We start from the raw sequence: 44,725 nt of genomic DNA on the forward strand, positions 1-44,725 counted from the left end.
CCTCAATCCGCTCCCACTGAGCGTCGGTCAGCACTCGATCGCGAGACATATCCGCAGCAAATCAGCCCCACCACGCTCAACTTAGGAGACACGCCCTAGGCGTCGACCGTGTCGGCGGCCCGCCGGATCCCGGCGAGGTCGATGCGGCGCATCTGCAGCATCGCCTGGGTCGCCCGCTGGGCGCGCGCCGGATCGGGGTCGCGGAGCAGGGCCATCAGCTCGACCGGGACCACCTGCCAGGAGACGCCGAAGCGGTCCTTCAGCCAGCCGCACATGCTCTCCTCGCCGCCGTCGGTGAGCCGGTCCCAGTAGTGGTCGGCCTCCTCCTGGTCGGCGCACATGATCTGGAAGGAGACCGCCTCGGTGAACGGGAACTGCGGGCCGCCGTTGAGCGCGGTGTACCGCTGGCCGTCGAGGGTGAAGTCGACCGTCAGCACGTCGCCCTCCTCCATGGGCGGTGGCATGCCGGGGCCGTAGCGGGTGACCTCGTCGATGCGGGAGTTCGGGAAGACCGAGGTGTACAGCATCGCCGCCTCCTCGGCCTGGCCGTCGAACCACAGGCACGGGATCTGCTGGGGCATGGTCGGGTCCTCCCTGCGCGCACCGGCCGGGCGCCGGTGTCGAGGTGTGGACGCCTGCCGGCGGCCGGACTCATCGGTCCGCGGCGCCGGGCGCCCCCGCCGTTTGACCGGTCGCCGGTGGCGGGCACTGGGAGCAGGACCGCGTTCCCGACCACGAGGAGAACTCATGGCCCGCTCGACCCGCCCCCGCCTGGTCCGCCGGACCGTGGCCGCGTTCGCCATCGCCGCCGCGTCGCTGACGACCGCCGCATGCGGGGAGGACGTGGTGGACGACGGGGTGGAGCAGAACGTCGAGGAGGGCGTGGAGGACGCCGAGCAGGAGGTCGAGGACACCGAGCAGGAGGTCGAGGACTGATCCACGCGCCCTCTCCGGGCCGACCACCGGCGCGCCCGGGCCGGGGAGGCACCTCCCGGGCCCGGGCGCGGCGGCGTCGCCCTGCTAGTGGCCCGAGCTGCCGGGGCTGGAGTGCCAGAGCTTCCGCGGCGGCCCCGCGGCGGCGCGGCGGGCCGCGACCTTGGTCTCGTCGCCGGCGGGCTTGATGTCGGCGTAGGGCGACATCCGGAAGCCGGTCGGGTGGACCAGGACCGGCCGCACGACCACCGGCCGGGAACCGTGCGAGGCGGCGGCCCCGGCGATCGCCTGCTCGGTGTACCCCCCCGGCGCCGCCATCAGGTCGCGGACGCCGCCCAGCCCGTCGGCCTCCCACGCCTCGTGCAGCGCCGGCAGCTCCCACGCCCCGGTGGCCCGCAGCGACACCCCGCGCGGTCCGGTCCGCCGCAGCACCCCGCGGATGACCAGCAGCCACGAGTGGAAGACCGTCGCCGCGTAGGGGCCCTGCGCGTCCTCGAAGAAGGTCGAGTCGGTGCAGCCGGTGCCGTCGTCGAGGGTCACGAACACCACCCGGCGCCCGGACCGGATCGGCGGCGTCTGGGTGGCCACCTTGACCCCGGCGACCAGCACCTCGCTGCCGCTGCGGCAGCCGAGGAGCTCCCCGGCCGGCACCGCGCCGAGGGCGGACAGGAACGGCCGGTAGAAGTCGACGACGTGCCGGCTGGCGTCCAGCCCGAGCACCTCCAGCTCCGCCCGCACCAGCTCGGCGTCGGTGAACTCGGGCAGCCCGCTGCCCTCGGCCCACTCCGGGCCGGCCGCCTCCCCACCGGGCTCACCGGTGGACTCGTCGGGCAGCTCCAGCCCCATGAGGTCCAGGCTCAGCTGCCCGTCGGAGGTCGCCCGGGCGCCGCTGCGGCTCCACCGGTCGAGCTCGCTGATCTGCAGCAGCAGGTCGCGCCGGGTCACCTGGTGGCGCCGGCGGGTGGGCCGGCCGGCCTCCCGGTCGCGCATCCCGAACCCGTAGAGCGAGTCGAACCCGCCGGCCAGCACCAGCCGCTCGACCACCGGGCGGGACACCGACGCCCGCCCCCAGAAGTCCGTCAGCGACCGGTAGGGCTGCCCGGCGACCACCCGCGCCACCTCGTCGTCGGAGATCCCCTTCACGTCGGCCAGCGACAGCCGGATGCCGTACCGCGTGGGGTCGGGCATCGCGGCGGGCATCCACTCCGGGCGGCGCCAGGCCGAACCCTCGACCTCCATCTCAGCTTCAGGGTCGCCGCCGGACCCGCCGCCGAGCCGCTCGACCCGGTAGCTGCCGGTCGAGGCGTTGACGTCGAGCCCGAGCACCCGGATGCCGAAGTTGCGGGCGTCGTCGAGGATCAGCCGCTTCGGGTACATGCCGGGGTCGTGGGTGAGCACCCCGGCCAGGAAGGCCGCCGGGTGGTGGGTCTTCAGCCACGCCGACTGGTAGGTGGGCAGCGCGAACGCCGCCGCGTGCGCCTTGCAGAAGCCGAACGAGCCGAAGGCCGCGAGCACCTCCCACACCCGCTCGGCGACCTCCACCGGGTAGCCGGCGTCCAGCGCCCGCGGCACGAACCACGCCCGCACCTCCGGGTGGGCGTCCTTCTCCCCCAGCGCCCGGCGGACCTCGTCGGCCTCGGCCAGCGTGCAGCCGGCCATCCGCGCCACCACCTGCAGCACCTGCTCGTGGAAGACCACCACCCCGGCGGTCTCGGCGAGGGCGAACTCCAGGTCGGTGTGCGGGTACTCGGGGTCGCGCCAGCCGTTCCTGGCCATGAGGAACGGGGTGACCATGTCGCTCTTCACCGGCCCGGGCCGGAACAGCGAGATGTCGATGATGATGTCCTCGAACGTCCGCGGCCCGAACTTGCCGACCAGCTCCCGCTGACCCGGCGACTCGATCTGGAACATGCCGAGCGTCCGGGTGCTGCGGATCAGCTCGAACGTCGTCGGGTCGTCCCGCGGGATCGCGTCGATGTCCACCGCCTCGTCGTCGACCCGCTCGATCTCGTCGAGCGCGTGCGCGATCGCCGACTGCATCCGGATGCCCAGGAGGTCCAGCTTGAGCAGCCCCAGCTCCTCGACGTCGTCCTTGTCGAACTGGCTCATCGGGTAGCCGAGGTAGCTGCTCTCCACCGGCGTGCGGTCCAGCAGGGTGGCGTCGGAGAGCAGCACCCCGCACGGGTGCAGGGCGATGTGCCGGGGCAGGCCGTCCAGCCGGGAGACCAGGTCGAACAGCAGGTCGAGGTCGCCGGTGCCACCGGCGCGGCGCGAGCCGTACCGGCTGGCCCGCAGCTCGGGGAGGTCGCGCAGCGCGGCGTGCACCTGGTTGGCCCGGATGTGCGGGAACGCCTTGGCGACGGCGTCGATCTCCGCCGGCGGCAGGCCGAGCGCCGCCCCGACGTCGCGGATGGCGTGGCGCACCCGGTAGGTGTCCATCATCGAGATGCAGCTGACCCGGTCGGCGCCGAAGCGGTCGATGACCGCGTCGTAGACCTCCATCCGGCGGGCGGACTCCACGTCGATGTCGATGTCGGGCAGCTGGTGGCGCAGCGGCGAGAGGAACCGCTCCATCAGCAGGCCGTAGCGCAGCGGGTCGACGTCGGAGATGCCCAGCAGGTAGGTGACCAGGCTGCCGGCGCCCGATCCGCGCGCCGCCGCCCGGACCCTCGAGCTCTTGATGAGGTCGACCACGTCCGCGACCGTGAGGAAGTAGGAGGGGTAGCCGAGCGAGTCGATGACCGCCAGCTCCTCCTCCAGCCGCCGGCGGACCCGGGCGGTGGGCGCCATGCCGCGCCGCCCCAGCCCGGCCTCGCACCGGGCGCGCAGCACCTGCGCCGGGCCCATCCCCCGCTCGGCCGGGCTGGTGACGACGTCCAGCTCGGGGTACCGGACGCTGCCGATGCCCAGGTCGCCGGTGGGGTCGACGGCGCACTGCTCGGCCAGCCGGGCGGTGCGCTCGAGCAGCCGCAGGGCGGCGTCCCGGTCGGGGCCGGCCAGGTCCTCGGCGACCTCGGCCATCTCCTTGCCCGACTTCAGGTAGCCCTCGGCCGTGGTGCGGTCGACGTGCCGGGCACCCAGCGGGACCAGCCGCCGGGCGGCGTCGAGCACGTCGGCGGTCGGGGCGTCGAGGGCGTCGACGTACCGGACCGCGTTGCTCAGGACCACCGGCACCTGCTGCTCGGCGGCGAACCGGAGCAGCGCCTGCGCACGCTGCCGGTCGCCCCGGCCCCGGTGGTGCACCACCTCGAGCGCCAGCCCCGGGCCGAAGACCGCGCGCCAGGCGTCCAGCTGCTGGACGGCCAGGTCGGCCCGGCCGGCGAGGAGGGCCCGGCCCACCGGTGAGCCGGGGCCGAGCAGGGGCACCAGCCCGGTGGCGTGCTCGGCGGCGATCGCCAGCGAGCTCACCGGTTCGCCGCGGGTGCCGCGCAGGTGGGTGGCGCTGGTGAGCCGGCACAGCGAGCGCCAGCCGGCGCCGTCGCGCGCGAGGAAGGTGACCCGGGGCAGCCGCGGGTCGACGCTCACCCCACCGCGGGCCGGCGACCGGCGCGGCGGCGTGGCGGCCCGCGACCGCGGGGTCCGGGCCGTGGCCGGGTCATCCCCCAGCACGTGCGCGAGCGCCGGCGGCACGCTGGTGCCCAGCGCCGGCGCCACCGCGAGGTCGACACCGAAGATCGGCCGCACCCCGGCCGACCGGCAGGCCAGCGCGAACTTCACCGCGCCGTACAGCCCGTCCCGGTCGGTCAGGGCCAGGGCCGGCATGCCGTGCTCGGCCGCCCGCGCCACCAGGTCGGCGGGGTGGTTGGCCCCGTACCGCATGGAGTAACCGGACGCGACGTGCAGGTGGACGAAGGGATCGCTCACCTCCGGGGACCGGTGGACCGGGAGGCGGCACCGCCGACCACGTGCGGCCGCGGGTAGCGGGGCGGCTCGGGCAGCGGGTCCGCGCCCAGCCCCGCCTCGACCACGGTGAGGAAGCTCCGCACGTCGCGGACCAGGTCGTCGGCCTCCCGCTCGGTGACCGCGCGGGACAGCCCCGCCTCCGCCGCGGCGCGCTTGGCCGCGCCGGCGGCGAAGAAGGTGGCCCACTCCCCCAGCTCCGGGGCGACATCCCCGAGCAGCACCCAGGCGCTGCGCGGGCGCCGGCGGCCACCCTCGGGCCGGGTGCGCGCGGCGAGCACCGCCGCGGCGGCACGGAGAGCGGCCAGGTGCGCGGTGGCGTACCGCTCCCGCGGGTCGGTGGCCGAGACCGCCTCCGCCAGGCCGCGGTGGGCCTGGCGGAGCAGCCCGGCGGCCGCGGCGGGCAGCGCGGGGGGCAGCGGCAGCTGGCCGGCCGGCACGGCGCGTGCGGCGCCCATCAGTCGTGCACCCGGACGAGCCACCAGCGGTTGCCGGAGGCGTCCCACGTCAGGTCGTAGACGCCGGCGAAGCTCATGCGCGACCGCCCGGCCCGCACCGCCTCCACCCGCCAGACCTCGCGGGGCGCGACCAGGTCGTCCGATGCGCCGCCCGCCTCGGCGTCCCGGAGCCACCAGGGCGCCGTCTCCACCCAGGAGTCGAGCAGCTCACCCACGACGTACCGGGACTGCCCGCGCCAGAACTGCAGCGGGCCCAGCGGGCCGCGTTCGACCTGCACCTCCTCGCCGGCCCGACCGACGACGACCTCACCGAGCACCCGACCCATGACAGCCTCCCCACGCCTCGCCCGCCGCACGCCCACCACCCCGCCGGCGGGGAAGAAGCCGGGAGAGGCGGGCCGATCCGCTTCGTTCGAACATGCGTTCGAACTGGTGTCCAGTAGACCGGAACGCTCCCCCCTCGTCAAGCCGGGCCGCGGCGTGTCCGCCCACCCGGACCCAGGCCGCGCGACGGGCCCGTGCGCGCGGATCCCGAGGCCGTCGGACGCACGCCGGCCCGGCCCTCACCTGCGGCCCGCCCCGCCGAACCACCCGGAGCGCCCCGGCCGCCCTCAGCTCCAGAGCGGGTCGGGGGGTGCCTGCTCGTCGAGCCACGGCGGTTCCGGCTCGGGGTCGTGGTACCAACCGGGCGGGCGGGTGGTGCGGGAGACGCCCGACGGGGTGCGGACCACGAGCCGGCCGTCGGGGTGCAGGGTGAACGACCAGCCGCGGGCGAAGGTCTTGATCCGGTGGTGCCGCCGGCACAGGCAGCAGAGGTTCCAGCAGTCGGTCGGGCCGCCGTCGGCGAAGGCCTGCCCGTGGTCGATGTCGCAGCGGCCGGCGCGGCGGCGGCAGCCCGGCATGCGGCAGTGCCGGTCGCGCACGCCGACCAGCCGTTCCTGGGCCGCGGTGGGCCGGTACCCGGGCGTCGGGGGTGGCGGCCGGAGGCCGGGCCCGTCGGGTTGCCCGGGCGGGTGGTTGCCGGGTGGGTGGTTGCGGGGCGAGCTCTTCCCGCGACGCACCCGGCGCCCCCGGCCGGCGGCGCGGCGGAGCTCGGCCGGGGTGGCCACCGCGACGGTCTCACCGATGGTCGGGTCGTCGATCGCGACGTGGACCGACCCGCCCGGTACCGGGGACAGGTCGAGCACGTCGAAGGAGTCCAGCAGTTCCCGGCACTGGGCGGCGGAGATCAGCTGCCCGTCCAGCTCCGCCGGAGCCGCCCCGGGCGGGGCGTCGGGCCGCAGCGAGGGCAGCGCGGCGTGGACGTGCAGCTGCGCGGTCACCGGCGGACGGCTGGTGTCCCACGGCCGCAGGATCAGGTCCAGCGTCGCCGCCGAGCGCAGCACGCCCATCGGCCGGTCGTCGCCGTCGGCCCGCATCCACCGCGCGTACTGGTCGACCGCGTCACGGGCCGCGTGCACCGCCGGCAGCGGGCCCTCGACGACCAGCCGGCCCAGGTCGTCGGCGGTGCGCTGCACGTGCACGTCGGCCTTCCGCTCGGCCTCCCTGCGGCGGCGCTCCTTCGCCTCGCCGTCGACCCGGTAGAGGTGGTAGCGGACGCGGTCGCCCAGCCGGGACGGCGGGCAGTCCGCGGCGCCCGGCAGCACCCGCGCCTGCACCGCGGCGGCGACGGCGTCGGAGGCGTCGCCCAGCAGGTCGAGCAGGATCCGCACCTTGCGGATGCTCAGCCGCCCGGCGAACATCTCCGCCCACGTGGCGGCGAGCTTCGTGGTGAGCAGGATCGACTCGGCGGCCAGGCGGCCGGCCTCGGCCTCCGAGCAGTGGCGGATCACCGCCAGCTCGGAGACGAAGTCGTCGGAGACGTCGGCGAGCGCGGCCGGGCGCGCCGCCCGGGAATCCGGCCCCGGCCTGCCGCGGGGGCGGTAGTCGGCGTCCCGCTCCACCGACCGGCGGCGCGCCAGCTCCGCGATGGCGGCCGCCTGCCGGGCGTACTCCCGGGCCATGTGCGCGTCGGCCGACCAGATGTCGCACACCAGCTCGAACTCGCCCCCGTCCGGTGGCACGACCTCGCCGGGGAGCAGCGGCATCGGCACGCCGTCGCCGGGCAGGCACGAGCCGTCGTCCTCCATGGCTGCACGCTAGGCCGGGGCTACGACATTTCTGAGCGGTCAGAGGCCGGGAGGCGCGGTCGAGAAGGCATGGTTCACGCCAGCACCTCACCGTTCAGGAGCGGCATCTCCTCCGCGGCTCCCGGCTCGCCGCCTCGTCAGTGCACCGGCCGGGTCGGCGGACGGCCTCCGGCAGGCCGCAGCGATCTGCCGGACTGCACCGCCCGGGACACGCCGGGCGCGCGCGCCTGCGGGCGGTGGCAGGATCGACCCATGAGCCCGCCCACGCACCCCCGGGTGGCCGCCGTAGCCCGGGCCCTCGCCGCGGCCGGCGCCGAGGGTGAGGTGCGCACCCTCCCCGCCGAGGTCCGCACCGCGGCCGCTGCCGCGAAGGCGCTGGGCGTCCCGGTCGGCGCGATCGTCAACAGCCTGGTCTTCCTCGCCGACGGCGCACCGCTGCTCGTCCTCACCAGCGGCGCGCACCGCGTCGACGTCCTCCAGGTCGCGGCGCTGCTGGGCGTCGGTTCCCTGGTCCCCGCGCCGCCGGAGGTCGTCCGCGAGCAGACCGGCCAGCCCATCGGCGGGGTGGCCCCGGTCGGCCACCCCGCCCCGCTGGGCACCCTGGTCGACGTGGAGCTCGCCCGCTACGACCGGCTGTGGGCCGCGGCCGGGCACCCGGCGGCGGTCTTCCCCACCAGCTACGACGAGCTGCTCCGCATCACCGCCGGCACCGCGGCCGAGGTGGGCGGCGGCCTCCTGGACGGCACCGGCACCACGGTCGGCGGGGACCCGCTGCCCGGCGCGCCGCCGCCGGATCCCGCCGGGGCGGTCGCCCCGTGACGGGCACCCGCCCCGCCACCCGGATCCTCGAGCTGCCCGCCCCCTGGATGCGCGAGCACATGCACGAGGTGCTGGCCATCTACGGGCTGGCGATGGGCTACGACTCCGGCATCGTCGCCGGCCGGTACGGCTACGCCATCCAGCACACCGAGCGCCCCGGGTTCCGCGCGGTCGGCGCCTTCGCCCGCACCGCCGAGGGCGAGCGGCTGGTCGGGTTCGGCTACGGCTACCTCATCGCCCCCGGCCAGTGGTGGCACGACCAGGTGCGGGCCGCGCTGGACCGGCGGACGGCGAAGAAGTGGCTGCCCGGCGCCTTCGAGGTCTGCGAGCTGCACGTGCACCCCGACGCCCAGAGCCAGGGGCTGGGCCGGCAGCTGCTGCACGCCCTGGTCGAGGGCCTGCCGCACCCGGTCGCGCTGCTGTCCACGCCGGACGCCGACACCAAGGCCTTCCGGCTGTACCGCGCCGACGGCTTCGTCGACCTGGCCCGCGGCTACCACTTCCCGGGCGACTCGCGGCCCTTCGCGATCCTCGGCGCGCGGCTCCCGCTGCATCCACCCGGCCCCTCCGCGACGAACTCCCGGGCGTGACCGCCTCCCCCGGTGCCGTGGACGTCGTCGTCGTCGGCTCCGGCCACAACGGCCTCGTGGCCGCCTGCTACCTGGCGCGCGAAGGCCTCTCCGTGGAGGTCCTCGAGTCCGACGAGGTCCTCGGCGGGGCGGTCTCCACCGTGGAGCGCTGGCCCGGCGTGCGGGTGGACCGCGGGTCGAGCGCGCACGTGATCGTCCGGCACAGCGGCATCGTCGAGGAGCTCGCGCTGGCCGGGCACGGCCTCCGCTACATCGACTGCGACCCGTGGGGCTTCGCGCCCGCGCCCTCCCCCGGTGCCCCGGGCCCGGACGGCCGGCCGCTGGTCCTCTCCGTCGACCTGGACGCCACCTGCGCCTCGATCGAGGCCGCCTGCGGTCCGGAGGACGCCGCCGCCTACCGCCGGTTCGTCGAGGTGTGGGCGCCCCGCAGCCGCGCCGTCGTCGCGTCGTTCGGCCGGGCGCCGACGGCCGGCGGGCTGCTGCGCTCCTTCTGGCCGCTGGGCGCGCCGGCCGACGGGCGACCGCGCACCCCCGGCGGCGAGCTGGCCGCGGACTTCCTGGGCTCCGGCGACGCGCTGCTGGACAAGTGGTTCACCAGCGAGCGGCTCAAGGCCGCCCTGGCCTGGTTCGGCGCGCAGTCCGGCCCGCCGATGTCCGAGCCCGGCACCGCCGCGATGGTCGGCTGGGTGGCGCTGCTGCACGACGTCCCCCCGGGCCACCCGGTCGGCGGCTCCGGCGGTCTGACGGAGGCGCTGCGCCGGCGGCTGGAGGCCGACGGCGGGCGGGTGGTGCTCGGCGACGGCGCCGCGCGGCTGCTGGTGGAGGACGGCCGGGTGACCGGTGTCGAGACCCGGTCCGGCCGGGTCGTGCGGGCGAACTCGGTGGTGGCCGCCTGCCACATCGGCGTCACCCGCGAGCTGGCCGGGGAGGCCGCGCCGCCCGTCCTCGCCGACGCCGCGCCACCCGTCGGCAACGGCTTCGGGCTGGTCGTGCGGGCGCTGACCGACGCCCCGCCGTCCTACCCCGGCGCCGGGCCGGAGGCGCTGCAGGGTCTGCAGCTGCTGTGCACCGACCGCGCGCAGCTGGCCGCCGCGCACGGCGACTGGGGTGCCGGCCGGGTGCCGCGCGAGCCGGTCCCGCTGGCGATGTCGTTCTCCGCGAGCGACGCCACGCTGGCCCCGCCGGGACAGCACGTGGTCACCATCTGGGGCCAGTGGTACCCCTACGCGCTGGCCGACGGCGCCGACTGGGACGCCCTGGCCGACGCCGAGGCCCGCCGCCTGGTGGCCGCCGTCGACCGCTACGCCCCCGGGTTCGCCGCCTCCGTGCGGAAGACCTACGTGCAGACCCCGCTGGCGCTCGAGCGGGAGCTGTCCCTGCCCCGTGGCAACGTCATGCACGTGGAGATGGGGTTGGCCAGCATGTTCGCCCTCCGCCCCGCGCCGGGGCTGTCGGGTCACCGCGTGCCCGGGCTGACCGGCCTCTATCTGGCCGGCGCCTCCACCCACCCCGGCGGTGGCGTCTCGGGCAACTCCGGGCGGACGGCGGCGCGCACCCTGCTGGCCGACCGCGGCGCGCTGCCCCGCGCCCGGGCGGTGGCCGGTCGCGCGCTGCGCCGGGTGCGCGGCGGGGCGGGCCGGGCGTGACGGCCACTGCACCGGCCCCCGCGCCCACCGCCGTCCGCGTGGTCCCCTGGGCCCTCACCGCCGCGCTGATCGCCACGGCGATCGCCTACCCGCTGGCCTCGGGCGCGTCCCGGGACGCCGTCTCCTGGGGCATCGTGCTGCTGGGGTCGGCGCTGTCGGTCGCGCACGCGGGCCTCGGCCGCGGTGCCCGCACCGGCGTGGGCGTGCTCGTGCTCGTCGCGCTGGTCTCGATCGCCTTCGAGTCGGTGGGCGTGGCCACCGGGTTCCCCTACGGCACCTACTCCTACAGCGACGTCCTCGGCCCCACGCTGCTCGGCGTGCCGTTCCTGGTGCCGCTGGCGTGGCTGATGATGGCCTGGCCCAGCTGGCTGCTCGGCGAGGTGCTGGCCCGGCCGGTGCGCGCGGACCGCCGCAGGCCGGCGCGGATCGCCTGGGCCGCGGCGGTCTTCGCGGCGTGGGACGTCGTCCTCGACCCCCAGCTGGTGCAGGCCGGCTACTGGACGTGGGCCCACCCCTCCCCCGGCCTGCCGGGGATCGACACCGTGCCGCTGACCAACCTGGCCGGCTGGCTGCTGGCCGGGCTGGTGCTCATGACCCTGCTGGACGTGCTGGTGGAGCGCACCGCCCGGCCACCGCGCACGGGCCCGGGCGCGCCGCTGCTCGCGCTGGCCTGGATGACGCTCGGCGGCGCGCTGGCGCACGCCGGCTGGCTGGGCCTGCCCGGGTCGGCGGCCTGGGGCGCGGGGCTGGGGACGGCGGTGCTGGCCGTCCTGGCGGTGCAGCACCGGCGCGCGGGACGACGGTGAGCGGCCACCTGCTCCGCGCGCTGGCGGGCGTCGCCGTCGCCGGTGCCGCCCACGCCGGGGTGAACGCCGCGCTGCTGCGCCGCCCACCGGCCGACCCGCCGCCGGTGACCCGCGCGGTCACCGTGGTGCTGCCGGTGCGCGACGAGGCCGACCAGGTCGCCGGCTGCCTGGAGGCGCTGCTCGACCAGCGCGGGCTGGCACGGCTGCGGGTCGTCGTCGTCGACGACGGCTCCACCGACGGCACCGCCGGCGTCGTGCGGGCCGTGACCGACCCGCGTGTGCAGCTGGTCACCGCGCCACCGCCACCGCCCGGGTGGCTGGGCAAGCCGCACGCGTGCGCGGTGGGGGCGGCCGCGGCCGAGGCCGCAGCCGAGGTGCTGGTGTTCGTCGACGCCGACGTCCGCCTCTTCCCCGATGCCATCGCGGCCGCCGTCGCGGTGCTCGACGAGCACCGGCTGGACCTCGTCTCGCCGTGGCCCCGGCCGCTCGCCGTGGGCGCCGCCGAGCGCCTGGTGCAGCCGCTGGCCCCGTGGCTGTGGACGACGACGCTGCCGCTGCGGCTGGCCGAGCGCTCCTCCCGCCCCTCGCTGGCCGCCGCGAACGGCCAGTTCCTCGTGGTGCGCCGCGGCGCCTACGCCCGCGCCGGCGGCCACGCGGCGGTGCGCGGCGAGGTGCTCGAGGACATCGCCCTCCTGCGGGCGGTCAAGCGCGCCGGTGGCCGGGGCGTGCCGATCGACGGCTCCCGCCTGGCCGCCTGCCGGATGTACGAGGGCTGGGCCGCCGTCCGCGACGGCTACGCGAAGTCGCTCTGGGCCTCGGTGGGCGGCACGCCGGCAGGCGGGCTCGCCGCCGCGGCCGCGCTCACCGCCGTCTACGTCGTCCCGCCGCTGGCCGCCGTCCGCGGGTCGCGCGCCGGGCTGGTGGGCTACCTGGCCGGGGTGGCCGGCCGGGTGGCCAGCGCGCGGGCCAGCGGCGGCCGGGCCTGGCCCGACGCGCTGGCCCACCCGCTGTCGGTGCTCGCCCTGGACGCCCTGATGCTCCGGTCGGTGCGGGGGCGGCGGCGCGGCACGCTGCGGTGGCGTGGCCGCCCGGTCGACGCGACCCGGCCGCCCGCGTCGGAGACGATGGGCCCGTGACCTCCACCGAGCAGCAGCGCACGCGCACCTCGTTCGACCCCGCCGCGATGGACACCGGCGCCTTCTACCGGGTGCTCAACAGCGTCGTCGTCCCCCGGCCGATCGCGTGGGTGTGCAGCCGCTCCGCCGACGGCGTGCACAACCTGGCGCCGCACTCCTTCTACACCGTGGCCTGCGTCGACCCGCCGGTCGTCCAGTTCACGTCCGTGGGGCGGAAGGACTCGCTGCGCAACGTGGAGGCCACCGGCGAGTTCACCGTGAACCTCACCCCGGAGGCGCTCTTCGAGCAGGTCAACGCCACCGCGACCGACTTCCCCCCGCACACCAGCGAGGCCGAGCAGGCCGGGGTGCGGCTGGAGCCGGCGGACACGGTGCAGGCCATGCGCGTGGCGGAGTCGCCGGTCTCCATCGAGTGCGTCCTGCACGCCACCCTGCGCCTCGGCGACAGCACCGTCGTCCTCGGCCGGGTCCAGCACATCAGCGTGTGGGCCGACGCCGTGCGGGACGGGCGTCCGCGGATCGAGCACCTGAAGCCGCTCGCGCGGCTGGGCGGCAACGAGTGGGCGACGATCGGCGAGGTGCGCGAGATCGCCCGCATCCCGCACCGCCGCTGGACCGAGGACCCGTCGATCGGCGAGGCGGTGCGGCGCCGCGAGGACCAGGGGAGCTGATCCCGGCGGCGGTCAGCCCGGCAGGTGCGCGGCCACCTCGTCGGCGGCCTCGGCGCCGAACGCCTCGGCGAACCGCTGCAGGAAGCTCTGCCGCGGGAGGTCGTACTCCTGGGTGCCGATCACCTCGACCGCGGCGGTGGCGACGGCGGAGCCCAGCTGCGTCGCCCGCTCCAGCCCCAGACCCCAGGTCCGCCCGGCGATGAACCCGGCGCGCAGCGCGTCACCGCCACCGGTCGGCTCCACCGGCTTGGTCTCGGGCACCGCGATCACCGACAGCGGCGCCTCCCCCTCCCGCCGCACCAGGACGCCGTCCGCGGCGCGGGTCGTCACCCAGGTGCCCACCCGGGCCAGCACCTCGTCGGCCGTCCAGCCGGTCTTCTGCAGCAGCAGCGCCGACTCGTACTCGTTGGTGAAGAGCACCTCCGCGCCGTGCACCAGCTCGCGGATCATCTCGCCGTCGGCCCAGGCCAGCTGCTGGCTGGGGTCGGCGGCGAACGCGTAGCCCCGCTGCCGGCACTCCTGCGTGTGCCGCACCATGGCGGTCGGGTCGTTGGGGCCGACGACGACCAGGTCGGGGGCGCCCACCCGGTGGACCACCGGCGCCAGCTCGATCTGCGCGGCCTCGGCCATCGCCCCCGAGTAGAACGACGCGATCTGGTTGTTCGCCTCGTCCGTGGTGCAGACGAAGCGGGCGGTGTGCTTCAGCTCCGACCAGTGCACGCTGCCGGTGTCGACGCCGTGCCGCGACAGCCAGGCCTCGTAGTCGGCGAAGTCGCTGCCGACCGCCCCCACCAGCACCGGGGCCAGGCCGAGCAGGCCCAGCCCGTAGGCCATGTTCGCGCCCGCGCCCCCGCGGTGCTGGACGAGGTCGTCGACGAGGAAGGAGAGGGACACGTTCTCCATCTGCCCCTCGACGAACTGCTCGGTGAAGCGGCCGGGGAAGGTCATCAGGTGGTCGGTGGCGATGGAGCCGGTGACGACGACGGGCACGGGAGGCGCTCCTCCGGGTCGGGCTGCCTCGGGCCGCCGCGCCGCGGGGAACCGGGCGGGAACGGGAGACGAACGGTGGGGATCGGGCACCGCACACCCTAGGTGCAGCGCGCCCGCACCGCCGTCGGAGGCGCAGGTCAGCCCGACGGCGGGAGGGTGCCCTCCCCGGGACCGGCGAGCTCGGACCCGAGCCAGCGGCCCAGCTGCACCGTGCCCACGACGCCGAGCAGGAGCCCGGTGGCCGCACCGGCCGTGGCGGTCAGGGTGGCGCCGTCGACCCCGGCGACCTCCAGGCCGCTGACCACCCCGGCCCCGCCCAGCGTGAGCCCGGCCATGGCGACCCGGGTCGGCCGCTCCCACAGCGAGATCGGGCCGGTCCGGTGCACGCCGGCCTGCCCGGCGCGGGCGCGCAGGTAGTCGGGCAGCCAGCAGGACGCGCCGAACGCCACCGCGAGCCACCCCGGCGCCCCCGCCACCCACAGCGCCGCCGCGTAGGCGACCTCGGTCAGCCGGTCGACGACGGAGTCGAGGACGAACCCGCGCTGCGAGGCCCGCCCGGTGCCGATCGCCAGCGCGCCGTCGAGGCTGTCCAGCAGCCCCGACAGCCCGACCAGCGCCCCGGCCAGGAGCAGCCACGCGCCGCCCGCGGCGGCCGGGGGCACCGCCGCGGCCGCGACGAGCACGCCGGCGGCGGTGGCGAGCGCCGGGGGCAGCGCGGCCAGCGGCCGGGCGAGCGCGTGCGCGGTGCTCAACCAGCCCCGCACGAGGGGGGCGGACGTGTCCGCACCGCCGTGCCAGCGCGACCAGGCCTCGAGGTACTCCTCCCGGCTCAGCACGGCGCGCCCCCTCCCGACCCGGCGCCGTCCGGTGACGCCGGCCCCTCCACCAGGGACAGTAGGTGAGTGCTCGCCGGTCTCTCCCCCGCCCGTCGCCGCCTCGTCGTCGCGGTGCTCGCCCTGGTCACCGCCGCGGTCGTCGCCCTCGGCGTGCTCCTGGCCACCGGTGGCACGGACGCCGAGGGGCCGGGACCCCAGGCGCGACCGGGGCCGGTGCTGCTGGTGCCCGGCTACGGCGGCGGGACGACGTCGCTGCGGACGCTGGCCGACCGGCTGCAGCAGGCCGGGCGCGACGCCACCGTGGTCCCGCTGCCCGGCGACGGGACGGGCGACCTGGGCGAGGCGGCCGCGGCGCTCGACGACGCCGCCCGCGCGGCCCTGGCCCGCACCGGCGAGGAGAGCGTGGACGTCGTCGGCTACTCGGCCGGCGGGGTGATCGCCCGGCTGTGGGTGGCCGACGGCGGTGCGGGGGTGGCCCGCCGGGTGGTGACGCTGGGCTCACCGCACCACGGCACGGGCCTGGCCGACCTGGCCGGACGGGTCGCGCCGGAGTCCTGCCCGGAGGGCTGCCGGCAGCTGGCGAGCGACAGCCCCGTCCTCGCCCGGCTCAACGCCGGCGACGAGACGCCCGACGGGGTGGGCTGGGTGTCGGTGTGGACGACGCTGGACCGCACGGTGACCCCGCCGGACTCGGCGCGGCTCGAGGGCGCGCTCAACCTGGCCGTGCAGGAGGTGTGCGCGGACAGCCGCGTCGGGCACGGGCAGCTGCCCGGCGACCCGCTGGTGCAGGCGATCGTCCTCGAGCAGCTCACGGCCGGGGAACCGGTGGCGCTCGGCAGCGCGGACTGCGCCCGCCTCGGCGGCTAGCTCGTGACGTCCTTGGTCGTGAAGTTGGCCCAGGCGGCGGCGAGCAGCACGCCCACGTAGACCGCCTGCAGCGCCAGCCCGCGGGTGATGTCCCGCCAGAGGATCGGGTCGCGGAACAGGTCGACGAAGGCCAGCCAGTAGCGGGTCGGCAGGTAGGGCGCGATCGGCGAGGCGGCGTCGAGGGTGAACAGCAGCGACGAGGTGACGAGCACCGCGAGCGCGCCCATCGTCGCGCCGAGCGGTGAGTCGGTGAGCGTGGAGAAGAACAGCGCGAAGGCCGCGACGCCCAGCATCGATACACCGACGTAGCCGACCGCGAGCACGGTGCGGACGGCCAGCTGCTCCGCGGTGAGCGACGTCCCCGACACCGACGTCCCCGCCGCCGGCCGCGCCTCGAACAGCGTCGTGCCGACCAGGTAGCCGACGGCCGCGACCACCACGACGGTGACCAGCACGAAGGCGAGCACCGCCACGAGCTTGGCCACCAGCAGCCGGGTCCGCCCCGCGGGCCGGGCCAGCAGGTACCGCAGCGTGCCCGCCTGCGCCTCCCCGGCGACCGAGTCCCCGGCGACCACCGCCACCGCGATGGGCAGGAAGAGCGGCAGCACGATGGCCAGCGCGGCCAGCGGGTACAGCGCGCCGTTGGTGAGGACGGCGGAGAGGAACGGCGGCCCCTCCCCCGGCCGGGGCGCCAGGTCGGTGAGCACGAGCAGCACCGCCACCAGCACCGGCGGCGCGTTGAGGACGGCGACGATCGCCCAGGTGCGGGGCCGCCGGAACAGCTTGCGCAGCTCGACGGCGATCACCGCGTGCGCTCCACGCGGTCGGCGCTGGTGGCCGCGGCCGCCAGCACCACCTCCTCCAGGGTCGGGCGGTCGGCCGCGAGGCCGGTGACCGGCACCCCGGCGCCCACGAGCAGCGCGTTGACCTCCGCGGGGTCGCCGCCGCGCACCACCACCCGCTCGCCGTCCACGGCGGCGACCCGGCCGTCGAGCACCGCGCGCACCTGCCCGGGCGCCGGCGTGCGGACGACGGTGGCGCCGGTCGGGGCGGTCAGGGTGGCGAGGTCGTCCTGCAGCACCAGGCGGCCGCGGTCGAGGACGCCGACGCGGGTGCACAGCTGCTCGACCTCGGCCAGCAGGTGGCTGGAGAGGAACACCGTCGTCCCGCCGCGGTTCAGCTCGAGCAGCAGCTCGCGGATCTCGGTGATGCCCTGCGGGTCCAGCCCGTTGGTCGGCTCGTCCAGCACCAGGAGCTCGGGCCGGCGCAGCAGGGCGCCGGCCAGGCCGAGGCGCTGCCGCATGCCCAGCGAGTACGCCTTCACCGGCCGGCGCCCCACGCCCCCGAGCCCCACCTGGTCCAGCACCTCGCCGATGCGCCGGCGCCGGTCCCGGCGCGCCCCGCCGGGGCCGGCGGCGTCCAGCAGCGCGAGGTTCTCCCGGCCGGACAGGTGGCCGTAGGCGGCGGGCGACTCGATCAGCGCACCCACGCGGGGCAGCACGAGGCGGCCGGCGCGCGGCATCCGCTCGCCCAGCAGGTCGACCTCCCCGCGGGTGGGCAGCACGAGGCCGAGCAGCATCCGGACGGTGGTGGTCTTCCCCGAGCCGTTGGCGCCGAGGAAGCCGTAGACGTCGCCGGCGCGCACGTCCAGGTCGATGCCGTCGACGGCGTGCACCCGGCCGTACCGCTTGGCCAGGCCGCGGGTGGCGATGACCGTGCTCACCGCCGGCGCCCCGGCAACGGCAGCTGCCCGGCGGCCTCGACCAGGGCGTCGAGGGTGACCGTCCCGACGAGCAGGTACGGCTCCGCGTCCCGGGGATCGACGAGCATGAGCCCGACCGGCCCGGCCGCGATGCGGGTGCTCGTCCCGTCGGTGACGGCGTCCGGGCTCTGGGCCAGCGTGCGGCGCAGCCCGTCGGCCAGCCGCCAGGGCACGGGGGCGACGGCGAGCAGGGTGACCCCGCGCCCGTAGAGACCGATCCCCGGTGGGGCGCCCTCCAGCGTGCGGCGCGGCAGGCCGGCCACCGTGGGCGGGAAGCGCACCGGGGCGAGCCGCCGCCCGGCCTCCAGGACGATCTCTGCCTCCTCCGCGGTGCGGAGGCGGGCGTCCGCGGGCGGGGCGAAGGCGGTGGTCGCGGCGTCCGGGACCGCCAGCTCCAGGTCGAGGAACCGGGTGTCCAGCGCCGGCACCTCCGAGGTCTCGCCGAGGACCACCACCTGCACCGGCAGGCCGCTGGCCCGGTCCACCCACACGTCGACCTGGCGCACCGCCGAGGCCGGCTCCGCGGGGCTGGCGCGCAGCCCGAGTGCGTCCCGGCCGGCGATCCGCCGCGCCCCGATGCGGGTCAGCTCCCCCTCGGCGGCCTCGGCGAGCAGCCGGCGGCCCAGGGTGGCGGGCAGCAGGTCCGGTGGCGCGGGCAGCGCGAGCGGCGTGGCGGCCGCACGGGTCGCGGTGGCCCGCTCGTACTCCCACGTCCAGGTGCCCCGCGCGTCGCGGTGGATGCCCGTCTCGCCGGCCGGGGTGACCACGTCGACCCGGTGGTCGTCGGGGCCCCGCCACCAGACACGCATCTCGGTGCGGTCGCTGAACAGGTCGGCGACCGAGTCCAGCTGGTCGGTCACCGGGAGGGCCAGCCCGCCGGCCGACTCCGCGTAGCCCGAGTACTGCACGCCGGCCGAGGCCAGGACCGCCGCGCGGAGCTCGGCCGCGGGCACGGGCTCGTCGGTGACCGGCAGCGCGCCCACGATCGCGGGGAGCGCGGCCAGGACGGCGACGACCACCCCCACGACGGCCCAGCGCGGGGCCGCCGCCCGTGCGCGGGACGCCATGGCGGCCACCGTAGACCGCGGCCCCCGCCCGGCGGGCCACCTCCGCGTCCTCACCGGGAACTCACCGGGCGGCGGGTCGGGCGGCTCCGTCCACCGGCACGGCCGGGGTGCCGAGGACGCGGTCGACCCACAGCCGGAGCACCCGCCGGTCGAGGTCGCCGCCGTCCCGGAGCACGCTGGTGAGCGCCAGCCCCCGGTAGAGGGCGAGCAGCCCGTCGATCTCGGCCCGGTCGCGGGGGGCCGCCGGGAAGAGCTCGGCGACCAGTTCCCGGACGGCCGCCCCCACGCGCCGCTCGGCGGGCAGCAGGGCCGAGCGCAGGGCCGGTTCCGTGCGCGCGGCCGACCACAGCTCGAGCCCGGCCAGGAAGAGCGGGCCGGACATCACGTGGTGCAGGAGGTCCACCTCGTCGCGCACCCGGCCGGCACCGGCATCGGCGCGCACCTGGGCGATCTGCGCGTCGGCGACGTGCGAGACGGCGGCGACCAGCAGCGCCTCCTTGGTGGCGAAGTGGTGCAGCAGCGCCCCGCGCGACAGCCCCGCCCGTTCCTGCACCCGCTGGGTGGTCGTGCCCGCGTACCCGTGCTCGACGAGGCAGTCGATCGTCGCGGCGAGCAGCCGGGACCGGGTGCCCGCGCGCCGCTGCTCCTGGGTCCGTCGCTCGGTCACCGGAAGAGGATAGGCGCTGACAAACCGTCCGGACTGACTGTAAGTTCGCCGCACCAGCGGCGAGAGGGAGTGGCAACCGGTGTTGACGGTGGATCTGGTTCGACGGGGCGCCCGGCGGTTCGCGGAGCGGACGGCGGTGCTGAGCGGCGACGCGTCGCTGACCTTCCGGGAGGTGGACGACACCGCCAACCGGATGGCGAACGTCCTGATCGGGCTGGGCGTCGCCCGCGGGGACCGGGTGGGCCTGCTGGTCGACAACGGCCTGTGGTCGGTGCCGATCGACTTCGCCTGCCTCAAGGCCGGCGCGGCGCGGGTGCCGCTCAACGCCCGGCTCTCGGCCGACGAGCAGGCGCGGATGCTGGCCGCGACCGGGGTCCGGCTCCTCGTGCACGGCGCCGCGCTCGCCGGACGGGCGGCGGAGCTCGCCGGGCGGGTCGACGGGCTGCGGCTGGTCAGCCTCGGGCAGGCCCCCGACGTGGCGGCGCTGGACCTGCTCGACGAGATGGCCGAGGCCAGCCCCGCCGACCCGCAGCTGCCGGCCGAGCCGGCCGACCCGGTGCTGATCCTCTACACCTCGGGCACGACCGGCTCGCTCAAGGCCGTGGTGCACACCCAGGCCAGCTACGCGGCGATCTGCGCCAACATCCTGGCCAACCTGGTCTCCCCCGGGCGCGACTCGGTCATGCTGCACGCGGCGTCGCTGATCCACGCCAGCGGCACCTTCGTGCTGCCGTACTGGATCCGCGGTGGCGCCGCGGCCGTCCTGCCCGGCTTCGACCCGGGCAGCTACCTCGACTCCCTCGCCCGCTACCGGGCCACCGAGATCAACCTCGTGCCCACCATGCTGGGGATGCTGCTCTCCTCCGGCGCCGCCGAGCGCGCCGACGTCTCCAGCCTCCGGACGGCGGTGTACGGGGCCAGCCCGATGCCCGGCCCCGTGCTCGCCCAGGCCCTCGACGTCTGGGGCCCGCGCCTCGTGCAGTACTACGGGCAGACGGAGGCACCCCTCGCGATCACGGTGCTCGACGCCACGGACCACACCGACCCGGCTCTCGCGGGCACCTGCGGCCACCCCTCGGTGGACGCCGAGGTGCGCGTCGTGGGCCCTGACGGCGGCGCCCTCCCGGCCGGGGAGATCGGCGAGCTCCAGGTGCGCGCCCCGTTCGGCATGGCCGGCTACCACGAGGCGCCCGGGCTCACCGCCGAGACGGTCGACGCCGCCGGCTGGATCGCCACCCGCGACCTCGCCCGGCTGGACGACCGCGGCTACCTGACCCTGGTCGACCGCACCAGCGACATGATCATCACCGGCGGCTACAACGTGTACCCGCGGGAGGTCGAGGAGGCGCTGATGGCGCACCCGGCGGTCTCGGCGGCGGCCGTCGTCGCCGCCCCCGACCCGACGTGGGTGGAGGCGGTCACCGCCTTCGTCACGCTCCGCCCCGGGGCGAGCGCCCGCCCGGACGAGCTGCGGGAGGCGGTCCGCGGCGCGCTGGCCGGCTACAAGGTGCCCAAGGCCGTGCACGTCGTCGACCAGCTCCCCCTCTCCCCCGTCGGCAAGATCCTCCGCCGGGCGCTGCGCGAGCCGCTGTGGGCCGACGCCGCGGAGCGCTCGTCGTGACCGGTGCGGTGACCGTCGAGCGGGACGGCCCGGTGACGACGGTGCGGCTCTCCCGGCCCGCGGCGCGCAACGCCGTCGACGGGCCGACCGCCGCTGCGCTGGCCGACGCCTTCCGGGCCTTCGACGAGGACGAGGAGGCCGCCGTCGCGGTGCTGCACGGCGAGGGCGGCACCTTCTGCGCCGGCGCGGACCTGCGGGCGATCGGCACCGGCCGCGGCAACCGCACGGAGACCGACGGGGACGGACCGATGGGGCCCACCCGGATGCGGCTGCGCAAACCGGTCATCGCCGCCATCGCCGGGCACGCGGTCGCCGGCGGGCTGGAGCTGGCGCTGTGGTGCGACCTGCGCGTGGCCGACGAGACGGCGGTGCTCGGGGTCTACTGCCGGCGCTGGGGCGTCCCGCTCGTCGACGGCGGCACCGTGCGGCTGCCCCGGCTGATCGGCACCTCCCGCGCGATGGACCTGGTCCTCACCGGGCGCGGCGTCGACGCGACCGAGGCGCTGCAGATCGGACTGGTCAACCGGGTGGTCGCCCCGGGCCGGGCGCTGGCCGAGGCGCAGGCGCTGGCCGCCCGGATCGCCGCCTTCCCGCAGACCTGCCTGCGCGAGGACCGCGCCTCGCTGCTCGAGCAGGACGGCCTGGACGAGGAGGCGGCGATGGCCAACGAGTTCCGCCACGGCCTGGTCTCGCTCGCCGTCGACGCGCTGCCGGGCGCCGCGCGGTTCGCCGCCGGCGAGGGCAGGCACGGCGCCGGGGTGTGACCGACCGGTCCGGGGCGCGGCCGGCGCCCCGGACCGGCCGCCTCACCCGAGGGCGACGACCAGGCAGCAGACGGCGAGCAGCAGCACCAGCGGCGTCATGACGAACCGCTCGGGCCGGCTCCGCGAGATGCCGTTCAGCACGACGCCGAGCGCGAGGTAGCCGGTCAGCACCCAGATGCCGACGTCGGCCACGGCCGCGGGCAGCACCGCGACGAGCCCGGCGGCCGCCAGGACGACGACGGCGAAGACCAGGTACAGGACGACGGAGACCGCGCTCCCGGCGCGCAGCCGCGGCGGCAGCACGTCGTGCTGCCCGCCCCAGGCGAACCGGCCCCACGGCCGCCCGGCGGCCAGCGCCACCTGGAAGACGGCGAGGCCGCCCAGCACGGCGCAGGCCAGGACGGCGGCTCCGGTGATCACCGGCGCAGGGTAGGGCCCACCACCGGGGGTGTCGCGGACCGGCACCCGGGTTACCCCGCACCCATGGCTGCCCCGATCAGCGACGCCGTCGTCGTCGACGTCCTCCGCCGGCTCGACCGGCTGCTCACCCCGCTCGCGACCCGGCTGGGCCGGCCCCCGGCGCTGCCGCGCGAGGAGCGCGACGAGTGGTGGGCCGACCGGGTGTCCCGGGTGGCGGCCGGGGTGTCGGCCGCGCCGCGCTTCGCCGGCAAGCTCGCCGACCTGCTGCCGCTGCAGAACACCGTCGGCACCGCGGTGCAGGCCCTCGTCGTCCTCGGCGTCGCCGGCGAGCACGGGGTCGAGCCGCCCGCCGAGCGCGTCTCGCTGCTGGCCCGGGTGCTGCTGCGGCGCGAGCTCACCGCCGAGCAGGTCCAGCCGCTGCTCACCCGCGCCAAGGGCACCTACGTGGAGGGGGCCCTCGGCCCCCGTGACGAGCGCCGCGGGGCCTCCGGCGCGGCCCGGACGCTCTGGCGGGCGGCCCGGCTGCTGGGCCGCATCGACGACGCGCTGGACGCGCGGCCGAAGGGGAAGCTCTTCGCCCGCGCCGTGTCCAACCTGCCGGTCGTCGGCGTCGCCGGCGGGTACGCCTCCGAGCGGGAGGGCCTGCGCCGGGCGGCCGCCCGCGCCGCCGACCTGCTGGAGGGCGTGCAGCCGGCCCGGTGACGGCTCAGCGGACGGCGGGCACCCGGCCGGCCAGGTTGGCGAACACCTCGCGGGTCGCCGTCGAGCGGTTCATGGTGATGAAGTGGATGCCCGGCACCCCCTCGTCGAGCAGCCGGCGGCACAGGTCGGTGGCCACCTCGACACCCAGGGCGCGGACCGCCGCCTTGTCCTCGGGCGCGTCGCCGTCGAGCGCCTCGAACCGCTGGGCCAGCTCCGGCGGGAACGCCTGGCCCGACAGCTGCACGATCCGGGTGATCTGCCGGACGTTGGTGACCGGCATGACGCCGGCGACGACCGGCACCTCGCAGCCACGCGCGACGACCCGGTCGCGCATCCGCAGGTAGTCCTCCGCACGGAAGAACATCTGCGTGATGGCGAAGTCCGCCCCGGCCCGGCACTTGGCCACGAACATCTCGACGTCGGTGTCGAAGTCCGGCGAGCGGGGGTGCCGCTCGGGGAAGGCGGCGACGCCGACGGAGAAGTCGCCGACCGAGCGGATCAGCTCGACGAGCTCGGAGGCGTACCGCAGCCCTTCGGGGTGGGCGACCCAGTCCGCCTGCGGATCGGCGCCCGGCGGGTCGCCGCGCAGCGCCATGATGTTGCGGACCCCCGCCGCGGCCAGCCGGCTGATCACGTGCCGCAGCTCCGCGACGCTGTGGTCGACCGCGGTCAGGTGCGCCAGCGGCGTCATGGTGGTGTCCGCCGCGATCCGCTCGGTCATCGCCACGGTGCCCTCGCGGGTGGAGCCGCCGGCCCCGTAGGTCACCGAGACGAACGAGGGGTGCAGCCGCTCCAGCTCGCGCAGCGCCGTCCAGAGCTGCTCCTCCCCCGCCGGGGTCTTGGGCGGGAAGAACTCGAACGACCACGTCGGGTGCTCGGTGGCCAGGAGCTCGCGGACGGTGGGTGTCACGGCACCCGAGGGTACGGGCGGCACCCCTGCGGCCCGGGGGCCGTCTCCCCGGACGGCGCACCGGTGCATCCGGGACCGGCCCCCGCGCGGAAGAGGGCGTGTCGCGGACGACGGAAGCACGGATCGACGGAGGAACGATGCAGCCGACCCCCTCGGCCCGGCCGCTGGTGGGGCGGCACCCCACCGGGTTGGGCGATACTGACCGCATGACCGCCGGGGCGCAGCAGCGCGAGTCCGCCCGCCTCGCCCCCCCGCTGTCGGTCGCGGAGCTCGACCGGGTGCGGACCGCGGTCGCCGACGCGCTCACCGGCTTCCTCGACCAGCAACGCGCCACGCTCGCCGCGATGGACGCCAGCCTCGTCCCCGTGGTGGAGGAGGTGTGCGCCGTCGCCGAGGGTGGGAAGAAGCTGCGCCCCTCCTTCGCCTACTGGGGCTGGCGCGGGGCGCGCGGCCAGGGCCCGGGCGCCGGGGAGGACGAGGACGCCGTGCTCCGCGCCGTCGCCGCCCTCGAGTTCGTGCACGCCAGCGCGCTGGTGCACGACGACGTGATGGATGCCGCCGGCACCCGGCGCGGCCGCCCGAGCACGCACGTCGGGTTCGCCGGCCGGCACGCCGACTCCGGGTTCTCCGGGGACGAGGAGCTGTTCGGCGTCGGCGCGGCGATCCTCGTCGGCGACCTGGCGCTGGTGTGGTCCGACGAGCTGCTGCGCTGCTCGGGCATCTCCGAGGCGGCGCTCGGCCGGGCCCGCGCCGTCTGGGACACGATGCGCACGGAGGTCACCGCCGGCCAGTACCTGGACCTCCTGCGGGCCGCCGGCGGGCTGCCGGGCCCGGACGGCGCGCTCACCGTCGCCCGCTACAAGAGCGCGGGGTACACCGTCCAGCGCCCCCTCCAGCTCGGCGTGGCGATCGCCGGGGCCGGGCCACGGGTGGTCGAGGCGTGCACCGCCATCGGGCTCCCCCTGGGCGAGGCGTTCCAGCTGCGCGACGACCTCCTCGGCGTCTTCGGCGACCCGGAGGTCACCGGCAAGTCGGCCGACGACGACCTGCGGGAAGGCAAGCAGACCCTGCTGGTGGCGCTGGCCGCGGAGGCCGCCGACGACGCCGGGCGCGCACTGCTCGACGAGCTCCTGGGCAACCCCGAGGCCGGGCACGAGGAGTTCGAGGCGCTGCGCGACCTGCTGGTCGGCACCGGCGCCCGCGACCGGGTCGAGGAGCGGATCGCACTGAGCACCGCCCGCGCCCGCGAGGCGATCGCCGAGGCGCCGCTGGCCGACGACGCCCGCCGGGCGCTGGACGCGCTCGCGGTCGCCGCGACGTCGCGCACCGCCTGATGGTCCGCACCGTCCCGGGCCGCACCGACCGCGTCGTCGTCGTCGGGGCCGGGCTCGCGGGGCTGGCCACCGCGCTGCGGCTGCGCGGCGCCGGCCGCGAGGTCACCGTCGTCGAGCGCGCCGGCGGCCCCGGCGGGCGGGCCGGGCGCATCGAGCGCGACGGGTACGCGCTGGACACCGGCCCGTCGGTCTTCACCGCGCCGGAGGTCGTCGAGGAGACCCTGGCGGCCGTCGGCGACCGGCTCGAGGACCGGCTGGAGCTGCGCCGGCTGGAGACGAGCTACCGGGCGCAGTACGCCGACGGCACGCACCTGGACGTGCACGCCGACCCGGAGGCCTTCGCCGCCGAGGTCGCCGCGCTCTGCGGGCCGGGCGAGGCCGACGCGCTGCGCCGCTACCTCGCCGACCTCGCCGAGCTCTACCGCCTGCAGCTGGCCACCTTCATCGACCGCAACCTGGACTCGCCGCTGGACCTGCTGGGGCCCGAGCTGCTCGCCCTCGTCCGGCGCGGCGGCTTCGGCCGGCTGTCGAACCACGTGGGCCGGTACTTCACCGACGACCGGCTGCGCCGGCTCTTCAGCTTCCAGGCCCTCTACGCCGGGGTCTCCCCCTTCCGCGCCATCGCCGCCTACGCGGTCATCGCCCAGCTCGACATCGGCGCCGGCGTCTGGCACCCGGTCGGTGGCATCGGAGCGGTGCCGCGGGCGCTCGCCGCCGCCGCGGCCGACGCGGGCGTCACCTTCCGGTACGGCACCGCCGTCGACGAGCTGGAGCTCCACGGCGAGCGCGTCACCGGCGTGCTGCTCGACGGCGGCGACCGGCTGCCCGCCGACGCCGTCGTCGTCACCACCGACGCCCCGCACGCCCTCGTGCCAGGGCTGCGCGGACCCCGCCGCCCGGTCTACTCGCCGTCCTGCGTGGCCCTCCACCTCGGGGTGCGGGCCGAGCTGCCGGAGCAGGCGCACCACACGATCAGCTTCGGCCACTCGTGGCGCCAGGTCTTCGACGAGCTGACCCGGGACGGCCGCCCCATGAGCGACCCCAGCCTGCTGATCAGCATGCCCTCGCGCACCGACCGGTCGCTGGCCCCGGACGGCGGGCAGGTGCTCAGCGTCGTCGCCCCCACCCCCAACCTGGACCCGCGCAGCGGCGGCAACCCGCGCCTGGACTGGGATGCCCTCGGGCCGCGCTACCGGGAGGAGCTGCTGGCCGCGCTGGAGGCCCGCGGCGTGACCGGCCTCTCCGGCGCGATCGAGGTGGAGCACATGGACACCCCGGCCACCTGGGCGGCGCAGGGCATGGCCGCCGGCACCCCGTTCGCGCTGGCGCACACCTTCGGGCAGACCGGCCCGTTCCGCCCGTCCACGCTGCCGCGCCGCGGCCCCGAGAACGTGGTGCTGGCCGGGTCGTCGGTGCAGCCGGGCGTCGGCGTGCCCATGGTGCTGATCAGCGGCCGGCTGGCCGCCGAGCGGATCACCGGGCCGGTGGCGCGGTGATGCTGCAGCCCCCCGGCACCCAGGCCGCCCGGCAGGCGCAGCTGACCGCGGCCTACCGCCACTGCGCCGCCATCGCCGCCGAGCACGGCAAGAGCTACCACCTGGCCACCCGGCTGCTCACGCCCGAGCGGCGGCCGGCGGTGCACGCCCTCTACGCCGCCGCCCGGGTCGCCGACGACTTCGTCGACCACCCCGGCGCCGACCCGGCCGGCGACCTGATGACCTGGTCCAAGGCGCTGCTCGCCGAGCTCGAGTCCGGGTGGTCGGACGACCCCGTGCGGCTGGCGCTGGTGCACACCTACCGCCGCTACGCGATCCCCGTCGAGCACCTCGTCGACTTCCTGGCCGCCATGACCAGCGACCTCGACGTCACCGGCTATCCCACGATGGATGCCCTGGACCGCTACATGTGGGGTTCGGCGTCGGTGATCGGGCTGCAGGTGCTGCCGGTGCTCGGGACCGCGCCCGGGGTGACCCGCGAGGAGGCGGCGCCGCACGCCATCGCCCTCGGCGAGGCGTTCCAGCTGACCAACTTCCTGCGCGACGTCGGCGAGGACGTCGACCGCGGCCGGGTCTACCTGCCCGCCGACCTGATGGCCGCCCACGGGGTCACCCGCGAGCAGCTGGCCGAGAAGCGCTTCGACGACGGCTTCCGGGAGCTGATGCGGGAGATGGTCGCGATCGTGCGCCGCCGCTACGACGACGCCGCGCCCGGCACCCCGATGCTCGCGCCGGAGTCCCGGGACTGCGTCCGAGCGGCCACCGACCTCTACGGCGGCATCCTCACCGAGATCGAGCGCGCGGGCTACCGGGTGCTCGACCGGCGGGTGTCGGTGTCCAGGCCGCGCCGCCTGGCGGTGTTCGCCCGCCGGTTGACCGCCGCCCAGCTGGCCAGGGTGAGGGTGACCATGGCGAACCCGAAGAGCAGGTCCTCCACCGGCGCGTAGGCGACGCGCGGCCCCCAGATGGTGGCCGGGTCGTAGGTGACCACGTCCAGCCCGGTGAGCACGCCGTTCATCAGCAGCTGGAAGCCCACGATGATCGCGTAGGCCACCCAGAACACCGGCCGGGTCACCATGCGGGTGCGGTAGACGGCGAGGTCCACCACCAGGACCGCGACCACCGCGGTGACCGCCAGGGCGCTGTAGCTCACCGGCGCGCCTCCGCTTCCTCGGCGGGGTAGCCGGCGTCCCAGCGGGTCACCTTCCGCACCGCCTCCAGCGCCAGCACCGAGCACAGCGGGACGACGAGGAAGAACAGGATCTCCTCCAGCGGGATCCCGCCCGGCAGCCGGACGCCGACGGTGCGCTCGGCCGAGTAGCCCCAGTGCCCCTGCGCGATGGCGTACAGCACCCAGCTCACGAACACGACGAACTCCGGGACGACGGCGAGCAGCAGCCGGCGCCAGCGCGCGTACACCCGGACACCCAGGACCAGCTCCAGCGGCGCGGTCACCACCAGGCAGCCGGCCAGCAGGCCGAGGTACGTCAGCTGCTCCACGGGTCGGGCTTCCGTTCCCGCACCGGCTCCGGATGCACCCGGCTCAGAACGCCAGGGCCTGGGCCCGGCGGGTGACCTCGGTGTGCCGGTCGTCGCGGAGCGCCTGCACCGGGGTGCCGGGCAGCGACTCGTCCTCGCGGAAGAGCCAGTCGAAGGCCTCCTCGTCGCTGAAGCCGCCGTCGCGCAGGACCGTCAGCAGCCCGGGCAGGTGCTTGAGCACCGCGCCGTCCTGCAGGAACGCGGCGGGGATCCTGCCGTTCCCGCTCCCGGGGACGGCCATCAGCTTCCGGTCGCGCAGCAGCTGCCGGACCCGGTTGGGCGAGGTGCCCAGCAGCTGGGCGACCTCCGCGGGCGTGAGCGTGTCCATAGAGTGTCAGCCTATGGCGAGCGGTGGACCAGCGAGCAGCCCGGTACCGGGGACCAGCGGGTGGGACGGGGCGGCCGAGGCCGCGGAGGAGCCGGGCGCCGAACCGCCCTTCGTCGACTTCGAGGAGCTGGAGTCCCGGTCCCGGCAGCTGCTGTCCGCGCCGGTGTACGACTATTACGCCGGCGGCGCCGAGACCGAGACGACGGTGCGGGAGGCCACGGCCGCCTGGCGGGCCTGGCGGCTGCGGCCGCGGGTGCTGCGCGGCACCACCACCGCCGCGCTCGGCACCGAGCTGCTCGGCAGCCCGGTGCGCACCCCGATCGGCATCGCCCCGTGGGCCTACCAGGCCATGGCGCACCCCGACGGCGAGCTCGCCACCGCCCGGGCCGCCGCCGCGACCGGCGCGCTGATGACCGTGTCCACCAGCGCCAACCACAGCCTGGAGGAGGTCGCCGCCGTCGCGCCCGCGAGCCCGAAGTGGTTCCAGCTCTACCGGCTGCACTCCGAGCGGCACACCGACGACCTCGCCCGCCGCGCCGGGGACGCCGGCTACCGGGCGCTGGTGCTCACCGTCGACGTGCCGCTGCTGGGCAGGCGCCGCCGCGACCTGCGGCACGACTTCGTGCACCGCGCCGGCGTCCGGATGGCCAACCGGCCGCCGGAGGGCGAGGAGCCGACGCTGGACGGCCTGGCCACCGGCACCTGGACCTTCGACGAGATCGCCCGGTTCGGCGAGCTGTCCGGGCTGCCGGTGGTGGTCAAGGGGGTGCTCCGGGGCGACGACGCCATCCGCTGCGTGCAGGCCGGCGCCGCCGCCGTGTGGGTCACCACCCACGGGGGCCGGCAGGTGGACCCGGCGATCAGCAGCGCGCAGGCGCTCCCGGAGATCGTCGAGGCGGTGGGCGACGACGTGGAGGTGTACGCCGACGGCGGTGTCCGCTCCGGCTCCGACGTGCTGACCGCGCTCGCCCTCGGGGCCTCGGCGGTCTTCCTCGGCCGGCCGATCGTCTGGGGGCTGGCCACCGGCGGCCAGGCGGGCGTGGCCCGGGTGCTCTCCGGGCTGGCCGACGAGCTCGAGCACACGATGGTGCTCTGCGGTCTCGACGACGTCCGGTCGGTGCCCGCCGACACCGTGGTGGCGGCGCGCTAACCTCTCCGAGGGCCGTGACTGGCGCGTCGAGGTGGGCCACCACCGGGGAGCGGTCCGCACCACCGTCGCCGTGCGCCTGGGCACCTCACCGTCGTTCAGCGCAGGAGGCACCCGTGACCGCAGCCCGCACCACCCACACCTTCGACGGCGTCGCCGCCTCGGCCGCCTACCGCAGCGCCCTGGAGGTCATCGGGGCCGTCGAGCCCCGCGTCGCCGACGCGATCAGCCAGGAGCTCACCGACCAGCGCGGCTCGCTGAAGCTGATCGCGAGCGAGAACTACGCCAGTCCCGCCGTGCTGCTGACCATGGGCAACTGGTTCAGCGACAAGTACGCCGAGGGCACGGCCGGGCACCGCTTCTACGCCGGGTGCCAGAACGTCGACACCGTCGAGGCGCTCGCCGCGGAGCACGCCCGGGAGCTGTTCGGGGCCCCGTACGCCTACGTCCAGCCGCACTCGGGCATCGACGCGAACCTGGTCGCCTTCTGGGCGGTGCTCGCCCAGCGGGTGGAGCTGCCCGCGCTCCAGCAGGCCGGCGCCCGCCACGTCAACGACCTCACCGACGCCGACTGGGCGACGCTGCGCCGCGCCCTGGGCGACCAGCGGATGCTCGGCATGTCGCTGGACGCCGGCGGCCACCTCACGCACGGCTTCCGCCCGAACATCAGCGGCAAGATGTTCGAGCAGTCCTCCTACGGCACCGACCCCGCCACCGGGCTGCTCGACTACGCCGCCGTCCGCGCCCGGGCCCGCGAGTTCCGGCCGCTGATCATCGTGGCGGGCTACTCGGCCTACCCGCGGCGGGTGGACTTCGCGGCGATGCGCGAGATCGCCGACGAGGTCGGCGCCACGCTGGTGGTCGACATGGCCCACTTCGCCGGGCTGGTGGCCGGCAAGGTGCTCACCGGCGACTTCGACCCGGTGCCGCACGCGCACATCGTCACCAGCACCAGCCACAAGTCCCTGCGCGGCCCGCGCGGCGGGTTCGTGCTGGCCCAGCCGGAGTTCGCCGACGCAGTCGACCGCGGGTGCCCGATGGTGCTCGGCGGCCCGCTCCCCCACGTCATGGCCGCCAAGGCGGTGGCGTTCGCCGAGGCCCGCCGTCCCGAGTTCGCCGGCTACGCCCGGGCGGTGGCCGACAACGCGCAGGTCCTGGCCGAGGGGCTGACGAAGCGCGGCGCCCGGCTGGTCACCGGCGGCACCGACAACCACCTGGTGCTCGTCGACGTCACCGGGTTCGGGCTCACCGGCCGCCAGGCGGAGTCCGCGCTGCTCGACGCCGGCATCGTCACCAACCGCAACGCGGTCCCGGCCGACCCCAACGGCGCCTGGTACACCTCCGGCATCCGGCTGGGCACCCCGGCGCTCACCAGCCGCGGCTTCGGCCCCGGGGAGTTCGACCGGACGGCGGAGCTGATCGTCGACGTGCTCTCCGCCACCACCCCGACCGCCACGCGCGACGGGCGCGCGTCGCAGGCGAAGTACGTGGTCGCCGACGGCGTCGCCGACCGCACCCGCGCGGCGGCCGCCGAACTGCTGGCGGCGCACCCGCTGTACCCGGGCCTCGACCTGGCCTGACGCCCGGATGACCCCGTCCCTCCTCGCCGCCCCCGCGTGCGGTGAGCGGGACGGGCTCCTCGACGTGGGGGACTGCATGCGTCACAGGCGCCCCGGTGACCCCCGTCGCCGCGTCGCGGAGCGACCAGCGCCCCCGTCACTCATACACTCGGCCGTGTGGACACCGCCGTGACCGACCCCGTGGTCGGCCTCGTTCTCGAGGGGCGCTACCGCCTCGAGGAGCGGGTGGCGCGGGGCGGCATGTCCACGGTCTACGCGGCCACCGACCTCCGCCTGCACAAGACCGTCGCCGTCAAGGTGATGGCCGAGCACCTGGCGCACGACCCCACCTTCGTCGACCGGTTCACCCGCGAGGCGCGGGCGGCCGCGATGCTCAGCCACCCCAACGTCGTGGGCGTGAGCGACCAGGGCAGCGACCAGGGCCTGGTCTTCCTCGTCATGGAGCTGGTGCGCGGCCGCACGCTGCGCGACCTGCTCAGCGCCCGCGGCCGGCTCACCGTCGGCGAGGCGTTCGCCGTCCTGGAGCCGGTGCTCGCCGGCCTCACCGCCGCGCACCGCGCCGGCATCGTGCACCGCGACATCAAGCCGGAGAACGTGCTGATCGGCGTCGACGGCGTGGTCAAGGTCGCCGACTTCGGCCTGGCCCGCGCCGTCGTCGGCACCGGGCAGACCAGCCAGACCGGCGGGGTGCTCATCGGCACCGTCGCCTACCTCTCCCCCGAGCAGCTCGAGCGCGGCCGCGCCGACGCCCGCAGCGACATCTACGCCGCCGGGATCGTGCTCTACGAGATGCTCACCGGGCACCCGCCGTTCGGTGGCGACACCCCGCTGGCGGTCGCCTACCAGCACGTGCACCACGACGTGCCCGCGCCGTCGGCCGAGGTGCCCGGCCTGCCGTGGCAGGTCGACGAGCTGGTCGCCCGCACCACGCGGCGCGACCCCGCCGGCCGGCCCCTGGACGCCGGGGCGTTCCTCGCCGAGCTGACCGACGTGCGCACCGACCTCGGCATCGAGCCGGTGCCCGTGCCGACCGGGCAGAGCACCGGTGGCCCCGGCACGCTGCGGCCCACCAACCGGCCGACCCGGCCCCGCCCCGGCCACCCGAGCAACCCCGGTACCGCGGTGCTCGGCGACCGCACCGACCGCGCCGGGCGCACCAGCATGCTGCCGGGGATGGGGGCCGGGCCCACCACCGACGTGCACGGACGCCGGCCCGCCCCCGGCCGGCCACGCCCCGGCGTCCCCGACCACGTCCGCCGCCGCCGCGCCCGGCTGCTCATCGCGATCGTCCTGCTGATGGCCGTGACGGTGGGCGCCGTCGGCTGGTGGCTGGGCTCGGGTAGGTGGACCGACGTCCCCGAGCTGACCGGCAAGCAGGAGGCCGCGGCCATCGACCTGCTGCAGGACGCCGGTCTGGATCCCGACCCGGTCGTCCGGGAGTGGAGCGAGGAGGTGCCCGAGGGCGTCGTCATCTCCACGGACCCGGCCTCGGGCGAGGTCATCCGCGGCACCGACGTGCGCGTCGTCGTCTCCAAGGGGCTGGAGCGCTACACCGTGCCGCCGGAGCTCGTCGGCCTGCCGGTCGACGACGTCGAGGCGCGCCTGCAGGCCGACCTGCCGATCCAGATCACCCGGGGCCAGGACTACGACGACGCCGTGCCCCCGGGCCACGTCGTCCGCTTCGACCCGCCCGCCGGGACCGCGCTCAAGCGCGACCAGGTCGTGACCGTGGTGATCAGCCAGGGCCGGGCGCCGGTCTCCGTCCCGGACGTGACCGGGCAGACCCCGGAGCAGGCGACGTCGAACCTGGAGGCGCTGGGCTTCGTCGTCGAGCGCATCGAGGACGGCCGCAGCGACCAGGTCGACCAGGGCGAGGTCATGGCCGTCGAGCCCGGCCCCGCGGCCGGGCCGGTCCCCTACGGCAGCACCGTGCGCATCCAGGTCTCCGCCGGCGTCCCGCTGGTCACCGTGCCCGACGTCGTCGGCCGCAGCGGCGACGAGGCCGCGTCGATCCTCGAGCAGGCGGGCCTCGAGGTGGAGGCCACCCGCTTCTTCGGCAACCGGGTGCTGCGGCAGAGCCCCGCGGCCGGGGAGACCGTCGAGCGCGGCACCTCCGTCACCATCCTGCTCAGCTTCGGATAGGCCCGTGCCCGACCCCTCCCCCGTGCCGCCGATCGGCGCGCACATCCAGATCAAGGGCGGCCTGGCCAAGGGCGGCCTGCCCTACACCGACGCCGTCGGCGCCCGTGCGGTGCAGGTGTTCGTCGGCAACCCGCGCGGCTGGCGGCTCACCGACGGGGACCCGCAGCAGGACGCGCTGTTCACCGCCGGGTGCGCCGAGCGCGGGGTGCCGTCGTTCATCCACACCCCGTTCCTGGTCAACGTCGGCTCCCCCACCGAGGCGACCGTGGCGCAGTCGATCGCCTCGATCGCGCACAACCTGCGGCGCGGCGCGCAGCTGGGCTGCCAGGGCGTGGTCGTGCACGCCGGCTCCGCGGTGGGCGAGGACCGCTACGAGCCCGCGCTGCGCCAGCTGCACGAGCAGCTGCTGCCGGTGCTGGAGGCCGCCGACCCGGACGGGCCGCGGCTGCTGGTCGAGCCCACCGCCGGCGGCGGCAAGGCGCTGGCGGCCACGGTCGAGGACCTGGGGCCGTACTTCGCCGCGCTGGAGCACCACCCGCTGCTCGGCGTCTGCTTCGACACCTGCCACGCCTGGGCCGCCGGGCACGACCTCGCCGTCCCCGGTGGGATGTCGGCGACCCTCGACGCGCTCGAGGCCACCGTCGGCCCCGGCCGGCTGGGCCTGGTGCACGTGAACGACTCGCTGGACGAGTGCGGCTCCAAGCGCGACCGGCACACCACGATCGGCGAGGGGCTGATCGGCTCCGGCGCGTACGGCACCGGCCCGTTCGCCGAGCTGGTGCGGCACCGCACGACCGCCGGGGTGCCGATGGTCGTCGAGACACCGAGCGTGCGCGACGGCGACCCCTGCGGCGGGCACGCGGCCGACATCAAGCTGCTCAACTCCCTCATCGGCGACTGACCGCCGCCTCCCGCGGCGGGTCGAGCCGGGGGTGGTCGCGTCGAGCCGCGTGCGCACGCGGCTCACCCCTTCCCCGAGCGGGTCGGCCCGGGCGGGGCGGCGGCGACGTCAGCGGTCGAGGAGCTCCGTGAGGACGTCGGCGGCGCGCTCGACGGCAGCCCGGTCGACGTCGAGGTGCGTGACCAGCCGGATCCGGGAGGCGCTGACCTGGCTGACCAGCACGCCCCGCGCCTTCGCGGCCTCGGCCACCATCGGCGCCTCGACGCCGTCGAGCACCACCATGTTGGTCTCGACCGCCGCCGGGTCCACCCCCAGCCGCTTGGCCAGCAGGCGGGCGTGCTCGTGGTCCTCACCCAGACGCGGGAGGTGGTGGTCGAGGGCGTACAGGCAGGCGGCCGCCAGCACGCCGACCTGGCGCATGCCGCCACCGAGCCGCTTGCGCCAGAGCCGGGCGGCCGCGATCCGCTCCGCCGACGCCACCAGCACCGAGCCGACGGGCGCGCCGAGCCCCTTGGAGAAGCAGACCGACGCGGTGTCGGCGAGCCGGCCGTAGGTGGACAGCGGCACACCCGAGGCGGCGTGCGCGTTCCAGATCCGGGCGCCGTCGAGGTGCACGGCGACGTCGGCGCCCCGCGACCAGTCCCACAGCGCCTGGAGCTCCTCCAGCGGCTGCACCAGGCCACCGCCGCGGTTGTGCGAGTTCTCCACCGCGACCGCGGCGGTCGCCGTCAGGTGCCAGTTGTCCCTGGGCCGCACCTGCTCGATCAGCTGCGCGGCGTCCAGCCGGCCGCCGGCGGACACCACGGTGCGCGTGGAGATGCCGAAGACCGCCGCCGCGGCGCCCATCTCGTAGGTGACGACGTGCGCATCGGCGTCGCAGAGCACCTCCTGCCCCGGGTCGCAGACCAGGCGCATGCCGATCTGGTTGCCCATGGTCCCGCTCGGCACGAACATCGCCGCCTCGTGGCCGAACAGCTCCGCGGTCCGCTCCTCGAGGGCGGTGACGGTGGGGTCCTCGACGTAGACGTCGTCGCCCACCTCCGCCTCGGCCATGGCCCGGCGCATGCCGGCGGTGGGCCGGGTGACGGTGTCCGACCGCAGGTCGACGAGCTCGGCAGCGTCGGTCATCCCCGCAGCATCTCCGCGACCAGGAACGCCAGCTCCAGCGACTGGCCGGTGTTCAGCCGGGGGTCGCAGGCGGTCTCGTACCGGCTGTTGAGGTCCTCGTCGCTGATCTCCATCGCGCCGCCGAGGCACTCGGTGACGTCCTCACCGGTCAGCTCCACGTGGATGCCACCCGGCCAGGTGCCCAGCGCCCGGTGCACGTCGAAGAAGCCGAGCACCTCGTCGACGACCCGGTCGAAGTGGCGGGTCTTGTAGCCGGTCGGGGACTCGTGGGTGTTGCCGTGCATCGGGTCGCACTGCCACACGACCTGGTGGCCGCTGGCGGTGACCTTCTCCACGATGCCGGGCAGGACGTCCCGGATCTTCCCGTTGCCCATGCGGCTGATCAGCGTCAGCTTGCCGGGGACGCCGTCCGGGTCGAGGCGCTCGACGAGCTCGGTGGCCTGCTCCGGCGTCGTCGTCGGGCCGATCTTCACGCCGACCGGGTTGGCCAGCTTCGAGGCGAACTCGATGTGCGCGCCGTCCATCTGGCGGGTGCGCTCCCCCACCCACACGAAGTGGGCGGAGAGCGCGTACGGGCGGCCCTCGTGCATGCGCAGCAGCGCCCGCTCGTAGTCGAGGATCAGCGCCTCGTGCGAGTTGTACAGCTCCACCCCGCGGAGGGCGTCGGAGTCGATGCCGCAGGCGCGCATGAACGCCAGCGCGCGGTCGATCTCCCGGGCGATGACCTCGTACCGCACCCCGGCCGGGGAGTTGGCGACGAAGTCGCGGTTCCAGTCGTGGACGGCGTGCAGGTCGGCCAGGCCCCCGCGGGCGTAGGCACGGATCATGTTCATGGCGGCCGCGGAGTTCGCGTACGCCCGCACCAGCCGGTTGGGGTCGGGGATCCGCGACTCCCGCACCGGCTCCAGGGAGTTGACCATGTCGCCGCGGTAGGACGGCAGGCCCAGGGCGTCGGTGTCCGAGGAGCGCGGCTTGGCGTACTGACCGGCGACGCGGCCGACCTTCACCACGGGCACGCTCGCGCCGTAGGTGAGGACGACGGCCATCTGCAGCAGCGTGCGGGTGGTCGCCTGCAGGTGCGGCTCGGTGTTCAGGTCGAACGTCTCGGCGCAGTCACCGCCCTGCAGCAGGAAGGCCTTGCCCTGGGCGACGTCGGCCAGCTGCGCGCGCAGCGTGTCGACCTCGCTGGGGGCGACGATGGGTGGCACGGTGGACAGGGTCTCCAGCACCGCGTCCAGGGCGACCCGGTCGGGCCACCTCGGCTGCTGGGCGGCGGGCAGCTCCCGCCACCGGTCCAGACCGGGGACCAGCTCGGCAGGTTCGGGGAGGCTCACGGGGGCCAGCGTACGGCGCGCTCCCACCGGCCCAGGGGCGGCGGCCTGCCTCAGCCGAAGAAGACCTCTGCCTCGGCGTAGCGCTCGGCCGGCACGAGCTTGAGCCGGGCGGTGGCGGTGGCCAGCGGGACCCGCACGATGTCGGTGCCGCGCAGGGCGACCATCACGCCGGTCTCCCCGTCGTGCACCGCCTCCACCGCGGCCAGCCCGAACCGGGTGGCCAGCACCCGGTCGAAGGGCGAGGGCGTGCCCCCGCGCTGCAGGTGGCCCAGGACGACGGCCCGCGACTCCCGGCCGGTCCGCTCCTCGATCAGCGCGGCCAGCGCCGGGCCGATGCCGCCGAGCCGGACGTGCCCGAAGGCGTCCGCCTGCCCGGCCGCCACGGGGAGCGCGCCGTCCCTCGCCTGGGCGCCCTCCGAGACGACGACGATCGGCGAGAAGCCGGTGTCGAAGCGGTGCTGCACGTGCGCGACGACGGCGTCGACGTCGAACGGGTGCTCGGGGATGAGGATGACGTTCGCCCCGCCGGCCATGCCCGCGTGCAGCGCGATCCACCCGGCGTGGCGGCCCATGACCTCGACGACCAGCGTGCGGTGGTGGCTGTCCCCGGTGGTGTGCAGCCGGTCGATCGCCTCCATCGCCACGCCCACCGCGGTGTCGAACCCGAAGGTGTAGTCGGTGGCGTCCAGGTCGTTGTCGATGGTCTTGGGCACCCCGACCACGCGCACCCCGCGGTCGGCCAGCCGGGTGGCGACGCCGAGGGTGTCCTCCCCGCCGATGGGCACCAGCGCGTCGATGCCCCACCGGTCGAGGCAGGCCAGCACCCGGTCGGGGCCGTCCTCGCGCGCGTAGGGGTTGGTGCGCGAGGTGCCGAGCACGGTGCCCCCGCGGGGCAGGATGCCGCGCACCGCCGCCAGGTCCAGCGGCACGGCGTCGCCGTCCAGCACCCCCCGCCAGCCGTCGCGGAAGCCGATCACCTCGTCGCCGTCGTGCCCGACGCCCTTGCGCACGACCGCGCGGATGACCGCGTTGAGGCCGGGGCAGTCGCCGCCCCCCGTGAGGATGCCGATGCGCATGGACGCCTCCAGCTCCAGCTCTGTTCCTGGCCGCGCCATGATGCCGCAGGCCGGGGCTCCGGGAGGGGTTCTGCGACGCCGCTCGCACGCCTGCCCGGATCGGTACCGGATCGACCGCGGACTGCCGATGGGGACCGGGACGGCGGACGGAGTGCCGCCCCCGACCCGGAAGGCCGAACATGCGCTGGACGAACCTGCTCTCCTGGGCGGTTCCCTCGAACACGGGCATCCGCACGAAGGTGGTGGCGCTGGCCGTCGCCAGCATCGCCGTGACCGGCGTGGCCATGGGCGGTGTCAGCGCGTGGCAGAGCAGCCGGTTCGCCGATGACGCCGCCCGGGACATGGACGCCCTCGTCGAGGAGAACATCAGCCGCGCCGCCCGGGGCGCCTACGACCTGGTCGCCACCCAGGGCGCGTCGACGGCCGTGAAGGTCGACCACGACCTCAACGCGGCGCGGTACGTGCTGCAGCAGTCCGGGGGCTTCGCCATCGACGCCTCCGGCCGCAACCTCGTGACCTGGGACGCCAGGAACCAGATGGACGGCGAGGTCACGCGGCTCACCCTGCCGCGCGTCCTGGTCGGGGGCGAGTGGCTGGGCCAGAACACCGACATGGCGGTCCGGACGCCGGTCGTCGACGACGTCATGGCGATGGTCGGCGCCACCGTGACGCTGTTCCAGAAGACGCCCGAGGGCGACTTCCTGCGGGTCGCGACGAACGTGCAGGCCGCGTCCGGCTCGCGCGCGATCGGCACCTACATCCCCGCCGTCAACCCCGACGGCACGCCCAACCCGGTCGCCGCCGCCGTCAGCAGCGGGCAGACCTACCGCGGCAACGCGTTCGTCGTCGACTCGTGGCTGGTGTCGGCCTACGAGCCGATCCTGGGCCCCACCGGCGACGTCGTCGGCGTCCTCTACGTCGGGGTGAAGCAGACCAACCTGCCCTCCCTCCGCCAGGGCCTGGAGTCGACCACCATCGGCGAGCACGGTCACATCGAGGTCTTCGGCGGCACCGGGGACCGGGCCGGCAGCGTCCTGGTCAGCCCCGGCGGTGCGCGGGACGGCGAGCAGCTGATCGACGCGGCCGACGCCGAGGGCGCGCCCTACGTGCGGCAGATCGTCGACGCCGCCCTGCCGCTCGAGGAGGGCGAGCAGGCGACGGTGCGCTACGTCGACCCCGAGGAGGGCCCCATGACGGCCCGCGTCTCCTACTACGCGCCGTGGGACTGGGTGATCACCGCCGTCACCCGCGACGCCGACTTCGCCGGTGCCACGGACGCGCTGGCCGAGGGCCGCACCTCGATGGTCTGGGCGATGGTGCTCGCGGCGCTGCTCATCGCCGTCGTGGGCGGGCTGATCGCGCTGTGGGTCGGCCGCCGGCTCACCCGTCCGCTGACCCGCCTGCGCGACCGCATGGCCGAGATCGCCGACGGCGAGGGCGACCTGACCCAGCGGATGGACGACTCCCGCGACGACGAGGTGGGGCAGCTCTCCGGCGCCTTCAACCGCTTCGTCGACAAGGTCGCCGGCACCGTGCGGGACATCCACCGCTGCGCCCGGGAGGTCGCCTCCTCCGCGGCCGGGGTCTCCGCCGTGGCCGACGGGCTCGCGCAGCGGGCCTCCCGCAGCCGCGACCAGGCGCAGGGGGCGCACGGCGCGGCGTCGGAGATCAGCAGCAGCGTCTCGTCGGCCGCCGCCGGCGCGGAGGAGATGGGCGCCTCGATCACCGAGATCGCCCGCAGCGCCGCCGAGGCCGCGGAGGTCGGGCGCCAGGCCGCCTCGCTCGCCGAGCAGACCGAGACCACGATCGCCGCGCTCGGGGCCAGCTCCGCGGAGATCGGCGACGTCGTCAAGGTCATCTCGGGGGTCGCCGAGCAGACGAACCTGCTGGCGCTCAACGCCACCATCGAGGCGGCCCGCGCCGGCGACGCGGGCAAGGGCTTCGCCGTCGTCGCCAACGAGGTCAAGGAGCTCGCCCAGGAGGCGGCCAAGGCCAGCGAGGAGATCGCCCAGCGGGTCCAGGGCATCCAGTCCGAGACCACCGACGCGGTGCGGTCGATCGCCCGCATCGCCGAGGTGGTCCGGGCGATCAACGACCACCAGACGACGATCGCCAGCGCCGTCGAGGAGCAGACGGCGACCACCCGCGAGCTCAGCCGCAGCGTCGCCAGCGCCGCGGAGGGTGCCGGGGCCGTCACCACGACGCTGACCTCGGTGCGCCAGGACGCCGACGACAGCGCGTCCGACGTCGACCGGGCCCGCACGTCGGCGCAGGAGCTCGACGCGCTGTCCAAGGAGCTCAACCGGCTGCTCTCGGTGTTCACCGTCTGAGGCTGCAGGGATCGACGGCCGGGGCCGTCCGCGGGATCACCCGCGGGCGGCCTCGATCGCGTTCCAGCGGGCCAGGTTGTAGCGGGCGTCGACCAGCGCGTCGTGCGTGCCCTGCGGCTTGGGCGGCAGCGGCGGCTGCCCGGAGTCGTCCCAGCGCTGGCGCAGCTCGCGGGTGAACCGCGGGATCGGCCGCGGGAGCGCCGGCATCGCACCCCACAGCTGGCAGAGCGCCACGTGGTCGTAGGCGGCGAACCACGCCCAGAGCTCGATCTCCTCCCCCGGCGCGGTCAGGAAGGAGAGCAGGTCATCCCGGATCCGCTCCCGGCTCCGCCACGCCCGGTTCGCCGGCGGGGGCAGCTGGTCGAGGACGTTGCGGCGCACCCACGGGATGGCCCGGTCGGGGTCGAACTCCGTGCTCACCGCGTAGAACTCCCGCCCGGTCTCGTCCACGACGCCGATGGAGACGAGGTCGATGGTGGTGCCGTCCTCGATGAACTCGGTGTCGTAGAAGAAGCGCCGCACGGCACCCACCGTAGGCGGCCCGGTCAGGCCGCCGGACCGCTCCTGGGCTGCGCCCCGAGCGAGTGGGTGCCGAACTCGCGGCCCCCCAGCGCCGCGATGTCCCGCTCGAGCTGGGGCACCCGCTTCGCCGCGACCGCCGTCGCCACCTTCTCGGCGAGGACGCCGGTGACCAGCTGGCGCAGGGCGGCGACGGTGCCCACCGAGCGCGGGACGAACACCCGCCGGCGGCGCGTCTCCAGGTTCTGCACCAGCGCCTCGGCGCAGGCCTCGACCGACGTGTACGCACCCAGCGGCCCCGGCAGCTGCCGGCGGGTCTCGGCGAAGGTGGGCAGCGCGGCCTCGGTGTCGCGCACCAGGTCGGTGTCGATCCACGTGGGGTGGGCGCTGGCCACCGTGACGCCGCGGTGCGCGACCTCCAGCCGCAGCGCGTCGCCGAAGCGCTCGACGCCGGCCTTGGACGCGCAGTAGGCGCTCATGCCGGGGAGGACGGTGAACGCCGCCGCGGAGCTGACGAGCAGCACGTGCCCCCTGCGCTTCGCGACCTCGGGCAGGGCGGCGTGCGCGGTCAGCATCGTGCCGATCAGGTTCACCTCGATGGTGCGGGCCAGCGCGTGGGCCGAGCTCGTCATCACCGTGGTGAGCGGCGCGATGCCGGCGTTGGCGACGACGACGTCCAGCCCGCCGAACGTGTCCACCGTGCGCCGCACCGCCGCGGCCAGCGCGTCGGCGTCGGTCACGTCGGCCTCCACCCACAGGTGCTCGGGGCCGAGCTCGCCGGCGACCCGCGCCAGCTCGTCGGGCTCCAGTCCGACGAGGGCGACCCGCGCCCCGCGCGCGGCCGCCTTCCGGGCCAGCGCGGCGCCGATGCCCCGGGCGGCGCCGGTGATCAGGACCGATCTCCCGGCCAGCGGGGTGCGGTGTCGGGACGCCATCGGGTTGCTCCTCGGCTCGTCGCGCTCCCATCGAGCACTGCTCAACAGATGTTGTAGCTTGTTGATCGTTGCTCAGCAAGCCGAGGGAAGGAGCCGACCGAGGTGACCAGCACGACGCGGACGCACGCCACCACCTCCGCCGCCCCGCGCGAGGTGCGGGTGGCCGTCATCGGGTCCGGCTTCGCCGGCCTGGCCATGGGGATCACGCTGCGGCAGCGCGGGGAGGCCGACTTCGTCCTCCTGGAGCGGGCCGGGGACGTCGGCGGCACCTGGCGCGACAACACCTATCCGGGCGCGGCGTGCGACGTGCAGTCGCACCTGTACTCCTACTCCTTCGCCCCCAACCCGGACTGGCCCCGCGCCTACTCCGAGCAGCCGGAGATCCAGGCCTACCTGCAGGCGACCGCCGACCGGTTCGACGTGCGCCGGCACTGCGTCTTCGGGGCGGAGGTGACCGATGCCCGGTGGGACGACGCGGCGCGCCGCTGGCAGGTGCGGACGACGGCCGGCGAGTTCCGGGCCCAGGTGCTGGTCTCCGCCGCGGGGGCGCTCGCCGACCCGACCTACCCGGACATCCCGGGCCTGGAGACCTTCGAGGGCACCGTCATGCACTCGGCGCGCTGGGACCCCTCGCACGACGTGGGCGGTGAGCACGTAGCCGTCATCGGCACCGGCGCCTCGGCCGTCCAGATCGTGCCGGCCATCCAGCCGCAGGTGGAGAGCATCGCGGTCTACCAGCGCACCCCGCCCTGGGTGGTCCCCCGCACCGACCACCCGGTGAAGCCGTGGGCCCGCCGGCTGTACCGCCTGGTGCCGGGGGTGCAGCGCGCCGTCCGCGGGGCGCTCTACGCGCTGCGCGAGTTCCTCGTGATCGGCATGGCCAAGCGGCGGGCGTTCCTCCGGCCCGTCGGCCGGCTGGCGAGGGCCCACCTCCACCGCCAGGTACGCGACCCCCGGCTCCGGGCGGCGCTGACGCCGGACTACACGATCGGCTGCAAGCGGATCCTGATCAGCAACGACTACTACCCCGCCCTCTGCGCCCCCAACGCCGAACTGGTGACCGCGGGCATCGCCGAGGTCCGGCCGCGCTCGATCGTCACCCGGGACGGCGTCGAGCGGCCCACCGACACCCTCGTGCTCGCCACCGGCTTCCACGTCACCGACCTGCCGATCGCGGAGCGCATCCACGGCCGTGACGGCCGGTCCCTGGCCGAGGTGTGGGCCGGTGGCATGGTGAGCAACCGCAGCACCACCGTCGCCGGCTTCCCCAACCTGTTCCTGCTGGTCGGGCCGAACGTCGGCGTCGGGCACACCTCGATGGTCTACATGATCGAGTCGCAGGTGGCCTACGTCGACGACGCGCTGCGCACCATGGCGGCCGAGGGCCTCGCCGTCCTGGAGACCACCCCGCAGGCGCAGGCGGCCTACCGCGACCTCATCGCCCGGAAGTCGCAGGGCACCGTCTGGCTCGGTGGCGGGTGCGCGAGCTGGTACCTCGACGAGCACGGCCACAACACCACGCTCTGGCCGGACTTCACCTTCCGGTTCCGCAGGCTCACCCGGCGCCTGGACCGCGAGAACTACGTCGGCGTCCCCGCCGGGGCGCCCGTCCGCACGGAGGAGGCGGCGTGACCGGCACGCTCACCCGGACGGTCCGCCGGCGCACCGCGGCGGTCGCCACCTCCGACGGCGCGCGGCTGCACGCCACCGCCGAGGGCGGCGAGGAGGCCCCGGTGACCGTCGTCCTCGCCCACGGCTGGACGCTGTCGCAGGCCGCCTGGGACGACGTCGCCGGCCTGCTGACCGGTCCGGTCGCCGACGGCGCCCTGCGCCTGGTCCGCTACGACCAGCGCGGCCACGGCCGCTCGGCCTGGCCCGCTCCCCGGCCGGAGGCCCCGGTCTCCATCGACCGGCTCGGCGAGGACCTGGCCGACGTCCTCGACCGGCTGGCGCCCACCGGGCCCGTCGTCCTCGGCGGTCACTCCATGGGCGGCATGACCATCATGTGCCTGGCCGCGGCCCGGCCCGAGCTCTTCGGGGACCGGGTGCGTGGCGCGGCGCTGGTGTCGACGTCGGCCGGCGACCTCGCCTCCGACCCCCGGTCGGCCGGCGGCCGCATGGCCCGGATCCGCCCCGGCGTGCTGACCGCGGCGCTGGCCGGCGCGGCCCTGGTGGAGCGGCTGCGCGCGCTCGTCCCGCCGGACCACCCGCGGCACCGGAAGATGGTGCGTGACCTGCTCTACGGCGCCGATGCCACCGACGAGATGGTCCGGGAGGGGGCGGAGATCATGCACGCGTCGACCGTGCGGTCCTTCGTCGAGTTCCTGCCCGCCCTCGGCGACCACGACAAGCGCGCGCAGCTCGACGCGCTCACCCGCGTCCCGGTCGAGATCTTCGTGGGCGACAGCGACAAGCTGACCCCCGAGCGGCACAGCGCGCAGCTCGCCGAGGCGCTGCCCGGGGCCCGGCTGCACCGGGTGGAGCGGACCGGCCACATGCTGCCCCAGGAGCGCCCCCGGCTCGTCGCCGACGGCCTGCTGCGCCTCGTGGCCGCCGCCGGCGGGCAGGGCCCCGCGTGACCGGACGCGCCCGCCGGTCGGCGGACGACCGCCGGGCGCAGCTCGTGCAGATCGGCCTCGAGCTGCTGCCCACCACCCCGGTGCAGGAGCTCACCATCGACGAGGTGGCCCGCCGGGCCGGCATCAGCCGCAGCCTGCTGTTCCACTACTTCCCGAGCAAGCGGGACTACTACGCGGCCGTGACCCGCGCGGCGGCGGAGCTGCTGTGGGCCCACCTGCTGCCCCGGCCGGGCACCCCCGGGGACGGCTCGGGCGTCGACGGCATGCTGGACCGCTACGTCGGCTGGGTGGAGACCTTCCGGGAGACCCACCTGGCCTTCGTCCGCGGCGCCTCGGGCGGTGACCCCTGGGTCGCCGAGGTCTACGCGGAGACCCGCGACCGGCTCGTCGAGGTGGGGCTGCGCACCCTGGGGCTGCCGGACGACGCCCGCCGCCGCCAGCTCGTCCTCGCGTTCTTCGCCTTCACCGAGGATCTCGTGGCGCAGTGGGTGCTGGAGCCGACGATGCCCCGCGAGGAGCTGCTCGCGCTGCTCCGCGACGTCCTGGACCGGCTGCTGCCGCGCTAGCTGATAGCCGTTGACCCGCCCTCTGCGGAAGCGTCTCCCTGACGTTGCTGCGGAGGGCGGGAGGCTGTCGTGGGACTGCTGCATGAGGCGTTGCCGG

Annotated in this window: 42 protein-coding genes, 1 pseudogene and 1 riboswitch; of the genes and pseudogenes, 22 read left to right on the forward strand and 21 right to left on the reverse strand. The window is 76.0% G+C overall.

The annotated features are described in order from the left end of the window. Positions 1–95 precede the first annotated feature (95 nt). Positions 96–581 carry a VOC family protein gene (locus tag E9549_RS11395; protein WP_236826654.1) on the reverse strand — a complete coding sequence of 162 codons (486 nt, stop codon included), beginning with the start codon at positions 579–581 and terminating at the stop codon, positions 96–98. Positions 582–747: 166 nt separating this feature from the next. Here E9549_RS11395 and E9549_RS11400 point away from each other — a divergent pair, with 166 nt between their 5' ends. Then, positions 748–936, forward strand: coding sequence for a hypothetical protein (locus tag E9549_RS11400; protein WP_236826655.1), 189 nt, complete (start codon positions 748–750; stop codon positions 934–936). Positions 937–1,020: 84 nt separating this feature from the next. On the opposite strand, the gene E9549_RS11405 is transcribed toward E9549_RS11400, so the two are convergent. From E9549_RS11405 to E9549_RS11420, 4 genes are all read right to left on the reverse strand, one after another. Next, positions 1,021–4,797 (reverse strand): DNA polymerase III subunit alpha, encoded by a 3,777-nt coding sequence (locus tag E9549_RS11405; RefSeq protein ID WP_236826656.1) that lies wholly within the window; start codon positions 4,795–4,797, stop codon positions 1,021–1,023. Then, positions 4,794–5,291 (reverse strand): SAV_6107 family HEPN domain-containing protein, encoded by a 498-nt coding sequence (locus tag E9549_RS11410; protein ID WP_236826657.1) that lies wholly within the window; start codon positions 5,289–5,291, stop codon positions 4,794–4,796. The genes E9549_RS11405 and E9549_RS11410 overlap by 4 nt, the downstream gene beginning before the upstream one ends. Beyond that, positions 5,291–5,617: a DUF6504 family protein gene (locus E9549_RS11415; protein ID WP_236826658.1), complete on the reverse strand. Its 327-nt coding sequence runs from the start codon at positions 5,615–5,617 to the stop codon at positions 5,291–5,293. The genes E9549_RS11410 and E9549_RS11415 overlap by 1 nt, the downstream gene beginning before the upstream one ends. Positions 5,618–5,902: 285 nt before the next feature. Next, the gene (locus tag E9549_RS11420) at positions 5,903–7,420 is read right to left on the reverse strand and encodes an HNH endonuclease signature motif containing protein (RefSeq protein ID WP_236826659.1); all 1,518 of its coding nucleotides are present in this window, start codon (positions 7,418–7,420) and stop codon (positions 5,903–5,905) included. A 252-nt stretch (positions 7,421–7,672) separates the two neighbouring features. Between E9549_RS11420 and E9549_RS11425 the strand changes: the two genes are divergently transcribed. From E9549_RS11425 to E9549_RS11450, 6 genes are read left to right on the forward strand one after another with little or no spacing between them, the layout of a single operon-like run. After that, positions 7,673–8,239: a YbaK/EbsC family protein gene (locus tag E9549_RS11425; RefSeq protein ID WP_236826660.1), complete on the forward strand. Its 567-nt coding sequence runs from the start codon at positions 7,673–7,675 to the stop codon at positions 8,237–8,239. Next, entirely contained in the window at positions 8,236–8,829 is a 594-nt protein-coding gene (locus E9549_RS11430) for an N-acetyltransferase (protein WP_236826661.1), read from the forward strand. Before E9549_RS11425 ends, E9549_RS11430 begins: the two co-directional genes overlap by 4 nt. Then, positions 8,826–10,475, forward strand: a complete 1,650-nt coding sequence (locus E9549_RS11435; protein ID WP_236826662.1) for an NAD(P)/FAD-dependent oxidoreductase — start codon at positions 8,826–8,828, stop codon at positions 10,473–10,475. The genes E9549_RS11430 and E9549_RS11435 overlap by 4 nt, the downstream gene beginning before the upstream one ends. Continuing rightward, positions 10,472–11,281: a carotenoid biosynthesis protein gene (locus E9549_RS11440; protein ID WP_236826663.1), complete on the forward strand. Its 810-nt coding sequence runs from the start codon at positions 10,472–10,474 to the stop codon at positions 11,279–11,281. Before E9549_RS11435 ends, E9549_RS11440 begins: the two co-directional genes overlap by 4 nt. Next, positions 11,278–12,417, forward strand: a complete 1,140-nt coding sequence (locus E9549_RS11445) for a glycosyltransferase family 2 protein (protein ID WP_236826664.1) — start codon at positions 11,278–11,280, stop codon at positions 12,415–12,417. Before E9549_RS11440 ends, E9549_RS11445 begins: the two co-directional genes overlap by 4 nt. Continuing rightward, positions 12,414–13,088 carry a flavin reductase family protein gene (locus E9549_RS11450; protein ID WP_236826665.1) on the forward strand — a complete coding sequence of 225 codons (675 nt, stop codon included), beginning with the start codon at positions 12,414–12,416 and terminating at the stop codon, positions 13,086–13,088. The genes E9549_RS11445 and E9549_RS11450 overlap by 4 nt, the downstream gene beginning before the upstream one ends. 12 nt (positions 13,089–13,100) lie before the next feature. Here the strand turns inward: E9549_RS11450 and E9549_RS11455 are convergent, their stop codons facing one another. Together E9549_RS11455 and E9549_RS11460 are read right to left on the reverse strand one after the other, a co-directional pair. Beyond that, entirely contained in the window at positions 13,101–14,078 is a 978-nt protein-coding gene (locus E9549_RS11455; RefSeq protein WP_236826666.1) for a carbohydrate kinase family protein, read from the reverse strand. A gap of 137 nt (positions 14,079–14,215) precedes the next feature. Beyond that, positions 14,216–14,914: a CDP-alcohol phosphatidyltransferase family protein gene (locus E9549_RS11460; protein WP_236826667.1), complete on the reverse strand. Its 699-nt coding sequence runs from the start codon at positions 14,912–14,914 to the stop codon at positions 14,216–14,218. A gap of 66 nt (positions 14,915–14,980) precedes the next feature. Here E9549_RS11460 and E9549_RS11465 point away from each other — a divergent pair, with 66 nt between their 5' ends. Next, positions 14,981–15,781, forward strand: coding sequence for an alpha/beta fold hydrolase (locus E9549_RS11465; protein ID WP_236826668.1), 801 nt, complete (start codon positions 14,981–14,983; stop codon positions 15,779–15,781). Here the strand turns inward: E9549_RS11465 and E9549_RS11470 are convergent. From E9549_RS11470 to E9549_RS11485, 4 genes are all read right to left on the reverse strand, one after another. After that, complete coding sequence (locus tag E9549_RS11470; protein ID WP_236826669.1) at positions 15,778–16,587, reverse strand: ABC transporter permease; 810 nt, start codon at positions 16,585–16,587, stop codon at positions 15,778–15,780. The genes E9549_RS11465 and E9549_RS11470 overlap by 4 nt on opposite strands. Further along, on the reverse strand, positions 16,584–17,504 hold the full coding sequence (locus E9549_RS11475) for an ABC transporter ATP-binding protein (RefSeq protein WP_236826670.1): 921 nt from the start codon (positions 17,502–17,504) through the stop codon (positions 16,584–16,586). The genes E9549_RS11470 and E9549_RS11475 overlap by 4 nt, the downstream gene beginning before the upstream one ends. Beyond that, positions 17,501–18,610 carry a transcriptional regulator gene (locus E9549_RS11480; protein ID WP_236826671.1) on the reverse strand — a complete coding sequence of 370 codons (1,110 nt, stop codon included), beginning with the start codon at positions 18,608–18,610 and terminating at the stop codon, positions 17,501–17,503. Before E9549_RS11480 ends, E9549_RS11475 begins: the two co-directional genes overlap by 4 nt. A gap of 61 nt (positions 18,611–18,671) precedes the next feature. Next, a complete protein-coding gene (locus E9549_RS11485) occupies positions 18,672–19,277 on the reverse strand; it encodes a TetR/AcrR family transcriptional regulator (RefSeq protein WP_236826672.1) in 606 nt (201 codons plus the stop codon). An 88-nt stretch (positions 19,278–19,365) separates the two neighbouring features. Here E9549_RS11485 and E9549_RS11490 point away from each other — a divergent pair, with 88 nt between their 5' ends. After that, entirely contained in the window at positions 19,366–20,898 is a 1,533-nt protein-coding gene (locus tag E9549_RS11490; protein WP_236826673.1) for a class I adenylate-forming enzyme family protein, read from the forward strand. Further along, positions 20,895–21,662 (forward strand): crotonase/enoyl-CoA hydratase family protein, encoded by a 768-nt coding sequence (locus tag E9549_RS11495; protein WP_236826674.1) that lies wholly within the window; start codon positions 20,895–20,897, stop codon positions 21,660–21,662. The genes E9549_RS11490 and E9549_RS11495 overlap by 4 nt, the downstream gene beginning before the upstream one ends. A 42-nt stretch (positions 21,663–21,704) precedes the next feature. On the opposite strand, the gene E9549_RS11500 is transcribed toward E9549_RS11495, so the two are convergent. Then, entirely contained in the window at positions 21,705–22,082 is a 378-nt protein-coding gene (locus tag E9549_RS11500) for a hypothetical protein (protein ID WP_236826675.1), read from the reverse strand. Between the two features lie 63 nt (positions 22,083–22,145). Between E9549_RS11500 and E9549_RS11505 the strand changes: the two genes are divergently transcribed. Then, complete coding sequence (locus tag E9549_RS11505; RefSeq protein WP_236826676.1) at positions 22,146–22,784, forward strand: hypothetical protein; 639 nt, start codon at positions 22,146–22,148, stop codon at positions 22,782–22,784. A gap of 4 nt (positions 22,785–22,788) precedes the next feature. Here the strand turns inward: E9549_RS11505 and metF are convergent, their stop codons facing one another. Continuing rightward, positions 22,789–23,694, reverse strand: coding sequence for a methylenetetrahydrofolate reductase [NAD(P)H] (gene metF, locus E9549_RS11510; protein WP_236826677.1), 906 nt, complete (start codon positions 23,692–23,694; stop codon positions 22,789–22,791). Positions 23,695–23,900: 206 nt separating this feature from the next. Here metF and E9549_RS11515 point away from each other — a divergent pair, with 206 nt between their 5' ends. The 3 genes from E9549_RS11515 to E9549_RS11525 are packed head-to-tail and all read left to right on the forward strand — an operon-like array spanning position 23,901 to position 27,471. Beyond that, the gene (locus E9549_RS11515) at positions 23,901–25,028 is read left to right on the forward strand and encodes a polyprenyl synthetase family protein (protein ID WP_236826678.1); all 1,128 of its coding nucleotides are present in this window, start codon (positions 23,901–23,903) and stop codon (positions 25,026–25,028) included. After that, entirely contained in the window at positions 25,028–26,524 is a 1,497-nt protein-coding gene (gene crtI / locus E9549_RS11520) for a phytoene desaturase family protein (RefSeq protein ID WP_236826679.1), read from the forward strand. Before E9549_RS11515 ends, crtI begins: the two co-directional genes overlap by 1 nt. Continuing rightward, positions 26,524–27,471 carry a phytoene/squalene synthase family protein gene (locus E9549_RS11525; RefSeq protein ID WP_236826680.1) on the forward strand — a complete coding sequence of 316 codons (948 nt, stop codon included), beginning with the start codon at positions 26,524–26,526 and terminating at the stop codon, positions 27,469–27,471. Before crtI ends, E9549_RS11525 begins: the two co-directional genes overlap by 1 nt. Here E9549_RS11525 and E9549_RS24155 read toward each other — a convergent pair. The 3 genes and pseudogenes from E9549_RS24155 to E9549_RS11540 all read right to left on the reverse strand — a co-directional run. Continuing rightward, positions 27,468–27,761 (reverse strand): annotated as a pseudogene (locus tag E9549_RS24155) (hypothetical protein); the annotation flags it as partial. The gene E9549_RS11525 and the pseudogene E9549_RS24155 sit on opposite strands and share 4 nt — an antisense overlap. Next, on the reverse strand, positions 27,674–28,024 hold the full coding sequence (locus tag E9549_RS11535; RefSeq protein WP_236826681.1) for a lycopene cyclase domain-containing protein: 351 nt from the start codon (positions 28,022–28,024) through the stop codon (positions 27,674–27,676). The gene E9549_RS11535 and the pseudogene E9549_RS24155, both read right to left, overlap by 88 nt. A gap of 43 nt (positions 28,025–28,067) precedes the next feature. Next, a complete protein-coding gene (locus tag E9549_RS11540) occupies positions 28,068–28,391 on the reverse strand; it encodes an Rv2175c family DNA-binding protein (protein WP_236826682.1) in 324 nt (107 codons plus the stop codon). A 13-nt stretch (positions 28,392–28,404) separates the two neighbouring features. Between E9549_RS11540 and E9549_RS11545 the strand changes: the two genes are divergently transcribed. From E9549_RS11545 to E9549_RS11560, 4 genes are all read left to right on the forward strand, one after another. Continuing rightward, positions 28,405–29,541: an alpha-hydroxy acid oxidase gene (locus tag E9549_RS11545; RefSeq protein WP_236826683.1), complete on the forward strand. Its 1,137-nt coding sequence runs from the start codon at positions 28,405–28,407 to the stop codon at positions 29,539–29,541. 4 nt (positions 29,542–29,545) lie between these two features. After that, positions 29,546–29,630, forward strand: a riboswitch (ZMP/ZTP riboswitch). A gap of 24 nt (positions 29,631–29,654) precedes the next feature. Continuing rightward, positions 29,655–31,118, forward strand: coding sequence for a glycine hydroxymethyltransferase (locus E9549_RS11550; RefSeq protein WP_236826684.1), 1,464 nt, complete (start codon positions 29,655–29,657; stop codon positions 31,116–31,118). 156 nt (positions 31,119–31,274) lie between these two features. Beyond that, on the forward strand, positions 31,275–33,260 hold the full coding sequence (gene pknB, locus E9549_RS11555; protein ID WP_236826685.1) for a Stk1 family PASTA domain-containing Ser/Thr kinase: 1,986 nt from the start codon (positions 31,275–31,277) through the stop codon (positions 33,258–33,260). A 4-nt stretch (positions 33,261–33,264) separates the two neighbouring features. After that, entirely contained in the window at positions 33,265–34,161 is an 897-nt protein-coding gene (locus tag E9549_RS11560; RefSeq protein WP_236826686.1) for a deoxyribonuclease IV, read from the forward strand. 108 nt (positions 34,162–34,269) lie between these two features. On the opposite strand, the gene E9549_RS11565 is transcribed toward E9549_RS11560, so the two are convergent. The 3 genes from E9549_RS11565 to E9549_RS11575 are packed head-to-tail and all read right to left on the reverse strand — an operon-like array spanning position 34,270 to position 37,699. Next, positions 34,270–35,289 (reverse strand): low specificity L-threonine aldolase, encoded by a 1,020-nt coding sequence (locus E9549_RS11565; protein ID WP_236826687.1) that lies wholly within the window; start codon positions 35,287–35,289, stop codon positions 34,270–34,272. Then, the gene (locus tag E9549_RS11570) at positions 35,286–36,623 is read right to left on the reverse strand and encodes a class II 3-deoxy-7-phosphoheptulonate synthase (protein WP_236826688.1); all 1,338 of its coding nucleotides are present in this window, start codon (positions 36,621–36,623) and stop codon (positions 35,286–35,288) included. The genes E9549_RS11565 and E9549_RS11570 overlap by 4 nt, the downstream gene beginning before the upstream one ends. 50 nt (positions 36,624–36,673) lie before the next feature. Beyond that, entirely contained in the window at positions 36,674–37,699 is a 1,026-nt protein-coding gene (locus E9549_RS11575; RefSeq protein ID WP_236826689.1) for a 6-phosphofructokinase, read from the reverse strand. A gap of 179 nt (positions 37,700–37,878) precedes the next feature. Between E9549_RS11575 and E9549_RS11580 the strand changes: the two genes are divergently transcribed. Continuing rightward, positions 37,879–40,029, forward strand: a complete 2,151-nt coding sequence (locus E9549_RS11580) for a methyl-accepting chemotaxis protein (protein WP_236826690.1) — start codon at positions 37,879–37,881, stop codon at positions 40,027–40,029. A gap of 36 nt (positions 40,030–40,065) precedes the next feature. On the opposite strand, the gene E9549_RS11585 is transcribed toward E9549_RS11580, so the two are convergent. Both E9549_RS11585 and E9549_RS11590 read right to left on the reverse strand, forming a co-directional pair. Next, complete coding sequence (locus E9549_RS11585) at positions 40,066–40,551, reverse strand: polyadenylate-specific 3'-exoribonuclease AS (RefSeq protein ID WP_236826691.1); 486 nt, start codon at positions 40,549–40,551, stop codon at positions 40,066–40,068. 23 nt (positions 40,552–40,574) lie between these two features. Beyond that, the gene (locus tag E9549_RS11590; RefSeq protein WP_236826692.1) at positions 40,575–41,483 is read right to left on the reverse strand and encodes an SDR family oxidoreductase; all 909 of its coding nucleotides are present in this window, start codon (positions 41,481–41,483) and stop codon (positions 40,575–40,577) included. A gap of 102 nt (positions 41,484–41,585) precedes the next feature. Between E9549_RS11590 and E9549_RS11595 the strand changes: the two genes are divergently transcribed. Genes E9549_RS11595 through E9549_RS11605 form a run of 3 tightly spaced genes read left to right on the forward strand, consistent with a single transcriptional unit; the run spans position 41,586 to position 44,628 of the window. Further along, on the forward strand, positions 41,586–43,115 hold the full coding sequence (locus E9549_RS11595; protein WP_236826693.1) for an NAD(P)/FAD-dependent oxidoreductase: 1,530 nt from the start codon (positions 41,586–41,588) through the stop codon (positions 43,113–43,115). After that, on the forward strand, positions 43,112–44,062 hold the full coding sequence (locus tag E9549_RS11600) for an alpha/beta fold hydrolase (protein ID WP_236826694.1): 951 nt from the start codon (positions 43,112–43,114) through the stop codon (positions 44,060–44,062). Before E9549_RS11595 ends, E9549_RS11600 begins: the two co-directional genes overlap by 4 nt. Next, a complete protein-coding gene (locus tag E9549_RS11605; RefSeq protein WP_236826695.1) occupies positions 44,059–44,628 on the forward strand; it encodes a TetR/AcrR family transcriptional regulator in 570 nt (189 codons plus the stop codon). The genes E9549_RS11600 and E9549_RS11605 overlap by 4 nt, the downstream gene beginning before the upstream one ends. Positions 44,629–44,725 lie beyond the last annotated feature (97 nt).

Origin of the sequence: Blastococcus sp. MG754426 (genome assembly GCF_021699055.1) — a bacterium.
GTDB lineage: Bacteria > Actinomycetota > Actinomycetes > Mycobacteriales > Geodermatophilaceae > Blastococcus.

Bases quoted from the DNA above. Each gene is read 5' to 3' on its own strand.
- E9549_RS11515 (WP_236826678.1), top strand. From the start codon at position 23,901: ATGACCGCCGGGGCGCAGCAGCGCGAGTCCGCCCGCCTCGCCCCCCCG.
- E9549_RS11575 (WP_236826689.1), bottom strand. From the start codon at position 37,699: ATGCGCATCGGCATCCTCACGGGGGGCGGCGACTGCCCCGGCCTCAAC.
- E9549_RS11480 (WP_236826671.1), bottom strand. From the start codon at position 18,610: ATGGCGTCCCGCGCACGGGCGGCGGCCCCGCGCTGGGCCGTCGTGGGG.
- E9549_RS11395 (WP_236826654.1), bottom strand. From the start codon at position 581: ATGCCCCAGCAGATCCCGTGCCTGTGGTTCGACGGCCAGGCCGAGGAG.
- E9549_RS11410 (WP_236826657.1), bottom strand. From the start codon at position 5,291: ATGGGCGCCGCACGCGCCGTGCCGGCCGGCCAGCTGCCGCTGCCCCCC.
- E9549_RS11545 (WP_236826683.1), top strand. From the start codon at position 28,405: ATGGCGAGCGGTGGACCAGCGAGCAGCCCGGTACCGGGGACCAGCGGG.
- E9549_RS11590 (WP_236826692.1), bottom strand. From the start codon at position 41,483: ATGGCGTCCCGACACCGCACCCCGCTGGCCGGGAGATCGGTCCTGATC.
- E9549_RS11565 (WP_236826687.1), bottom strand. From the start codon at position 35,289: ATGACCGACGCTGCCGAGCTCGTCGACCTGCGGTCGGACACCGTCACC.
- E9549_RS11580 (WP_236826690.1), top strand. From the start codon at position 37,879: ATGCGCTGGACGAACCTGCTCTCCTGGGCGGTTCCCTCGAACACGGGC.
- E9549_RS11540 (WP_236826682.1), bottom strand. From the start codon at position 28,391: ATGGACACGCTCACGCCCGCGGAGGTCGCCCAGCTGCTGGGCACCTCG.
- E9549_RS11525 (WP_236826680.1), top strand. From the start codon at position 26,524: ATGCTGCAGCCCCCCGGCACCCAGGCCGCCCGGCAGGCGCAGCTGACC.
- E9549_RS11420 (WP_236826659.1), bottom strand. From the start codon at position 7,420: ATGGAGGACGACGGCTCGTGCCTGCCCGGCGACGGCGTGCCGATGCCG.
- E9549_RS11415 (WP_236826658.1), bottom strand. From the start codon at position 5,617: ATGGGTCGGGTGCTCGGTGAGGTCGTCGTCGGTCGGGCCGGCGAGGAG.
- E9549_RS11425 (WP_236826660.1), top strand. From the start codon at position 7,673: ATGAGCCCGCCCACGCACCCCCGGGTGGCCGCCGTAGCCCGGGCCCTC.
- E9549_RS11505 (WP_236826676.1), top strand. From the start codon at position 22,146: ATGGCTGCCCCGATCAGCGACGCCGTCGTCGTCGACGTCCTCCGCCGG.
- crtI (WP_236826679.1), top strand. From the start codon at position 25,028: ATGGTCCGCACCGTCCCGGGCCGCACCGACCGCGTCGTCGTCGTCGGG.
- E9549_RS11400 (WP_236826655.1), top strand. From the start codon at position 748: ATGGCCCGCTCGACCCGCCCCCGCCTGGTCCGCCGGACCGTGGCCGCG.